General features: G+C 52.1%; 52 protein-coding genes (2 of these 52 cut by a window edge). 19 read left to right on the top strand and 33 right to left on the bottom strand.

Features of this window, described 5'->3' with window-relative positions; genetic code table 11:
- The 9 genes from ptrA to rppH form a co-directional block, all read right to left on the bottom strand.
- Nucleotides 1-2,329, bottom strand: the 5' portion of a protein-coding gene (gene ptrA, locus CWS43_RS21895; RefSeq protein WP_101079242.1) for a pitrilysin. It extends 557 nt beyond the left edge of the window; the window shows 2,329 of its 2,886 coding nt (coding positions 1-2,329); its start codon is at nt 2,327-2,329; its stop codon lies beyond the left edge, outside the window.
- Between the two features lie 236 nt (nt 2,330-2,565).
- On the bottom strand, nt 2,566-2,991 hold the full coding sequence (locus CWS43_RS21900) for a prepilin-type N-terminal cleavage/methylation domain-containing protein (protein ID WP_369825918.1): 426 nt from the start codon (nt 2,989-2,991) through the stop codon (nt 2,566-2,568).
- The gene (locus CWS43_RS21905) at nt 2,969-3,457 is read right to left on the bottom strand and encodes a YgdB family protein (protein ID WP_232777147.1); all 489 of its coding nucleotides are present in this window, start codon (nt 3,455-3,457) and stop codon (nt 2,969-2,971) included. Before CWS43_RS21905 ends, CWS43_RS21900 begins: the two co-directional genes overlap by 23 nt.
- Entirely contained in the window at nt 3,451-4,068 is a 618-nt protein-coding gene (locus tag CWS43_RS21910; protein WP_198555898.1) for a prepilin peptidase-dependent protein, read from the bottom strand. Before CWS43_RS21910 ends, CWS43_RS21905 begins: the two co-directional genes overlap by 7 nt.
- A complete protein-coding gene (locus CWS43_RS21915; RefSeq protein ID WP_369825919.1) occupies nt 4,023-4,517 on the bottom strand; it encodes a prepilin peptidase-dependent protein in 495 nt (164 codons plus the stop codon). Before CWS43_RS21915 ends, CWS43_RS21910 begins: the two co-directional genes overlap by 46 nt.
- A gap of 242 nt (nt 4,518-4,759) precedes the next feature.
- Nucleotides 4,760-5,554, bottom strand: coding sequence for a thymidylate synthase (gene thyA, locus CWS43_RS21920; protein WP_101079244.1), 795 nt, complete (start codon nt 5,552-5,554; stop codon nt 4,760-4,762).
- 6 nt (nt 5,555-5,560) lie between these two features.
- Nucleotides 5,561-6,430, bottom strand: a complete 870-nt coding sequence (gene lgt, locus CWS43_RS21925) for a prolipoprotein diacylglyceryl transferase (protein ID WP_101079245.1) — start codon at nt 6,428-6,430, stop codon at nt 5,561-5,563.
- Between the two features lie 182 nt (nt 6,431-6,612).
- Complete coding sequence (ptsP, locus tag CWS43_RS21930; protein WP_101079246.1) at nt 6,613-8,859, bottom strand: phosphoenolpyruvate--protein phosphotransferase; 2,247 nt, start codon at nt 8,857-8,859, stop codon at nt 6,613-6,615.
- 11 nt (nt 8,860-8,870) lie between these two features.
- Nucleotides 8,871-9,398, bottom strand: a complete 528-nt coding sequence (gene rppH / locus CWS43_RS21935) for an RNA pyrophosphohydrolase (protein WP_101079247.1) — start codon at nt 9,396-9,398, stop codon at nt 8,871-8,873.
- Between the two features lie 695 nt (nt 9,399-10,093).
- Between rppH and mutH the strand changes: the two genes are divergently transcribed.
- From mutH to CWS43_RS21950, 3 genes are all read left to right on the top strand, one after another.
- Nucleotides 10,094-10,780, top strand: a complete 687-nt coding sequence (gene mutH, locus CWS43_RS21940) for a DNA mismatch repair endonuclease MutH (RefSeq protein ID WP_101079248.1) — start codon at nt 10,094-10,096, stop codon at nt 10,778-10,780.
- An 87-nt stretch (nt 10,781-10,867) separates the two neighbouring features.
- Nucleotides 10,868-11,086 (top strand): YgdI/YgdR family lipoprotein, encoded by a 219-nt coding sequence (locus CWS43_RS21945; RefSeq protein WP_198555901.1) that lies wholly within the window; start codon nt 10,868-10,870, stop codon nt 11,084-11,086.
- Between the two features lie 183 nt (nt 11,087-11,269).
- The gene (locus tag CWS43_RS21950) at nt 11,270-12,310 is read left to right on the top strand and encodes an NADP(H)-dependent aldo-keto reductase (RefSeq protein WP_101079250.1); all 1,041 of its coding nucleotides are present in this window, start codon (nt 11,270-11,272) and stop codon (nt 12,308-12,310) included.
- Nucleotides 12,311-12,385: 75 nt separating this feature from the next.
- Here the strand turns inward: CWS43_RS21950 and lplT are convergent, their stop codons facing one another.
- From lplT to CWS43_RS21965, 3 genes are all read right to left on the bottom strand, one after another.
- Nucleotides 12,386-13,594, bottom strand: a complete 1,209-nt coding sequence (gene lplT / locus CWS43_RS21955; protein WP_101079251.1) for a lysophospholipid transporter LplT — start codon at nt 13,592-13,594, stop codon at nt 12,386-12,388.
- A complete protein-coding gene (gene aas / locus CWS43_RS21960; RefSeq protein ID WP_101079252.1) occupies nt 13,591-15,756 on the bottom strand; it encodes a bifunctional acyl-ACP--phospholipid O-acyltransferase/long-chain-fatty-acid--ACP ligase in 2,166 nt (721 codons plus the stop codon). Before aas ends, lplT begins: the two co-directional genes overlap by 4 nt.
- A 325-nt stretch (nt 15,757-16,081) precedes the next feature.
- A complete protein-coding gene (locus tag CWS43_RS21965) occupies nt 16,082-18,352 on the bottom strand; it encodes a molybdopterin guanine dinucleotide-containing S/N-oxide reductase (protein WP_101079253.1) in 2,271 nt (756 codons plus the stop codon).
- A gap of 251 nt (nt 18,353-18,603) precedes the next feature.
- On the opposite strand from CWS43_RS21965, the gene galR reads away from it, so the two are divergent.
- Entirely contained in the window at nt 18,604-19,608 is a 1,005-nt protein-coding gene (gene galR, locus CWS43_RS21970) for an HTH-type transcriptional regulator GalR (RefSeq protein ID WP_101079254.1), read from the top strand.
- Here the strand turns inward: galR and CWS43_RS21975 are convergent.
- The 5 genes from CWS43_RS21975 to CWS43_RS21995 all read right to left on the bottom strand — a co-directional run bounded on the left by CWS43_RS21975 (nt 19,605) and on the right by CWS43_RS21995 (nt 24,034).
- On the bottom strand, nt 19,605-20,054 hold the full coding sequence (locus CWS43_RS21975) for a GNAT family N-acetyltransferase (RefSeq protein ID WP_101079255.1): 450 nt from the start codon (nt 20,052-20,054) through the stop codon (nt 19,605-19,607). The genes galR and CWS43_RS21975 overlap by 4 nt on opposite strands.
- A 2-nt stretch (nt 20,055-20,056) precedes the next feature.
- On the bottom strand, nt 20,057-20,830 hold the full coding sequence (locus CWS43_RS21980) for an FCD domain-containing protein (RefSeq protein ID WP_101079256.1): 774 nt from the start codon (nt 20,828-20,830) through the stop codon (nt 20,057-20,059).
- Nucleotides 20,831-20,899: 69 nt separating this feature from the next.
- Nucleotides 20,900-21,217, bottom strand: coding sequence for a PTS sugar transporter subunit IIB (locus tag CWS43_RS21985; RefSeq protein WP_101079257.1), 318 nt, complete (start codon nt 21,215-21,217; stop codon nt 20,900-20,902).
- Nucleotides 21,218-21,231: 14 nt separating this feature from the next.
- Entirely contained in the window at nt 21,232-22,668 is a 1,437-nt protein-coding gene (locus CWS43_RS21990) for a glycoside hydrolase family 1 protein (protein WP_101079258.1), read from the bottom strand.
- Nucleotides 22,669-22,690: 22 nt separating this feature from the next.
- The gene (locus tag CWS43_RS21995) at nt 22,691-24,034 is read right to left on the bottom strand and encodes a PTS sugar transporter subunit IIC (protein WP_101079259.1); all 1,344 of its coding nucleotides are present in this window, start codon (nt 24,032-24,034) and stop codon (nt 22,691-22,693) included.
- Between the two features lie 278 nt (nt 24,035-24,312).
- On the opposite strand from CWS43_RS21995, the gene CWS43_RS22000 reads away from it, so the two are divergent.
- Nucleotides 24,313-24,633 carry a PTS lactose/cellobiose transporter subunit IIA gene (locus CWS43_RS22000; protein ID WP_101079260.1) on the top strand — a complete coding sequence of 107 codons (321 nt, stop codon included), beginning with the start codon at nt 24,313-24,315 and terminating at the stop codon, nt 24,631-24,633.
- Between the two features lie 139 nt (nt 24,634-24,772).
- On the opposite strand, the gene lysA is transcribed toward CWS43_RS22000, so the two are convergent.
- Nucleotides 24,773-26,032: a diaminopimelate decarboxylase gene (gene lysA, locus CWS43_RS22005; protein ID WP_101079261.1), complete on the bottom strand. Its 1,260-nt coding sequence runs from the start codon at nt 26,030-26,032 to the stop codon at nt 24,773-24,775.
- Between the two features lie 134 nt (nt 26,033-26,166).
- On the opposite strand from lysA, the gene CWS43_RS22010 reads away from it, so the two are divergent.
- Nucleotides 26,167-27,090: a LysR family transcriptional regulator gene (locus tag CWS43_RS22010; protein WP_101079356.1), complete on the top strand. Its 924-nt coding sequence runs from the start codon at nt 26,167-26,169 to the stop codon at nt 27,088-27,090.
- A gap of 66 nt (nt 27,091-27,156) precedes the next feature.
- Here the strand turns inward: CWS43_RS22010 and CWS43_RS22015 are convergent, their stop codons facing one another.
- Together CWS43_RS22015 and CWS43_RS22020 are read right to left on the bottom strand one after the other, a co-directional pair.
- Nucleotides 27,157-28,320 (bottom strand): MFS transporter, encoded by a 1,164-nt coding sequence (locus tag CWS43_RS22015; protein WP_101079262.1) that lies wholly within the window; start codon nt 28,318-28,320, stop codon nt 27,157-27,159.
- 221 nt (nt 28,321-28,541) lie between these two features.
- Nucleotides 28,542-29,459 carry a LysR family transcriptional regulator gene (locus tag CWS43_RS22020; protein WP_101079263.1) on the bottom strand — a complete coding sequence of 306 codons (918 nt, stop codon included), beginning with the start codon at nt 29,457-29,459 and terminating at the stop codon, nt 28,542-28,544.
- A 116-nt stretch (nt 29,460-29,575) separates the two neighbouring features.
- Here CWS43_RS22020 and CWS43_RS22025 point away from each other — a divergent pair, with 116 nt between their 5' ends.
- The 4 genes from CWS43_RS22025 (at nt 29,576) to CWS43_RS22040 (ending at nt 31,779) form a co-directional block, all read left to right on the top strand.
- Nucleotides 29,576-30,460, top strand: a complete 885-nt coding sequence (locus CWS43_RS22025; RefSeq protein WP_101079264.1) for an MBL fold metallo-hydrolase — start codon at nt 29,576-29,578, stop codon at nt 30,458-30,460.
- Between the two features lie 291 nt (nt 30,461-30,751).
- Nucleotides 30,752-31,084: a DUF805 domain-containing protein gene (locus CWS43_RS22030; protein ID WP_101079265.1), complete on the top strand. Its 333-nt coding sequence runs from the start codon at nt 30,752-30,754 to the stop codon at nt 31,082-31,084.
- 120 nt (nt 31,085-31,204) lie between these two features.
- Nucleotides 31,205-31,483 (top strand): type II toxin-antitoxin system RelE/ParE family toxin, encoded by a 279-nt coding sequence (locus CWS43_RS22035; RefSeq protein WP_101079266.1) that lies wholly within the window; start codon nt 31,205-31,207, stop codon nt 31,481-31,483.
- Nucleotides 31,483-31,779 carry a HigA family addiction module antitoxin gene (locus CWS43_RS22040; RefSeq protein WP_101079267.1) on the top strand — a complete coding sequence of 99 codons (297 nt, stop codon included), beginning with the start codon at nt 31,483-31,485 and terminating at the stop codon, nt 31,777-31,779. Before CWS43_RS22035 ends, CWS43_RS22040 begins: the two co-directional genes overlap by 1 nt.
- Before the next feature lie 37 nt (nt 31,780-31,816).
- On the opposite strand, the gene CWS43_RS22045 is transcribed toward CWS43_RS22040, so the two are convergent.
- Nucleotides 31,817-32,533 carry a tetratricopeptide repeat protein gene (locus CWS43_RS22045; RefSeq protein WP_101079268.1) on the bottom strand — a complete coding sequence of 239 codons (717 nt, stop codon included), beginning with the start codon at nt 32,531-32,533 and terminating at the stop codon, nt 31,817-31,819.
- A gap of 129 nt (nt 32,534-32,662) precedes the next feature.
- Here CWS43_RS22045 and CWS43_RS22050 point away from each other — a divergent pair, with 129 nt between their 5' ends.
- On the top strand, nt 32,663-34,417 hold the full coding sequence (locus CWS43_RS22050; protein ID WP_101079269.1) for an ABC transporter ATP-binding protein/permease: 1,755 nt from the start codon (nt 32,663-32,665) through the stop codon (nt 34,415-34,417).
- A gap of 182 nt (nt 34,418-34,599) precedes the next feature.
- Nucleotides 34,600-35,340: a GntR family transcriptional regulator gene (locus tag CWS43_RS22055; protein ID WP_101079270.1), complete on the top strand. Its 741-nt coding sequence runs from the start codon at nt 34,600-34,602 to the stop codon at nt 35,338-35,340.
- A 6-nt stretch (nt 35,341-35,346) separates the two neighbouring features.
- Here CWS43_RS22055 and CWS43_RS22060 read toward each other — a convergent pair whose 3' ends face one another.
- Nucleotides 35,347-36,948 carry a PTS transporter subunit EIIC gene (locus CWS43_RS22060; RefSeq protein ID WP_101079271.1) on the bottom strand — a complete coding sequence of 534 codons (1,602 nt, stop codon included), beginning with the start codon at nt 36,946-36,948 and terminating at the stop codon, nt 35,347-35,349.
- 543 nt (nt 36,949-37,491) lie between these two features.
- Here CWS43_RS22060 and CWS43_RS22065 point away from each other — a divergent pair.
- From CWS43_RS22065 to CWS43_RS22075, 3 genes are all read left to right on the top strand, one after another.
- Nucleotides 37,492-37,806, top strand: a complete 315-nt coding sequence (locus tag CWS43_RS22065; RefSeq protein WP_101079272.1) for a phage holin family protein — start codon at nt 37,492-37,494, stop codon at nt 37,804-37,806.
- Entirely contained in the window at nt 37,793-38,179 is a 387-nt protein-coding gene (locus CWS43_RS22070; protein ID WP_101079273.1) for a M15 family metallopeptidase, read from the top strand. Before CWS43_RS22065 ends, CWS43_RS22070 begins: the two co-directional genes overlap by 14 nt.
- A gap of 141 nt (nt 38,180-38,320) precedes the next feature.
- Nucleotides 38,321-39,214: a hypothetical protein gene (locus tag CWS43_RS22075; protein WP_101079274.1), complete on the top strand. Its 894-nt coding sequence runs from the start codon at nt 38,321-38,323 to the stop codon at nt 39,212-39,214.
- A gap of 175 nt (nt 39,215-39,389) precedes the next feature.
- Here CWS43_RS22075 and malI read toward each other — a convergent pair whose 3' ends face one another.
- Both malI and CWS43_RS22085 read right to left on the bottom strand, forming a co-directional pair.
- A complete protein-coding gene (gene malI / locus CWS43_RS22080) occupies nt 39,390-40,406 on the bottom strand; it encodes a Mal regulon transcriptional regulator MalI (RefSeq protein WP_101079275.1) in 1,017 nt (338 codons plus the stop codon).
- Between the two features lie 175 nt (nt 40,407-40,581).
- Nucleotides 40,582-42,084 (bottom strand): PTS transporter subunit EIIC, encoded by a 1,503-nt coding sequence (locus CWS43_RS22085; protein ID WP_101079276.1) that lies wholly within the window; start codon nt 42,082-42,084, stop codon nt 40,582-40,584.
- Between the two features lie 651 nt (nt 42,085-42,735).
- Between CWS43_RS22085 and CWS43_RS22090 the strand changes: the two genes are divergently transcribed.
- The 3 genes from CWS43_RS22090 to CWS43_RS22100 are packed head-to-tail and all read left to right on the top strand — an operon-like array spanning nt 42,736 to nt 48,433.
- Nucleotides 42,736-43,869 carry an efflux RND transporter periplasmic adaptor subunit gene (locus tag CWS43_RS22090; protein WP_101079277.1) on the top strand — a complete coding sequence of 378 codons (1,134 nt, stop codon included), beginning with the start codon at nt 42,736-42,738 and terminating at the stop codon, nt 43,867-43,869.
- Between the two features lie 9 nt (nt 43,870-43,878).
- Nucleotides 43,879-47,028, top strand: a complete 3,150-nt coding sequence (locus CWS43_RS22095) for an efflux RND transporter permease subunit (protein ID WP_101079278.1) — start codon at nt 43,879-43,881, stop codon at nt 47,026-47,028.
- Nucleotides 47,021-48,433, top strand: coding sequence for an efflux transporter outer membrane subunit (locus CWS43_RS22100; protein ID WP_101079279.1), 1,413 nt, complete (start codon nt 47,021-47,023; stop codon nt 48,431-48,433). The genes CWS43_RS22095 and CWS43_RS22100 overlap by 8 nt, the downstream gene beginning before the upstream one ends.
- Before the next feature lie 132 nt (nt 48,434-48,565).
- On the opposite strand, the gene CWS43_RS22105 is transcribed toward CWS43_RS22100, so the two are convergent.
- From CWS43_RS22105 to CWS43_RS22115, 3 genes are read right to left on the bottom strand one after another with little or no spacing between them, the layout of a single operon-like run.
- Nucleotides 48,566-49,066 (bottom strand): hypothetical protein, encoded by a 501-nt coding sequence (locus CWS43_RS22105; RefSeq protein WP_101079280.1) that lies wholly within the window; start codon nt 49,064-49,066, stop codon nt 48,566-48,568.
- The gene (locus CWS43_RS22110) at nt 49,063-49,419 is read right to left on the bottom strand and encodes a tlde1 domain-containing protein (RefSeq protein ID WP_101079281.1); all 357 of its coding nucleotides are present in this window, start codon (nt 49,417-49,419) and stop codon (nt 49,063-49,065) included. The genes CWS43_RS22105 and CWS43_RS22110 overlap by 4 nt, the downstream gene beginning before the upstream one ends.
- A gap of 9 nt (nt 49,420-49,428) precedes the next feature.
- Nucleotides 49,429-49,920, bottom strand: coding sequence for an Hcp family type VI secretion system effector (locus CWS43_RS22115; protein WP_101079282.1), 492 nt, complete (start codon nt 49,918-49,920; stop codon nt 49,429-49,431).
- A gap of 309 nt (nt 49,921-50,229) precedes the next feature.
- Between CWS43_RS22115 and CWS43_RS27420 the strand changes: the two genes are divergently transcribed.
- Nucleotides 50,230-50,391 (top strand): hypothetical protein, encoded by a 162-nt coding sequence (locus CWS43_RS27420; protein WP_198555905.1) that lies wholly within the window; start codon nt 50,230-50,232, stop codon nt 50,389-50,391.
- 59 nt (nt 50,392-50,450) lie between these two features.
- Here CWS43_RS27420 and CWS43_RS22120 read toward each other — a convergent pair whose 3' ends face one another.
- The 6 genes from CWS43_RS22120 to CWS43_RS22145 all read right to left on the bottom strand — a co-directional run.
- Nucleotides 50,451-51,767, bottom strand: coding sequence for an MFS transporter (locus CWS43_RS22120; protein ID WP_198555899.1), 1,317 nt, complete (start codon nt 51,765-51,767; stop codon nt 50,451-50,453).
- Nucleotides 51,768-51,782: 15 nt separating this feature from the next.
- The gene (locus CWS43_RS22125; protein ID WP_101079284.1) at nt 51,783-52,280 is read right to left on the bottom strand and encodes a YhcH/YjgK/YiaL family protein; all 498 of its coding nucleotides are present in this window, start codon (nt 52,278-52,280) and stop codon (nt 51,783-51,785) included.
- A gap of 177 nt (nt 52,281-52,457) precedes the next feature.
- Nucleotides 52,458-53,387, bottom strand: coding sequence for a dihydrodipicolinate synthase family protein (locus CWS43_RS22130; protein WP_101079285.1), 930 nt, complete (start codon nt 53,385-53,387; stop codon nt 52,458-52,460).
- Between the two features lie 110 nt (nt 53,388-53,497).
- Complete coding sequence (gene rbsK, locus CWS43_RS22135; RefSeq protein WP_101079286.1) at nt 53,498-54,712, bottom strand: ribokinase; 1,215 nt, start codon at nt 54,710-54,712, stop codon at nt 53,498-53,500.
- 296 nt (nt 54,713-55,008) lie between these two features.
- Nucleotides 55,009-56,415, bottom strand: coding sequence for an efflux transporter outer membrane subunit (locus CWS43_RS22140; RefSeq protein ID WP_369825922.1), 1,407 nt, complete (start codon nt 56,413-56,415; stop codon nt 55,009-55,011).
- Nucleotides 56,416-56,449: 34 nt separating this feature from the next.
- On the bottom strand, nt 56,450-57,671 hold the final stretch of the coding sequence (locus CWS43_RS22145; protein WP_101079288.1) for an efflux RND transporter permease subunit. 1,904 nt of this gene lie beyond the right edge of the window; 1,222 of the gene's 3,126 nt are visible here — the last part of the coding sequence; its start codon lies off the right edge, out of view; the stop codon is at nt 56,450-56,452.

Consider the following 57,671-nt stretch of genomic DNA (forward strand, 5'->3'; position numbering starts at 1 on the left):
TGTAACCCATACTTTGTACTTCATCGTAACCAGCCGGCACATACACGGCTGCCAGTGCGGAATCAGAACTGGTTCCTATCCTCTGGATATTAGCCTTTACTGGTTGCGTCACCTGAGCATACTCACCACGCCACCACTGAGTACCGTGCAAGCCAAGTTTGTTCATAATCTGCTGCGACATGGCCTTAACTTGATCACCCGTCATGTTCCCGACGACCATCACTTCAACAGCAGCATGGTGAACCAATTGTTCGCGGTAAGCGTTTACGTCATCCAGCGTAATTGCAGAAACTAACTTTTCGCGTTCGCTACGCTCGGTGTAAGGCACTCGGGACAATAACTGAACCGGCTGCAACGCCAGTTCAAAGGCCTTGCCTTTATCAGCGGAAGATAAACGTTCCAGATACCAGGATTTTGCCTGATCCAGCTGTTCCTGCGTCGGCTTAAAGTTCGGATAGTTATCCACTAATGCCGCCAGCAAATCAGGCAGACATTCAGTAAAGCCGGTGGCGGTAAATTGCAGACCATTATCCGGAGATGTCCCGAACGTGATACCGCCTATGGACGCCTGATAGCTCAGTTGATCAAACGCGACGCCAGTCAGGTAATCCGTCAGGCCGTACAGCACCTGATTTTTGGCCGAACTGAGTGCCTCTTCATTACGGAATGACACCGTGACATTGGCTTTCGGCTCATCGGCAAAGTACCGGCTGGGCATGTAGAAAACACGCAGCCCTTTATCTTCCACCAGCAATTCTGGTTTGGTCGCCGTAGAGTCTTTTGTCACCAGCGCCAGAGAATCGGGAATATACGGGTTCAGCGCTGGCAGCGACAACGTAATGCCCTGCGCCAGCGTTTTCCATTGTTCAAAAGTTTGCGGCGGCACTTTATCAACTTCGTAAGGCGCGTCCATAAAGTAAGCTATTTTGTTGTGAGGCTCATTCGGGCTGATGATCCAGAACCTCGCATTTTGCGGCGTCATTTCATCCAGACGCGATGCGATAGCCTTGGGATCATACTGATCGGTCAGATAGGGTGAATCGAGCACATGTTCAACAGGAACACGCAGCATGGTATCCACCAGCCATTCCACATAATCCATATCGCGGGTTAACGCCGGATACCGAAAATCGAGCGCCATAACGTGAGCGATTTCGTCGAAATAAGATTTCTGAATTCCCTGCGTCCGCATCTCGTTGAGATAACTGAAAATAGCGGCAATCACCGTATCGCGCTGAGCAAGACCTTTATCCGTCAGGGAAACAGAGATATTAAATACCCCCATATTCCGGTTAACCATCGGGTCCGCACCAGCGCTAATACCATCTGCGTAACCTTGCTTCTGCAACCAGTCTGACAGCGTATTCGGGCTGCGGTTGCCAATCAGATAGCTGATATAGGTATCTGTTTTACTGCGAAAATCTGCACTGTTGTTGTCGATGGCAAATTCAACACGTAATTCTTTGCGAGGCTGTGCAGGAACAAAGTGGATGAATTCACCTTTTTGCTCTGCCGTCACCGTCGGCACGGTAATCGGCGGTACAACGGCATGATGGTTGGCTATCTTTCCAAAGGTATTGGCGGCCAAATCAGCCAACTCCGGCAACGGTTTATTGCTGTAAATCACCCCCACCAGCAGATTGGCCGAGTAATAGCGGTGATAGAACGCGGTGAGCTGATCGTGAAGTTTGCTGCCTGGTTTATCTTTTAACGTATCCAGATTGCCGCCGGAATAACGAGCCGCCGGGTGCTCAGGGTTTAACGTTTCAGCCCGAACCTGCGCCATGCGCATACCATCACGCGAACGTGCCATCGTCAGTTCGGCATTCACCGCATTACGCTCACGATCGCCGTTAGCCGGATCCAGCAATGGCTCTCCAATAGCGTCCGAAAGACGATCTACCGCTTCAGGCAGGGCATCATTTTCAACTTCCAGATAAAAGGCCGTGCGGTAAGACGCAGTGCTACCGTTATGGCTGCCGCCGTGTTTTTTGAGGAATTCAGAAAGGCTTTCAGGCTGAGGATACTTTTTAGATCCCATCAGAAGCATGTGTTCTGTGTAATGGGCAAGGCCAAGCTGGGAATCAGGATCTTCCAGCGAACCGACGGGAATCGCCAGCGCAGCAAGTGATTTGGGAGCCTGAGGGTCTGACACCAGCAATACCGTCATATCATTATCAAGTTTGATAGCCTGATACAGGCGGGGGTCGTTCTGACTTTTATTGATAGCTTGTGCATAAGGCTGCCATCCGGCTGCACTTGAAACAACAGGGGCCCAAAAGGTCAATAACAACAGTAACCCTGAAATTCGGGTAACCTGCTTCAACATTGCCACTCTCCCTCAATCGAGTAAATATGCCCTGGGGCACTAAAAATAAACAGTTCCACAACTGAACGATCTCAACCTGCTGTTTTCCGCTATCAGGTCTATTCAGACCGCGCAGATGCAGGATAGTTGTGAAAAAAATCGAACCGGGATAGGCAGTCAGGAGCTCCGTCACATTTTGTACCCGAACCGGAAGTTCCCTGCAGGGGAAAATCACCCCGCTAAACCACTCTAAGCTGTTAGCCCGTCATTGCAAGCCGCTTGACGGTATTTTTGCTTCTCATTGAGAAGTCCCCTTCCCTTTTGTAAAGGTTCGGCTGGCACATCAGGCGCTGTAATACAGCCTGATATTTTGTCGGCGTTTGGATTGCAACACGGACCAACTCACAGGATTTTTCCGCTGAAATGCCAGATAATTGATATTCCCAACCTTTAGCTAAGGAGCCAGTACCATGACCTGTCACAGAATAGGCTTCTAACTGAGCATGGGCACCTGACCAGGCCTGCTGAACCTGCCACTGACGCATAAAACTATATGTCAGGGACTGATAATAATTAAGTAGTCCTAAAATGGAGACTGACAGCAATAACATCGCAATCAGGGCTTCAGGCAAGCTAAAACCCTGCGGTGCTGAGTTGATCTCATCCATTACAAACCAGCTCATCGGCTTCAGGGCAAAAATCTAGCCATCCCTGTTTCAGTGGCGAAAAGAGCAAACTGCCGTCGGACTGCTTTTTCATACTGACTTGCTGGTACAGCATTACAGAATCAGTACCTTTTGCCATTTTTCCTTCACCCCGAACTAAAAAGACATCCTCCCGCAATGACGGGCGGACACACACGCCGGCGCTCCCGCTGGCAATGATGCTTGCGGCCACGTTCTGGCATTGCCACTTCGCATCAGCAGTATCTTTCCACGACTGGCTGACGCCCCACGCTAATGCTGAAGAAGCATTCTCCCAGGCAATAACATAACGATGCTGATTTGAAGTCAGCGCAAGCCCGGCTGAGAGTTGCTGTTGCAATGAATTAAGAGCAATCAACCCTAACCCCATCATCACCATCACGCTCAATATCATGGCGCTCCCCCGCTGGTGTAAAGCAGCGCTCGTGTTCATCGCTGTTACCATAAAAAATGCCCTGCAATTTGTTCTGTCACTTGCCTGTGGATAAAAGGATTTCGACTCCACTGCGCATCAAGTTGCAGAGAATAAAGACCTGCGGAGCCAGGACTGATGTGCTCAGTTACGCTAAATTTAGTCACGTTGACCTCTGAAGGGTCGAGCAGTTTTTCCCAGCCGGAACTCCCGCAGTCACCGGTTCCCCGCTGGATCTCAATACCGCCTTGCCGTAAGCGATAGCCAAAATATTCTGACTCAGCAGTACCCGGCCCTTCCCATCGCCCGTTGCGGTTCAGGTCATAAATCACGATAACGCAGGACCCGGCAGTTTCCCCAACCGCATTGCTGACAATGACCGGTTTACCCTCGCAGTTGCCATTACAAAAACCCGCACGGCGGAGATCCTTTCCAATAGCAAAAGTCGTCTGGCGCAGGAGTTGTTCCAGCTGATAGTGCCGCCCCAGGCTCTGGCTCCTCTGGCGCATCAGCGGGTAAATTTGTGCAGCGCTGAGCATCAACATGCTCCCAACCCCCATGGCTATCATTACTTCAGGCAGCGTGAACCCGCGGCAAATTACTGACATACGCCGATGCCAAGCAAAGGCTGCTCTTCGCTGCATGTCCGTAGCCGTCCTCTGGCAGAAAGCACGAGACGCAGGCGACCGGATGAATTTTTTAATGTTAAATGCCCGGCTAACGCCGCATTGCGCAAACCATAAAAACCCATCGACCTGTCTGTCGAATCCGATAGTTCAACTTCGGGTTCATTGATTGAAAAGATTTTACCGTTTGCACTGTGACAGTCTGAGGGTCGCACGCCGGTTCCCACACAGCCACCGGCTCCGCCGATAGCCCACAGAATTGCAGAGCGATTGTAATTATTAGCTTCAGCCTGAACCCCATAGAGATACAGCCGCAGTTGCTGAGCCTGCTGCTCAAGCTTTAGCGCCTGTTGATAACTGCGCCAGCTGTACATTCCCCACAAGGCACAGATAGCGACCAGAGCGACCACAACCATCATTTCTATCAGTGACATACCTTGTTCCTCTTCCTGCTGAGTCATTTTCATGCGGTCAGGGTAGTCGCTTGGTTTTTTACCGCTACGGGCAAAATGATTTTTTCCAGGATATCGTCAGAACAATTCGTGCAATCGGCTACGCACGACAGCAATCTTGCGCGATATCTCGCAAAGAAATCATCTGGATGAAAATCGCAGTAGGAATGGGCAAGCAAAGGAGTAAAAGGGGATGCAGCAGAAGAGGAGTTGATAAATCCGCCCGACGAAACCGTCAGGCGGTAGACAGCACAGAATCAGATAGCAACAGGGGCTTTAATTGCAGGGTGTGGATCGTACCCTTCAATCTCGAAATCTTCGAAGCTGTAATCAAACAGGGAGGCAGGTTTGCGCTTGATAATCAGTTTCGGCAACGCACGTGGCTCACGGCTCAGTTGCAAATGTGTCTGTTCCATGTGGTTGCTGTACAGGTGAGTATCGCCACCGGTCCAGACAAAATCGCCCACTTCAAGGTCGCATTGTTGCGCCATCATGTGAACCAGCAATGCATAGCTGGCGATATTGAATGGCAGGCCGAGGAAGATATCGCATGAGCGCTGATACAGCTGGCAGGACAATTTGCCGTCCGCCACATAGAACTGGAAGAAGGCGTGGCACGGCGCCAGCGCCATCTGATCCAGCTCACCCACGTTCCAGGCCGAAACAATGATACGGCGGGAATTAGGGTCCTGTTTCAGTTGCTTAATCACATTCGACAATTGGTCAATTTGCGTACCATCAGCCGCCCCCCACGCACGCCACTGTTTGCCGTACACCGGGCCGAGGTCACCGTTCTCATCAGCCCACTCGTCCCAGATACTGACGTTATTTTCACGCAGATAGGCAATATTGGTTTCGCCTTTCAGGAACCACAGGAGTTCATGAATAATGGAGCGCAGATGGCATTTTTTCGTGGTGACCAGCGGGAAGCCTTCCTGCAAATTGAAACGCATCTGATGACCAAAAATCGACAACGTGCCAGTCCCGGTACGGTCGGCTTTAGGGGTGCCCTCATCGAGCACTTTCTGCATTAAATCCAGATACTGTTTCATGTTACCTCACGACAATTGTTTCTGCGGACGGCGATATGCCCAGACCATCATAATCAGGCCAATGACCACCATCGGGATGGACAGAACCTGTCCCATACTGATGATCCCATCAAACAGACCCAGCTGCGCATCCGGCTGACGGAAATGTTCGACAATGATGCGGAATAAGCCGTAGCCAATCAGAAACAGGCCCGACACCGCACCCATTGGGCGTGATTTGCGAATAAAGACGTTCAGGATGATGAACAGCACGATGCCTTCAAGCAGCAATTCATACAGCTGCGAAGGGTGGCGTGGCAACACGCCGTACTGATTCAGCAATGGCTGCCATTTAGGGTCAGCGGCGGCGATTGCGATATCTTCCTGACGTGAGCCGGGGAACAGCATCGCCCAAGGCACATCGGTGGTCACGCGGCCCCAGAGTTCACCGTTAATGAAGTTGCCCAGACGTCCTGCACCCAGACCAAACGGGATCAGCGGAGCAATGAAATCGGAAACCTGGAAGAAATTACGCTTAGTGCGGCGGGCGAATATCAGCATCACGACGATCACACCGATCAGGCCGCCATGGAAGGACATACCGCCGTCCCACACTTTGAACAGATACAGCGGGTTATCGAGGAACAGTGGCAGGTTGTAGAAGAAAACGTAGCCGATACGGCCACCAAGAAACACGCCGAGGAAACCGGCATACAGTAAATTCTCAACTTCATCTTTTGTCCAGCCGCTGCCTGGCTTGTTGGCACGGCGCACCGCCAGCCACATTGCGAAGACAAAACCGACCAGATACATCAGTCCGTACCAGTGAAGAGATACCGGCCCGATGGAGAAAATCACCGGGTCAAACTGGGGAAACGCCAGATAGCTGTTGCTCATCTATCACCACAAATTGTTTATCATTATCGCCCGGTTAAGGGCCAGCAGGGAGCGAATAGTAGCATAGCCGGGAGGTTTTCCGGGGCTAAGCCGCTGGAAAAGTTCTGTAAAAAATCATCTCATCGTGCGCCGGAATGCGGCCAGAGCAGAAGTTACGCGGCACAGCGTACCGCGTAAGGTATTTATTTACCGCCACGGATCAGGCCGCCCAACCCGCGTCGCTCCATAAATGCCGCCGTCATATGGCGAACATCTGTGGTGAAATGCGCCTGTAAAACACGGCTCGCCAGCTCTTGTGCATCATGTAATTCAATGCGCCGTAGCAGGTATTTTATGCGAGCCACGCTGCGGCCGTTCATACTGAGATTGCGGAACCCCATGCCGGTCAGCAGCAGCGCTCCCATCGGGTCACCGGCCATCTCACCGCACAAGCTGACATCCAGCCCGGCGGCTTCTGCGCTGGTGACAATCTGCTTAAGCACGCGCAGCATCGCCGGATGCAGGCTGTCGTAAAGCCCTGCAACCCGGGTATTGTTACGATCGACGGCCAGGAGATATTGCGTTAAATCGTTGGTACCCACGGAGATAAACTCCACTCTTCCGGCCAGAGCCGGCAGCATGAAGATCATCGAAGGCACTTCAATCATGACGCCCAGACGCGTCGGCGGCAGCTCATACCCCAGCTGTTCTTCCACTTCACGTCCGGCGCGGTCAATCAGGCGACGCGCTTCATCAATCTCTTCGAGACTGGTAACCATCGGCAGCAAAATGCCGAGATTGCCGGTTGCCGCGTTGGCGCGCAGCATGGCACGAACCTGAATCAGGAAAATCTCGGGCTGATCGAGCGTGATACGGATACCGCGCCAGCCCAGACATGGGTTTTCTTCGCTGATCGGCATATACGGCAACTGTTTGTCAGAGCCGATATCCAGCGTGCGCAGCGTCACCGATTTTTGCGGGAATAATTGCAGCATCCCCTGATACTGCGCGACCTGCTCTTCTTCAGAAGGGAAGCCGCTTTGCAGCATGAACGGAATTTCCGTGCGGTATAACCCGACGCCGTCGACGCGGCTGCCAAACAGTTTTTCGTGGTCTGCGCTCAGCCCGGCGTTAAGCATTACCTGTACCCGCTCGCCGCTTTTCAGCGCAGCCGGTTGCTCAACATCATCTTCGGCTTTCTGGCTCAGCTCCATTTCTTCGCTGATGAGACGTTTGTATTCCGTGACCAGCACGGCTTCCGGGTCAATCAGCAATTCGCCACGGTAACCATCAACAATCAGCTGACGCTGGCTCAGCAGCGCGGGCTGAATATCCGCGCCCATAATGGTCGGGACGCCCATCGCACGGACCAGAATTGCCGCGTGTGAGTTCGCTGCACCATCGCGGACGACTACGCCCGCCAGCCGGTCTTGCGGAACTTCCGCCAGTAATGTAGCCGTCAGCTCATCGGCAACCAGAATGAAGCGTTCTGGCCACTGGGTATTGCCCTGAATGGTATCGTCGAGATGAAACACCAGCCGCTGGCCGAGTGCGCGTAAATCACTGCCGCGCTCACGCAGATAGGTATCCTGCAGGCTGGCAAACTGAGCCGCAAATTCTTCAACGACTTTTTTGACCGCCCATTCCGCCACTGCGCCCTGATCAATCTGTGCAAACAGCTCGCGCTTAAGGCGCGCATCATTGAGCAAGTGGGAATAGAGGTCAAAAATGGCCGCGCTTTCTTTCTGCGCGCTGGCCGTGAAGCGTTTACTGAAACGACGGAATTCTGCACCGGCATCTTCCAGCGCACGCGTCAGCCGTTCGCGTTCCCGAACGGTATCCAGCGTGGAAGCCATATAGACATGTTCGAGCGAAGGCTGCGAGCTGTCCTGCCAGCCGATACCAATCGCTACGCCGGGCGATGCGGCCAGCGCCCGCACGCGGGTCTGACGGAAACGTCCGTAAAGCACATTCAGCTGTGCCTGAGAGAGGATTGCCGCCAGCTGCGTTGCCAGCGTGACCATAAAGGATTCTTCACTTTCATCAAATTGACGATGTTCGCGCTGCTGAATAACCAGCACGCCCAGCAACTGACGACGGTGAATGATCGGTACACCTAAGAAGGATCGGAAAAGATCTTCTTTTACGGCGGGAATATATTTAAAACTTGGGTGGCTCTGGGCGTCGGCAAGGTTGATGGGCTCAGCCAAACGCCCGACCAGACCGACGATCCCCTGATCGAACGCCAGGGTAATAGTGCGCCCGCGAGGTTTTTTCAAACCTCGCGTCGCCATCAGGTAGTAACAACGGCGGTCATTGTCAGCGAGATAGACGGAACACACTTCGGTGTCCATCGCCAGGCAGGTTTCGTTGACCAGTGCATCCAGCGCATCGTTCAGGCTGGACGCCATTGCTACCTTTTCAACAATTTCTCGCAAACGCGTGAGCATTTCTTCGTGACTTAGCCTCTTTTACGACGATAAGCGGGTGATGTCTTTGGAAGAGAAACTTCCTGCATCGGCATAATGGTGGTTGAAAACTCCTTCATTACACGACGGTAAACATCGCGTTTAAACGACACCACCTGACGAACCGGATACCAGAAACTCACCCAACGCCAGCCATCAAATTCAGGCGTACTGCTGCGCTGCATATTGATATCTGCATCGTTACACATCAGTTGCAGTAAGAACCATTTTTGCTTTTGGCCGATACAAACCGGCTTTGTGTCCCAACGCACCAAACGTTTTGGCAATTTATAACGTAACCAGTTACGGGTTGAAGCCAGAATACGTACATCTTTACGACCAAGCCCCACTTCCTCAAACAGCTCGCGGTACATGGCCTGCTCAGCGGTTTCACCGGGGTTTATGCCCCCCTGAGGAAACTGCCAGGAGTGCTGACCGTATCGTCTGGCCCACAGCACCTGACCCTGCTTGTCACAGATTACAATACCAACATTCGGGCGGTAGCCATCATCATCGATCACCGGACTACCTCAATAGCTTAAAATCATAGATGTTCTGATTGTTTCATACTACCAACAGGCGGTAAACCACTGGTTAACGCCGATCCGCATGAATAAAAACGGGATAACTCACAGTTATACTCCAAGTTATAAACAGACGCCCTAAAACATCGGCGATTTTATTCACTTTTTCTGTGGATAGATATGTGAAGAACTTAGGCGTAAGCGGGGTAAAACTCTTCTGAACTTATTTTTTGTGAAAAAATTATAATCGATAAAATCATTATAAAACAAAACAATAATCATCAATAAACACGTTATTCCATGGTCAAAAATGAGAACTAAATCACATTGAAAAGTGATCTGGTGAAAGATCAACCAATGACGTTTTTATCCACAGCGATCGACTAAAAGTTGACGTTGCCGGGGCAAAAATTGGATAAAACCCCCTACGTCAAGCCTGTAAATCGAACCAGTGATCGGATAAAACCAGGGTTATCCAAGAAATCTGTGGATAACTAGGTGGGAGATCCTGTTTATTGTCGCCTTCAACAGGTGATCAACCTAATCTTTAGCCTGCAAAATCCGCCGGAAAGCGGAAAAAAAACTAAGATAAATCATGCTATTATTCAGCCCTTGTGCAGGGATAACTTTTTATTCACCGCACGGGATGAAAGCAGTACGAAATTTAATCTATTGAATGAGCATTGTTTTTTATGTCGATTCCTTTACCTGCAACACATCCACCCCTCGACGAAAACGAGCTGCTGCAACGTGCACAATCTCTTGCGGGTCATACATTAGGCGAGCTGGCGGCACACGCAGGTTTGCCGATACCGGCGAATCTGAAACGTGAAAAAGGCTGGGTCGGCATGCTGCTGGAAGTGTATCTCGGCGCCGTTGCCGGCAGTAAACCTGAACAGGATTTCGCTGACATTGGCATCGAGCTGAAAACCATCCCTGTTGATTCTGCTGGTAAACCGCTGGAAACCACATTTGTCTGCGTCGCCCCCTTAACAGGCAACAGTGGTGTGACCTGGGAAACCAGTCATGTGCGCCACAAGCTGGCCCGGGTCTTGTGGATACCTGTAGAAGGCGGGCGTCAGATCCCACTGGCGGAAAGGCATATCGGCACGCCTTTACTGTGGCAGCCGTCGCAGGAAGAAGACGAACAACTGCGTCAGGACTGGGAAGAATTGATGGATTTGATCGTACTGGGCAAAGTGGAAAGCATCACAGCCCGCCATGGTGAATTTCTACAACTGCGGCCGAAAGCGGCCAACAGCAAAGCGCTGACTGAAGCTATCGGCGAGTCGGGGCAACCTATTATGACGCTGCCGCGCGGTTTCTATCTTAAGAAACGTTTCACCGCCGCACTGCTTGCCCGACATTTTCAGCTTTAACTGATAGCATTTGCCGCTGTCTGAAGCTTTGTTTGCTACGCTAAATGTGAATATCTTCGGTACAGACAAAAAGGCATATTAACGATGATGAAGAAAACCTTAATGATGGCGGGTGCGGCGCTTCTGGTATTAGGTTTGGCAGGCTGCGCCAGTGACTATGTGATTTCAACCAAAGACGGCAATATGCTCCTGACAAACGGCAAACCAGAACTGGATAAATCCACCGGATTGCTGAGCTACACGGATGAACAAGGCAATAAACGTCAGATCAATAATGATAACGTCAGCCAGATCATGAAACGCTAAGCGGCATCCGCTATGGCTATGCAACAGGGCCGGTACTCATGACTGGCTCTTTTATTATTTAATCCCTGTACGAAGCCCTTCCCCGCACACACTGCCACTTCCCCCTTCTGTCTGCCTTGTATATAGTCAGATGAGGCGCTTTTTTACCAGGCTTACATTCTCAGATATAAAGGAAGACCGGCAATGCAATATCACCGTATACCCCACAGTTCTTTAGAAGTGAGCTTACTGGGACTTGGCACCATGACTTTTGGTGAACAAAACAGCGAAGCCGACGCCCATCAGCAACTCGATTACGCCGTTGCAGCGGGCATCAACCTGATTGATACCGCAGAAATGTATCCCGTTCCGCCACGTCCTGAAACCCAGGGACTGACGGAAAGCTATATTGGCAGCTGGCTGAAAGCCCGTGGTAACCGCGAGAAAATTATTCTGGCGAGCAAAGTCGCCGGGCCTTCCCGGGGCAATGACAATGCCATCCGCCCGGGACAGATGCTGGACCGTAAAAATATTCGCGCTGCACTTGATGCCAGTCTGAAACGCCTGAATACAGATTATCTGGACTTATATCAGTTGCACTGGCCGCAGCGTCAGACCAATTTCTTTGGCAAGCTGAGCTATCAGTACACGCAGGATCAATCACCGGTTACGCTGCTGGAAACGCTGGAAGCGCTTAACGAGCAGGTGCGCGCCGGTAAAATCCGCTACATCGGTGTTTCCAACGAAACACCGTGGGGCGTGATGCGTTATCTGCAACTGGCCGAGAAACACGATCTGCCGCGGATCGTGTCCATTCAAAACCCATACAGTCTGCTAAACCGTAGTTTTGAAATCGGCCTGTCGGAAATCAGCCAACACGAAGGCGTTGAGCTGCTGGCATATTCCAGCCTGGCATTCGGCACGCTGAGTGGTAAATATCTGAACGGTGCGAAACCAGCGGGTGCACGTAATACACTGTTCAGCCGTTTCACCCGTTATTCTTCTCCGCAGGCGGAAGCGGCGATTGCCGAATACGTGGCGCTGGCGAAGAAACACAATCTGGATCCTTCGCAAATGGCGCTGGCCTTTGTACGTCAGCAACCGTTCGTCGCCAGCACCTTGCTGGGCGCAACGACGCTGGAACAACTGAAGATCAACATCGACAGCCAGGACCTGACGCTTGATGGAGAAATCCTGGTAGAACTGGAAGAGATCCACAAACGCTTCACCATTCCGGCACCGTAACAAACGCCGTGTCGCAGACATAAAAAAGGGCGCTCAGCGCCCTTTTGTTTTTTGGGAAATGCTATAAAAACAGCATCACGCCAGACGGCGTTTCTGCATATTCTTCCAGATCCACAGCGCGGTAATCGCCAGCGCAAACACCACACCGAAGCCGATACCAATCGCCACGACCGGCGCACCCGCCATGACCACCAGCGAATACAAGCCCAGCATCAGTAACATCGCGGTGTTCTCGCCGAGATTCTGTACCGCAATCGCATTACCGGCACCGACGGAAATTTTACCGCGATGCTGTAGCAGCGCGTTCAGCGGAACCACGAAGAAGCCACCGAGGATCCCGACAACCACCAGCACAATATACGAACTCAGCATGCTGGTTTGCAGGGCGAATACGACGACCGCGATCCCGATCGCCACACCTGCAGGCAGACAGCGTTTCACTGTTTCCAGGCGGATGAGTTTCGCCGCCGCACCGGCACCAAACACAATACCGATGGCGACCATCGCGTTAAGCAGCGTCGGCGTTTTGTTATCGGTAATGCCCAGCGCTACCGGCACCCACAACACCAGCAGGAAACGTAGCGTCACGCCCGCGCCCCAGAACAGACTGGTACCGACCAGCGAAAAGCGGGTTTCGCCGTCCTGCCACAAGGTTTTGCAGGCGGAGAAAAACGTCCGCGTCATTTTGGCCGGGTTCCAGGATTGCCCCGGACGCGCCGGTGTCAGCTTGGGAATAAACCAGTTCGCCGCAACCGCCGCGCCATAAGCCAGCACGCAGATGCCAAGCGCCGCCAGAATGCTCCAGTCAGCCAGTGCGCCACCGGCCACCGATCCGAGAAGGATCGCCGCAATGGTCGACGCTTCCATCATGCCGTTGGCTTTCACCAGCTGCTCGCCGCTGGCGATTTCACCCAGAATGCCGTATTTGGCCGGTGAATACGCCGCCGCACCAATCCCCACCAGCGTATAGCCGAGGAATGGGTTCAGCCCGGCACAAATCACCGCCGCGCCGCCGAGTTTGAGCAGGTTGGCGACCATCATCACGCGGCCTTTCGAGAAGCTGTCCGCGAACTGCCCGACGAACGGCGCGAGAATGATATAGGTCGCGACAAACGCCATCTGCAAAACCGGCTGGCTCCAGTCGGGATACAGCTGTTGTTTGATCAGCGCCAGCGCAGCAAACAGCAGCGCGTTATCGCCAAACGCAGAAAGAAATTGTGCGACGATCACCGCCGTCATGCTTTTCGACATCAGCGGCGCTGCCGCCATAGAAGGTTGGCTCATGCCTCATTCTCCGGGTTTTCTGCCATCTCGCGCAGGGTGACAAAATCAGGTTTACCGCTGCCCAGCAACGGCAAAGCTTTAACCACGCGAATATCACGCGGCACCGCAAGTTCCGGCAGCCCCAGTTCGCGGGCGGCTTTGCTCAGGGCATCACGGCGTAATTCCGGGTCGGTGGTAAACAGCACCAGCGCCTCGCCTTTGCTGCTGTTAGTGCGTGACGTTGCAGCATGTTGTTTATCAGGTGAGGCTTTGATGGCAAGTTGTTCAACGCTTTCCAGCGACACCATTTCACCCGCCAGTTTGGCAAAACGCTTCACGCGGCCACGGATGGCACAGAAGCCTTTTTCATCCAGCGTGACGATATCACCGGTGTCATACCAGCCTGCCTGTATTTCACCTTCCGCATTTTCAGCCTGCGGCACTTCCAGTACGCCCGGGTTTTCCACACGGAGGTAACCTTTCATGATGTTCGGGCCGCGCAGTTGCAGACGTCCTCCCTCTTCGATGCCCGGCACTTTAATCAGACGTGATTCCATGCCCGGTAAAATCTTACCCACGGTATTCACTTTCGCCGCCATCGGCACGTTAATCGCCACGACCGGCGCGCACTCGGTCACGCCATAGCCTTCGAGAATGCGGATACCGAACTTGTTTTGCCAGATTTCTTTAGTGCTCTCAGCCAGCTTTTCCGCGCCGGCCACTACATACCGCAAACGGGCAAAATCATATGGATGTGCAAAGCGGGCATAGTTACCGAGGAACGTCGATGTGCCAAACAGAACGGTACAGTTTTGGTCATACACCAATTCGGGAACGATGCGGTAATGCAGCGGGCTGGGATACAAAAATACGCGTGCACCAGTCATCAGTGGCGTTAACAGGCCGACGGTCAGACCGAATGCGTGGAACAACGGCAGCGACGACATAAAACGATCGCGGGGTGTGAAATCCGCCACTGAGCGAATCTGCTCGACGTTCGCCAGCAGGCTGGCGTGAGAATGCACCACGCCTTTCGGATGGCCTTCGGAGCCGGACGTAAACAGCACCAGCGCGGCATCGTCGGCCTGCTGCGCCAGCATGGCGCGACGTGGGAAAATCAGGTGGAACAGGATCCACAACTTGTCCTGTAACGTGACGGTATCTTTCAAATCTTCCAGGTAGACCCAGTTGGCCTGCGGCACATTGTCCGGCAGATGGGTCAGTTTGCCTTTTTCGAGGAACTGGCGTGACGTAATGATCGTTTTGATCTGCGCCGCCTTCATGGCGCTTTGCAACCCTTTAGCCCCGGATGTGTAATTGAGCAATGCCGGAATACGGTTACGCATCGACGCACCAAACAGCGCCGCTGCCATGATCGTCGCATTCGGCAGCAGCATCCCGACATGCTCACCTTCACGGGTAAAACGTTGCAGGATGCGGCTGACGCCGAGGGATTTCTTCAGTAACCCCTGATAGGTATCTTCTTTAAAGGCGATATCGGCAATGCACGGTTTACGGCGGCCATAACGGGTTTGCGCAGAAAGCAGGGCCTGATACAACGTTTCCGGCTGGCGGGTATCCATACGCGCCTGCATCATAATTTTATGCAATTGTTCACCCGCCAGCACGCGGCGGTCGCGGGAACGCGGCGCATCTGGCATCGGGATCGTGGTCGGTGGTAAAAGATTAATGGTGATTTTCGGGAACCAGCGGATTTTGAAACTGCCGAACAACCGGCCAAACGGTGTGTATTCCGCGCCATCAATGCGCACCGGGATCACCGTGGCCTGAGACTTCGCGGCCACAAAAGCCGCACCGTCATAAATCTTCATTAATGACCCGGTCACCGTGATGCGCCCTTCAGGGAAAACCACGACCGGGCGCCCTTTTTCCACTTCGCGGATCAGATGTTTAATCGCCATCGGCTTGGTCGGATCCAGTGGCATAAAATCGACGTAAGGTTTCAGCCAGCGCATAAACCAGCTGTCGGTAATGTCGGAATAGACCGCGAACACCGGTTTTACCGGCAGGAAAAGCACCAGCAGCATGCCGTCTATAAAAGAAACATGATTGGGTGTAAGCAATAAACGCGGGTAATTAAATGAAGATTTCGCCGGCGTGACGGTGACCCGAAACGCAATACGGAACAACCACCGGAATGCGACGAAAAGAACGTTATACATGTTTGCCATCTCCTTATGTGTCATCCCTGATCTTGAAAGAAAAAGGTTAGGGAAACAGCATACTATAAGCGGCGAAAGAATCACGACAGTCTGATGAGAGTTTAGGAAGAGCCTGATGGGGTCGTCAGGTTTGAGGCAAAAAAAAACCTACGCATCCGCGTAGGTTGGTGCAAATTTAATCGGTATCAACATGCAGAGCACGTTGATGATTCACCAATCAATACCTCTGGGACGTTCAATTTAGCTGGTTTGCACGAACCTCAGCCAGCAGGCAATCGAAACATAATTCCGCAAAGTGTAACCAGTGGTGAAAATAGCCCCGATTTTAGTCATTTAATGCGGATTGTGAGACTTCCACCAGGCAACTCATCGCATTCGGCCCTTGCGTTAAACGCGACGTGCCGATGTCCAGCGTCAGCACGTTCGGATTTCCCGCCTGCTCTGTTTCCTGCCATTTGCCGCCAAAGCCCGGATCAAACCAGGCACCGGTGGACATCAGCACCACGCCGCGCGTTATGCCGTCATTGAACGAAACCCCGGCCAGACAGCTGCCGCGCGCGTTATGCACTTTCACCCGGTCGCCGTCGTTCAGCTGGCGGCTGGCCGCGTCTTCAGGGTGCATAAACAGCGTTTCTTTCCCGGCCGTTTTGTTCGACTGCGCCAGCGGCGACTGATCGAGCTGGCTGTGCAACCGGTCTTTCGGCTGAATGGAAATCAGATGCAGCGGCCACTCTTTGGCCGTTTCTGCGCCCAGCCACTCCACCGGCGGCTGCCATTCCGGATGCGGTGCGAAATCTTCGTAACCGTATCCGGCAATGGTTTCGGAGAACAATTCGATTTTTCCGCTGTGCGTGCCCAGCGGATTAGCGCGCGGGCTTTTGCGGAATTCTTCAAAGAACACGTAATCTTTTTCCGGCGTCGGCAATTCAACAAAACCGCGTTCCCAGAACGTCTCAAAGTCAGGCCATTCCACGCCGGTGCCCTTCTGCGCTTCACCGCACTGACGGTAAATATGGCGCAGCCACTGATCTTCATTGCGCCCCAGAGTAAACTGTTCGCGGTAACCGAGACGGTCGGCAATATCGGCGAAGATATCAAAGTCGTTACGCGCCTGATGCTGCGGCGCGACGGCCTGATGCATCGCCAGCACGAAACGGTCACGCGAAGAACCGCCGATATCATTACGCTCAAGCGAGGTGGTCGCAGGCAGCACGATGTCGGCCATCTGCGCTGCCGGTGTCCAGACGTTGTCCTGCACGATCACCGTGTCCGGTTTCTGCCAGCCTTCGACCAGACGGTTAAGCTGCTGATGGTGATGGAACGGATTACCGCCCGCCCAGTGGACCAGATGAATGTCCGGATAATTCAGCGTCTCGCCCTGGAATTCGTACGGCTGACCGGGGTTGAGCAACATGTCGCTGATGCGCGCCACAGGAATCGACAACCCGGAAGGATTCGGCCCGGCGCTGACGGCAGGCCCCGGCGTGTCAAAACGCGGATTGCCGACGCTGTTCATCGAACCGTGACCAAACGAGAAGCCGCCGCCCGGCAAACCGACCTGCCCGAGCATGGCGGAAATGGCGATCATCATCCAGTACGGCTGTTCGCCTCGATGGGCGCGCTGCACGGAATAAGAACAGGTGATAAAGCTGCGGACGCCCGTCAGATCGTCGGCCAGCCGCGCAATACGTTCAGCCGGAACGCCGGTAATGTGGCTCGCCCACTCCGGCGTTTTCGCCACGCCGTCGGTATCACCGCGCAGATACGCCGCGAGCTGCGGATAACCCACGCAGTGGCTGGCCAGAAACGCATCGTCCTGTGCGTCTTTGCGCTGAATCTCATAGGCAATCGCCATCATCAGCGCCGCGTCAGTGTTCGGGCGGATTGGGATCCACTCGGCCTTGACAAATTCCGGGCAGTCATCGCGCATCGGGCTGATGTTAATCACCCGCGTGCCTTTTTTCGCCAGCTGTTCCAGCGCCGGTTTCAGCGTATGCTCCACCGCACCGCCGGACGCCACTTGTGCGTTTTTCAGCGCCAGACCGCCGAAGGCCAGCAGGATTTCCGCGTGTTCCACCACGCTCGGCCACGACGTGACGCGCCCGGTAAGTGGCGTAAATGTGCCAATCACATACGGCAGGAAAAACTGCGCCGAGCCCCAGCTGTAATTGCCCTGCTGATCCACACCGCCGCCGCCGGTGAAATAAAAACGGCGCACCAGCGAACGGGCATGGTGTAAACGCCCCGCCGAAGACCAGCCGTAAGAGCCGTTGAAAATCCCGGATGCACCATAGCGGTCGCGCACACGTTTGTTCTCTTCAGCGACCAGATCCAGCGCCAGATCCCAGTCCACTTCGACAAAATCTTCACGCCCGCGCAGCGAGCGATCGCTGTTTTCGCGTTTTTGCAGCCAGGAACGGCGCACCGCCGGTTTACGGATACGTTTTTCCGAATACACCAGCGGCGCAATCGAATCGAGTAAAGGCGAAGGGTCAGCATCGGCGGAATAAGGCTCGCAGCGGATCAGGCGGCCATCTTCCACCACGGCGGTATACGCGCCCCAGTGAGCCAGTTGCGGGTAACGTTTTATCGACATTTTTTCTTTTTCTCAGCGCGGGTGAATAGCATTAAAAATAACATTCGCGCCGTTCTCAGTTCAAAGAACAAATCATCTTAATCAAACCCATTTCGGCCCTTTCAGGCTGCGATTTCCGTTAAAGACGGCATTCTTTTCCCGTTACATGCGTCTTACATCGAAAAGTTGCGATCGACATCCTTGCAGCCACCAGTCTTTTCCGCAAAACTGGGCAGTGTAAACGATTACCCTCACGGATTAACGGAAGTGTTATGGCAACGATTAAGGATGTAGCAAAACTGGCAGGCGTATCGGTTGCGACCGTTTCACGCGTGATAAATCATTCCCCGAAAGCCAGCGACAGCTCGCGGGAAGCCGTTCAGAACGCCATGCAGCATCTGCAATATCATCCGAATGCCAACGCCCGCGCACTGGCGCAACAGGCTACCGAAACCCTGGGCCTGATTGTGGCCGACGTGTCCGATCCATTTTTTGGCGCGATGGTAAAAGCCGTCGAACAGGTGGCGTATGCGACCGGTAATTTCCTGCTGATTGGTAACGGTTATCACAATGTGGAAAAAGAGCGTCAGGCCATCGAACAGCTGATCCGTCACCGCTGTGCGGCGCTGGTGGTTCACGCCAAAATGCTGCCGGAAGATGAACTGACCAGCCTGATGCAGCAAATTCCCGGCATGGTGCTGATCAACCGCACGCTGCCCGGTTTCGAGGAGCGCTGCATTGCGCTTGATGACCGCTACGGTTCCTGGCTGGCAACCCGCCATCTGATTCAGGCCGGGCATCAGCGCATCGCCATTTTGTGTTCCAACCACGGTATTTCCGATGCCAGCGACCGTCTTCAGGGCTACATTGACGCGCTGACCGAACACAATATTCCTGTCGATGACAAACTGATTGCCTACGCCGAACCCGATGAAATCGGCGGCGAAAAAGCGATGGCGGACTTACTGGGATTAGGCAAAAGCTTTACCGCCGTGACCTGCTACAACGACCCGATGGCCGCGGGTGCGCTTTCGGTATTAAGCGATAACAGCATTGATGTGCCGGGGGAAATTTCTCTGATCGGGTTTGATGACGTGCTGATTTCGCGCTATCTGCGCCCGCGTCTGACCACGGTGCGTTATCCGGTTGTCGCGATGGCAAATCAGGCCGCGCAGCTGGCGTTAGCGCTGGCAAACGGCCAGCCGCTGCCGGAAACCACTCACATGTTCAGCCCGACGCTGGTGCGTCGTCACTCAGTGAGTTCTCCGGGGAATTAAAGGAATTGCTGGTAAACGCGGACGGGTTTGTCAGGGTAATCCAGCGCATCGCCGATGTATTTCCAGCCAAACCGTTCGTAGTAGCCGGTAAATTCAGCGTAGAGATAGAGTTCGGAAAAGCCGCTGCGGCGGCTGTGTTCCAGCACGAAAGCCTGCAATTTCTGCCCTAAACCGTGCGATCTGAAACCTTCATCAACGTACAGTGCCGCCAGCCACGGCGTGAGATCCTGGCGGCTGATCAAATCGCAGCGCCACAGCCCCACCGTTCCCGCCAGCGTTTCGCCCTCGAGCGCGATAAAAGTTTGTGGCAAATCCGCACCGCGCAGGCTGCTCTGCACGACGCTTTCAAAGAACGCCCGGCTGTTTTCACTGCCAAACGCTTTCCACAGCCAGTCCGTGACGGTTTCCTGAAATTCCGGGCGTTCGCTGAGATTCACGATCATCATACTCAGACCAGTTTCCCCTGAAAGATCGGTACAGACTCAAACAGATAACCGTCGAACTCCGGCGCATCGACGTCAGAAAGTTCCATCAGCGTGTTCTTCACATTTTCCATGTGCTGCCACATGGCCTGATACGAACCCATCACGTCGCGGCGGCGCAGTGCGGCCAAAATATTCTGATGATCTGCCAGCCATTTCAGCCGGTAACCGCGCGTGGCGATGTGGCTGTGTAACTGTTTCCACAGCGGGCTGGAGTCGCGGTGCATCCAGATATTTTTGACGGAATCGAGCAGCATCTGGTTCTGCGTGGCACCGGCAATCAGCAGGTGAAAAAGCCGGTCGTTATCGCCACTTTCGTCATTGGCGACAATCGCGATTTGTTCCTGCTCCAGCGTACGGCGCAGATTTTCGATATCCGCCTTGGTCGCCATTTTGGCGGCAAACGCGGCAATGTTACTTTCGAGCAACTGCCGCGCCTGTAAAATTTCAAACGGGCCAATCTGCCCCTGATACATCAGTTCGTCTTCGCCCTCTTCCTGCGAAGGAATGCGGATCACGTAAACGCCGGAGCCCTGGCGGATATCCACCGTGCCTTCAAGTTCCAGCATCAGCAGGGCTTCGCGCACGATAGTCCGGCTGACGCCGTAGGTTTCAGCCATATTACGTTCAGGCGGCAGGCGGGAACCCACAGCGAAATGCCCCTGCTTGATTTGCTCGCGCAGGTCGTGCCCGATTTCCTGATACTGCTTTTTGTCCTGCGAAACCACACCTTTATCCACACATTCACCCTGATGCAAAGACTGACAAATTGGCTCCAAAAACAGAGCCAATGGACATACGCTGAAGGGTCAGTGTATCAAACTTAATGCCTGATCCAGCACTTTGGCGCCGTTCAGGGTTCCGTACGCCACCATGTCGATCACGGCGATGGGAATGTTGTGTTCATCCGTCAGCTTTTTATTTTCCGCCAGTTTGAACCGCACCTGCGGCCCTAACAGCACAACCTGAATATCACGTCCGTAGGCCTCAAGCTCGTCGCGCAGATTATTTTCCGGGATGGCGTAGATCTTAAATTCCAGCCCGCGGGCGGCGGCTTCTTTTTCCATTTTGGTGACCACAAGGGAAGTGGACATCCCTGCCGAACAAGCTAAAACGAGTCGTTTCATAATGTTTCCTCGGGTTATTTATCTTCATCGTCCAGTGTTAAAGACAACACACCACTTTCACTCAGCGATTTAAACCAGTGAGATGATTTCTTCTGACGGCGATCACGGTTGTTATCAAGATCAATCTCGATCAGCCCGTAACGGTTTTTAAAAGCATTCATCGGCGAGACGTTATCGGTAAAAGCCCAGAGCATATATCCCTGGCAATTTGCACCGTCTTCCCGCGCCTTTAATGTCCAGTAAAGATGTTCGGCAATAAATTCAATACGATAATCGTCCTGAATTTCCCCGCTGCTGGCATCACGGAACTGGCCTTCATTTTCAATGCCCATTCCGTTCTCAGCAATAAACCACGGAACATTTCCGTATTCCGTTTTAATACGCATTGCAAAGTCATAAACAATTTTCGGGTAAATTTCCCAGCCACGGGATTTATTCATCCGTCGGCCCGGCAGTTCAAAATGTTCGTAGTAAAACGCGGGATGGAATGGCGTCTCTTTATTCCATTCGCGGGACGGCGCTTTAACACGGTGCGGGTAATACAAATTAATGCCCACTTCGTCCACCGTATTATTACGGATAACCGCCAGTTCCTGCTCTGAATAATTAAACTGCACGTCGTGCTTTTGCAGCAAATCGAGCAATTCCTGCGGGTATTCGCCTTTAATCATCGGGTCTAAAAATACGCGGTTATAGAATAAATCGTATAAATGCGCCGCCTTCTGATCGTGAGCCGCCGCTGAACGGGCGTACGTCACTTCCGGGTTTAAAATCACGCCCATCGTGCCGTGCGAACCGTAACCTTTACGGTGAAACAGCTCGACGACTCTGGCGGTTGCCAGCACTTTGTGGTGATTCCACTGCATCCATTTACCGGTGTTCTGCTCGAATGGCCAGCGGATTGCGTCCAGATACACGCGGGTTTGCACCACCACCGGCTCGTTGAAGGTGAACCAGCGGCTGACCTTTCCGGCGAAGCGCTCAAGCACTTTTTCCGCATACAGGACAAACAGCTCAACGACTTTCTTCGAACTCCAGCCGTCATATTTTTCAAGCAGATACGCCGGTAATTCGTAATGTTCGAGGCACAGCATCGGCTCAATGCCGTTGCGCTTCATCTCATCGAGCAGATTGCCGATGTACGCTGCATATTCTTCATCGACGGTGCCCAGCTCATAGTCAGTCAGAAATCGCGACCAGTTGACCGAGGTGCGGTAATGGCTCAGCCCGCTGGCCTTCATCAGCGCCACGTCTTCCTTGTAGCGGTTGATGAAATCGGTGGCTTTCGCCGGGCCGTAGCCGTTGTGCCAGACGTGGCGGTTGTTTTTGTACCAGAGATCCAGATACGAATCCTGCCCGTCCTTTTTCCCACTCCAGCCTTCGGTTTGCCACGCGGAAGCCGCCGCACCGAGAATAAATCCGTCAGGAATGGTGATTGAAACCTTGCTCATAATTTTCCTCGTTGTCCCGAATTCAGGCCGTTGCAGCGCGTTTTTGCTGCTGCGCGATAGCGTCAATCTGCGCCTGTTCTGCACGGCGAGAAGCCACTTTGACAAACGGCAGATAAATCAGCACCGCCACCACAATGCAGCCAATCTGGGTAATCACCGCGCCCATCGAACCGGCGGTCGACAGCCAGGCGTTGATGATCGGCGGCGTGGTCCACGGCACCATCACCACGGCGCGTCCGGCAAAACCCAGGCTGGTCGCGAAATACCCGATAGTGCCGGTGATGAGCGGCGTGATGATGAACGGGATCGCCAGAATAGGGTTGAGCATGATCGGCATGCCGAAAATCACCGGTTCATTGATGTTGAAGAAGCCCGGCCCCATCGATAATTTGGCGATTTCGCGCATTTCTTTACGGCGCGTTCCCAGCATGACCGCCAGCAAAAGCCCGATGGTGCAGCCGGAACCGCCAATGCTCATGTACACATCCCAGAACGGCATGGTGATGATGTTCGGCACTTCATGTCCCTGCTCGAACGCCGTCATGTTCACCATGATCGCACCCAGCAGCAGCGGCTCGCGGATGGGTTTGATCATCTGATTGCCGTGAATACCGATGACCCAGAACAGCTGCGCGACAAACATCAGCAACAGAATGCCCGGCAGGCTTTGCATCACCGATTCCAGCGGGCGCTGGATCACCTGATACACCGCATCGTATAAATACATGCCGGTCACGCGATGGAAAACGAAGCCGAACGTGGCGACGATAACCACGGTAATGATCGCGGGGATCAGCGCGGAGAACGATGCAGAAACGTTCGGTGGCACGCTTTCCGGCATTTTAATGCGCAGGCCGTTAACTTTTTCCAGGCGGGAATATATTTCCACCGACAGAATGGCAATAAACATGCCGAGGAACAGGCTTTTGGTGTCGGAGAATTGTTTCGCCAGCACGTCTTTCACTTCCTGCATCTGACCGTTGACCATCATATCGACGGTCGTCGGCGTGACGGCAATAAAACAAATCACCGCCAGCAGGCCGGGAAATAACGAACGCGAACCGTTAATTTTCCCCAGTTCAATACCAATTAAAAATACCGCGCCAATCGTCAGGAAACTCAGCGTGGCGTAGTTAATACTGCTCATAATCGGTTTGAGCGTCGCCAGCCAGGAGAACATTTCAAAGTGGGCTAATCCGTTTTTCGGATCCATCACCATATTTGAAATTAAAACTGAGAATGCCCCCACGATAATGACCGGCATTAACGTGATAAAAGAAGCCTTAATAGCCATGATATATCTGAGGCTATTAAAAGTATTCGCGAATCCCCCGAGAGAATCGATAAAACGGTCTTTCAGTGACATGACACCACCTCTATTAATATAGTATTTTGCTTTGCAGGTGCTTGTTTCGCATTGACCTTTTGACGTATCAGAGGATAAAGGTTGAGTGCGAATATAAAGTCAGATTCCGGTTCTGAGAGAAATTCCGTCCATCTTTTTGGTGATTGTTTTCTTAATGTGGCATGCCAAAAAATAGCGGAATACGAATTAATTTCTGTGACAGTGTTCTCACATGTGAATATTGGAATTCCAATATGATGAATTCACCCCTTTCTGGTATACCAATTTTGGAGATGTCGATGGAATTCGATCTGGAACAAACGGTAATGGAATTATTGATCAACGCCGGGGAAGCGCGTTCTAACGCGATGATGGCGATTCAGCACGCCCGCAAAAAGGAATGGGAGCAGGCCGATGCCATGCTGAAAGCCTCAGACGATGCGGCGCGCGTCGCGCACAAAGTGCAGACGCAGCTGATCGGGCTGGATGAAGGCGTGGGGAAAATACCGGTAAATCTGATTATGGTGCATTCGCAGGATCATCTGATGACCGCCATGCTTTGCCGCGAACTGGCCGAAGAAATCGTGTTACTGCGCAAAGAGATGTTTGAGAAGGCGTGAATCCGGTGTAGAAACGTCCCCTAAATCATTCGAGTTGCATCAAGGCGGCAACTGAGTGAACCCCGGGAGCATACATGAGTATGTGACCGGGGTTCGCGATGGCAGCCAACGCAGGGGCAGCTCGGAGGATGACGGGGAATTATAGCTCCAGGGCAATCAGTTCATCTACCGTCTGACGGCGGCGAATCAACCGCGGAACGCCATTCTCTAACAGCACTTCCGGCAGCAGCGGACGGGTGTTGTAGTTGGAAGACATCGATGCGCCGTATGCGCCGGTATCGTGGAACACCAGATAATCGCCGATCTGCACCGGTGGCATCGGGAAGGTTTCAACGCCGCCGCCTGCCTGCTGGGTAAATACGTCGCCGGATTCACATAAAGGTCCGGCAATCACGGATTCCGTCAGCGGCTGACCGCTGAGATCGCGGCCGTCTGCCGGTAACAGTGAAATATGGTGATAACTGCCGTACATCGCCGGACGCATCAGATCGTTAAACCCGGCGTCGCATAACACGAAATGGCGGCTGCCCATGTTTTTCGCCGCGCGGATTTGCGCCACCAGCACGCCGGATTCCGCCACCAGGAAACGCCCCGGTTCGATTTCCAGTTTCACTTCATGCCCGAGGTGTGCCGCAATTTGCTCACGCGCACGGTTCCACAGACCAAAATAGTGGCCGGTATCAATAGACTCTTCGTCAAAATGATACGGAATCGACAAACCGCCACCCGCTGAAATCGCTTCAATATCTTGTCCGGTTTCAATCACCTGGCGCACCATCGCATCACAAACCTGTTCAAGATGGCCGTAATCCACGCCGGAACCAATGTGCATATGAATGCCCACCAGTTTCAGGCCGTAACGGGCAATTTCAGCCAGAGCCTGTGGCAAATCGGCATGCCAGATCCCGTGTTTGCTGTTCTCACCGCCGGTATTGGTTTTCTGGCTGTGGCCGTGGCCGAAGCCCGGATTCACACGCAGCCATACCGGATGCCCGGCTTTGTGCTGACCAATCTGGCTGAGCATATCAATAGAACCGGCGTTCACCGGGATATCCAGCGCCGTCACGCGTTCCAGCGTCGGCTGATCCAGCACGTCAGCGGTAAACACGATTTCACTGTTTTCGCGCCCCGGAATAAAACCGGCCACCAGCGCGCGTTCAATTTCGCCCAGCGACACCGAATCCACCTTCACGCCCTGCTCACGCATCAGGCGCAAAATGTGAATATTCGAGCAGGCTTTTTGCGCAAAGCGGATCACATCAAATTCACGCAACTGCGCGATACGCTGCTTAATAATTTCAGCGTCATACGCCCAGACCGGGCAACCAAATTGTTGCACAAGCGCCAGCAAATTCGCGGCGTTAAGTGCAGTGGACGTATCGTTCAGGGCGCGTGGCATAAGATTTTCCGTCAGGTGAAGGCTGTCATATTTCGTTCAGTATGACGGCAGATGAACCGGCGATAAAATATCTATTTCAGGCAAGTCTATTCATTTATGATATGGATTATTGTATCCAGAATCAGGATGAAACCATGCCTGCCATTTCCCTGCGCCACATAGAAATCTTTCATGCCGTGATGACCACCGGCAACCTGACCGAAGCCGCCGCGCTGCTCAATACCTCACAGCCGACGATCAGCCGCGAGCTGGCGCGCTGTGAAAAGCTGCTGGATCTCCAGTTATTTGAGCGTCTGCGCGGGCGTTTATACCCGACGGTGCAGGGTTTGCGGCTGTTTGAAGAAGTGCAGCGATCGTATTACGGGCTGGACCGGATCATCAGCGCAGCGGAAGGGATCCGCCAGTTTGAGCAGGCGCAACTGTCGATCGCCTGTCTGCCGGTTTTCAGCCAGTCGCTGTTACCGGCGGTCTGTAAGCCGTTTCTCGACAAGTATCCTGACGTCAGTTTTAACATCGTGCCGCAGGAATCGCCGCTGCTGGAAGAGTGGCTGTCGGCGCAGCGTCATGATCTGGGGCTGACGGAAAACACCCAGACGCCCGCCGGTACTGAACGCCAGACGCTGCTGACGCTCAACGAAGTTTGCGTGCTGCCCGCAGGCCATCCGCTGGTGGCGAAAAAGCGCCTGACGCCGCAGGATTTCAGCGGCCTGAACTTTATCAGTTTGTCGGCCACCGACAGCTACCGGCAGTTGCTGGATACGCTGTTCGCTGAGCAGCAGGTTGCCCGGCGGCTGGTGATGGAAACACACAGCGCCGCCTCGGTGTGCAGCATGGTGCGTGAAGGCGCGGGCGTGTCAGTGGTCAATCCGCTGACGGCGCTGGATTATTGCGAAAACGGCGTCGTACTGCGTGAATTTAGCATCGCCGTGCCTTTCACCGTCAGCCTGATCAGGCCGCTACACCGCCCTGCTTCCGCGCTGGTGACCACATTTATTGAGCATTGCCATCAGCAGGCAGAACGCTTTGCCAGCCGCCTGGCAGCGGCAATCGCCCGCTGACATACAATAAAAAAGGCCACTACAGACTGCATCCGCGTGGCCTTTCTGCCTGACTTTCAGACTGATTTATGCGGCGGCTTTCTCCGCTTTTTTCGCTGCACGGCGGAAGGTGATTACGCACAATACAAAGCCGATCGCCCCCAGCCCGCCTGCCGCCAGTGGCACAGTGCTGAGACCCATTCCACGCGCAATGACCACGCCGCCGACCCATGCACCCAGCGCATTGCCAACGTTGAACGCCGCAATGTTAAGCGTAGAAACAAGATTCGGCGCATGTTTGCCGTAAGTCACCACGTTCACCTGCAAAGCCGGAACGGCGGCGAAGTTCACCATCGCCCAGATAAATAAGGTGATTTCTGCCGCCACCAGATGCACGCTGGTGTAACTGAATAATACGGAAAACACGGCGATCAGCAGGAAAGTCATCGTCAGCGAAATACCCAGACGCCAGTCCGCCAGACGCCCGCCCAGCACATTCCCGATGGTCAGACCGAGACCAATCAGCAACAGCGTCCAGCTGACACCATGCTCGGACACGCCGGTGATTTGCGTCAGAATCGGTGCAATATAAGTGAACAGCGCGAACATAGCAGCGGCGAAGAAAATGGTGATCGACAGCGACAACCACAACCCCAGGCTGCCCAGCGCCCGGATTTCCTTGCGCAGATCCGTGGGTTCTTCTTCTTTCTTATCGGGCAGTTTTTTATAAAGCGCAAACAGCGAAGCGACACCGATAATCGCCACAACCCAGAATGTCGAACGCCAGCCCATCGCCTGTCCGAGTGCAGTACCGAGCGGCACGCCGAGCACATTCGCCAGCGTCAGGCCAGTGAACATCAGCGCGACCGCAGAAGCCCGGCGGTTCGGTGCAACCAGGCTTGCCGCCACCACGGCGCCAATCCCGAAGAAAGCCCCGTGGCACAACGCTGTAATCACACGCGCCAGCATCAGGAACCCGTAACTGTATGAAAGTGCACACATCACGTTGCCGATAATAAAGATGCTCATCAGCAGCAACAGGGTTTTCTTACGTGGCAGTTTTGCCGTCAGTATCGCCATGATCGGCGCGCCGATGGCAACACCCAGTGCATACCCGCTGATTAACCAGCCCGCAGAAGGGATGCTGACGTTCAGATCACCCGCCACGTTGGGCAGCAGCCCCATAATGACGAATTCGGTGGTACCGATGGCAAATGCGCTGAGCGCCAGTGCCAGGAGTGCGACAGGCATAAAAACTCCAGATGTTTTATTTATAAGAAATTGTCCCGGCTTTTAGCCAGACTGAGTTAAATAACACGGCGATCACACTTTTGACCATACGCAGTCTGTGCCCGGCGAGACCAAAAAATCAGCAGTAAAGTAAAAACTCGACAAATAACAGTGAGTTATAAAACTGAGTATTTAACAGGAGAATGGAACCGTTTCCAGTGTTCTGACGGGCTTTCGCCCGATCAGTGTTTTTCACCGCTCAGCGACAGCCATCGCGGATGCCCCTTAAACCATTCCACCAAAAAATCGAGCAATGCACGCAGCGCCGCAGGCATTTGCCGCCTTGATGCATAAATCGCATAAATCCCCATTTCCTGCGCCTGCCATTGATCCAACAGGGAAACCAGTTGCCCGCAGGCAATCAGCGGCGCGGCCGAATAACAAGGTTGCATCACAATGCCCGCGCCTTCTGCCGCCCCGGTGAGCAGCACCAGCGATTCATTAGCACTCAGATTACCACTGACCGGTACTGCCACTTTTTCCCCCTGCCGCTCAAACTGCCACAGGGTTTTACCGAAATAAGTATAGGTCAGGCAGTTATGGACGCTCAGATCCTGCGGGTGCAGCGGTGTACCCTGCGCGGCAAGATAAGCCGGAGACGCGCAGACGACCGAAGGACACAACGCCAGCGGCCTGGCGATCAGGTTCGGATCCAGATCATTCGTAATACGCAGCGCCAGATCGATCCTGTCTTCCACCAGATTGATCGCCCGGCTTTCGAGCTGAAGATCAATGTTCACCTGTGGATGCCGGCGCAAAAACTCGCTGACAGCGAGCACCACCGCGCCCTGACCAAATGACTGCGAACAGCTCAGGCGCAACAATCCCCGCAGCGCTTCATCGCCGGTATCCGCCACACTGCCCATTTCTGCCGCGACCGATAACATTTTCCGGCACCGCGCCAGCGTGTTTTCACCGGCATCGGTCAGGCTGAGCTTGCGGGTGGAGCGATGCAAAAGGCGCGCCCCCGCCCACTTTTCCATCTCCGACAAATAACGCGTCACCATCGCCCGCGACATATTCAGCGATTCGGCAGCATTGATCATGCTTCCGCGTTCCACGATGGCAACAAAGACTTGTGCAGCGGTAATTCTGTCCATGATTCGTCCGGTTTATGCAACAAACAGTTGCGTATTATCCGGTTTTTCCCGCTGATTATGCAACGTACAGTAGATGCTTACCGAATGTGATTATTTATTTCCTCTGAGGGATCGTTATGCATCTGAAACTGTTATCCGTAAAAAAATTAACGTTGATCGCCGCCCTGCTGGGCAGCAGCCTTTCCGCCCATGCCGCGACTACGCTGAAAATGGACGTTTATAACCCCGGAGAGCGCAGCGTATTTCCTGTGTCTTCGGAAATTATTACCGGTGAAAAAGAGGCAGTGCTGATCGACGCGCAATTCCAGCGCAATGACGCGCAGAAGCTGGTGGAAATGATCAAAGCGACCGGCAAAAAGCTAACCACGGTGTACATCAGCCAGTCGGATCCGGATTTTTACTTTGGTCTGGATGTCATTCACGCAGCCTTCCCGGAAGCAAAAATTATTGCCACGCAGGCGACTGTTGATCAAATCAACGCCACCAAAGACGGCAAAATCGCTTTCTGGGGGCCGCAGCTGAAAGACAACGCGCCGAAATCCGTGGTGGTTCCGGCACCGCTGAAGGGTAAATCTTTCGAGCTGGAAGGCCACAAGTTTGAGATTCAGGGCGTGGATGCGGAACGCACTTTCGTGTGGATCCCGTCGCTGAAAGCCGTCGCCGGCGGTGTGCTGGTGAATGGCGACAACATGCATGTCTGGACTGCCGATACCCAAACCACGACATCGCGCAAACAGTGGGTCGAAGCGCTGGATGAAATCGCCGGGCTGAAACCGTCCGTTGTGGTGCCGGGGCATTTCCTGCCAGGCGCTTCTCAGACGCTGGAAGCCGTGAAATTCACCCGCAACTATCTGCTGACGCTGGAAAAAGAACTGCCAAAAGCTAAAGATTCCGCCGCACTGGTCGCTGCGATGAAAAAACATTATCCGCAGCTGAAAGACGATTCTTCATTACAGCTGAGTGCAAAAGTATTGAAAGGCGAAATGAAGTGGCCGCAGTAAATACTCTTTTTAAATAATGAATAAAATCTGACGGCGATATTATTTATCGCCGTTTTTTATTTTCAGAAAATACAGAGGAACTCTATTTATTATTTATCATTACGTTAGTCATCCGCCTTTCCTAAACAGCCGAAACATCATTTATTAAACAATAACAAAGTATTAATCAGTAATTGAAGCCTCACTTTCCCCGTATTAGACTCCGCACGGCATTTCACTTCCGCAAAAAAGGTACAAGGAAAATCCTATTCATTCAGGGATTACCTACCTCATTTTATATAAAGGAATATTATGAATTGGTATATCAAGGCAATAAAAAATTACTCCACATTTTCTGGCCGGGCGAAAAAAAGAGAGTACTGGTGGTTTACCCTTTTTAATGGCCTTATTTCAATAGGCGTAACTTTGTTTGCCCTGTTATTTGGCGATGATTGGATTATATCGACGATTTACTCTTTATTCGCATTCTTACCGGGTCTGGCAGTTATGGTTCGCCGTAATCACGATGCCGGTTACAGCGGCTGGTGGATCCTCTGCCCCGTTTTTAACCTGCTCCTGATGTTCTTCAAAAGCGAACCGGAAGATAACCGTTTTGGCCCTTATCCGGTGGAAACTCAGGCGTAGGACTCGCCGGAAATCTTGCGTCGTACACTTAAAATTCTTCATTTTTTTGACAATGGGTGTTGCGGCTTACGCAACACCCTTTATACTGTTGCGTAAGCCGCAACACGCAGGATGCAACGGATGATTAAGGATTTCAAACACAAAGGGCTCAACCGTTTTTTTACGTCCGGTTCGACATCGGGTATCAACCCTGAACATGCGAAAAAATTACGGCTCCGGCTGGCAACTCTTCATGCGGCTGAGTGTATCGGCGATATCGATCGTCCCGGCTACGGACTGCATGCCTTACAAGGTTCCAGAGATGGGCAATGGGCGGTCACGGTTTCGGGCAACTGGCGTATCACCTTTGAATTTATTGATGGAAATGCTTACATCGTCAATTACGAGGATTACCACTAATGAACATGCATAATCCCCCCCATCCCGGTGAACTGATTGCCGAGACGCTGGATGAACTGAATGTCAGCGTGCGCGAATTTGCCCGTGCCCTGCACATCGCGCCTTCAACGGCTCAGCGGATCGTGACAGGGAAAATGGCCGTGACTCCGGAAATGGCGGTTAAGCTGGCAGCGGTATTGGGAGGCTCAGCAGAGTACTGGCTAAAATTGCAGGCAAACCGGAGCTTGTGGATAGCAGAACAAACGGTGGACACCAGCGGATTGCACCGGCTGGTCATGACGTTAAAACCCGCATAACGCGGGTTTTTTATTACCTGAAAATCCTCACCACAACCTACTGCGTCACCCTGACAAACTGCCCTTCGGCCTGCACATTTTGCCCGAAGCCGCAGTCGCCCGTGGTATGCAACATAACGCTTGCAGCATCAAAATTCATATCCACGCTGCACTCGCCGCCGCCAGCCGATGCATCATCTGCTTCGTGGTACACCGCGTGGTTGTCCTTAATGGCCGTGACCACGGAGAAATCGCCCGTATTCGGGCCGTAGTACAGTGACATTCTTCCCATATACAGGCCGGTGAAATCGATTTTGAACTGGGCTTCTTCCGCTTTGACCTCCAGCAGATCCCAACTGCCAAAACCCGCATAGAGCCAGTAAGTGCCCGCAGGGCTTTCAGGCTTTGGCAATGCATCCAGTTTGGGCTGAATCTGGCTGAGGTTGTATTGTGATTTTTTGTCAGCAGGCGCAAGCATCAGCCAGGCTTTCGCTTTCAGATAATCGCCCTGCTTTATGTAGGTCAGCGCAATGTTGTTGTAAGCCGTGGCTATCTGATCCTGCGGTTTATGGCAAAACTCGCTCCAGGCCACCTGATTGCGAAAAATATCCCGCGCTTTTGTGATATCACCCTGCTGGTACGCCACTTTCCCGGCGGCGGCATAGATACCCGCTTTTACACAATCAGCATCAATATCAGGTTCATCAATCTGAGCAAACGCCTGAACACTGGCAAAACATCCTGCCACCAGCAGTAAATTCACTGCGACTTTCATCAAACATCCTTCTACTTTTATGGTCTACAGAGCTTCGTGCTGGAAAAACATCCTTACAAGTCGCTCATTGCCCTATCGCACTGAGGCACTCATTCTGGGATGATTGGCTTCACAACATATCGATTACATATGGCTATTATGACTAAAAAACCTGGGAAATCGGCGCAATGGGGCGCTGTCTGGCAGTTGATTAAGCCTTACTGGCGCTCAGAAGAAAAGTGGCGAGCCTGGGGCATGTTGACCACTATCGTTATTCTCTCACTGGCTACCGTTTACATCAGCGTGCTGCTAAACGAATGGAACCGCGTATTTTATGATGCGTTGCAAAACAGAAACTATCCGGTTTTCAAAGCCCAACTGTTCAAATTCACATGGCTGGCGCTGCTCTTCATTGTCATTGCGGTTTACCGTGTTTATCTGACGCAGGGCCTGCAAATGAGCTGGCGCCGCTGGATGACCGAAGAGTATATGGAGAAGTGGCTGACCAATCACGCCTATTATTACACGGAGTATCAGCATCAGGTGGATAACCCCGATCAGCGTATTGCGTCTGATCTGAATGCCCTGACCAGCGGCACCCTTTCACTGGTGCTCGGCCTGCTCTCAAGCGTGGTCACGCTGTTCTCATTTGTGTTTATTCTCTGGTCAATCAGCGGTCCGCTCAGCTTCGTGCTCGGCGGGCATCATTTCGAAATTCCGGGCTATATGCTGTGGTTCGCACTGCTGTATGCCGCGCTGGGGTCTTTCATTATCTGGTGGATCGGTAAGCCACTGGTAAAACTCGGTTTCAATCAGGAATGGTTTGAGGCGAACTTCCGTTTCGGGCTGATCCGCATTCGTGAAAACAGCGATGCGATTGCGCTGTATCACGGCGAAAAAAATGAGCGTGACCAGCTTTCCGGTAAATTTGATTCCATCAAAACGAACTGGTGGTCGATTATGCGCGTCACCCGTCGTCTGAACATTGCCTCAAACTTTTACGGCCAGTTTGCCAATATCTTCCCGATTCTGGTGGCCTCACCGCGTTATTTCTCCGGCGCGATTCAGATGGGCGCGCTGATGCAAATCGCCTCAGCATTCGGCCAGGTTCAGGGGTCATTGTCCTGGTTTATTGATGCGTTCACCGATCTGGCTAGCTGGAAAGCCACCGTTAACCGTCTTGCCGGTTTTAATGCAGCGATTGATCAGGTAAATGCACAGCCACGCGGTATCAGCGTGGGTCAGAGCACTGAACATGCCCTGCAACTGGATAAACTGACGCTGAACCTGCCGAACGGCAATCCGCTGTTTTGCAATATTTCTGCGGCCATGAAACCGGGCGATCGCGTGCTGATTGCCGGCCCTTCGGGTTGCGGTAAGTCAACATTGCTGCGCGCGATTGCCGGCATCTGGCCTTATGGTTCAGGCAATATCGCGTTAGCCGAAGGTAAGCGTTATCTGTTCCTGCCGCAGCGCAGTTATATCCCGATTGGCACCCTGCGCGATGCGCTAAGTTATCCTGACGCCAGCCGCGAATACACAGATGAACAGCTGCAGCGTGTGCTGGAGCAGTGCCGTCTGTCGCATCTGGCCACAGTGGACATTCTCGATGATTACGCCAACTGGAGCCAGCGCCTGTCGCCGGGCGAGCAACAGCGTCTTTCCTTTGCCCGCGCCTTGTTGATCAAACCGGATACGCTGTTCCTTGACGAAGCCACCAGCGCACTGGATGACGAAACCGAACAACAGGTATACGCTCTGCTGCTGAGCGAATTGCCAGGTACCTCCGTCATCAGCGTGGCGCACCGCAATTCGGTTGCCAAATACCATCAGCACTGCTGGCGGTTTAAAAACCAGGAAAACGGCCCGTGCGGATTCACCTCCACCATGCTTACCCCTGAGTAACGCCTGATACCACGACAGAGTGGCTTCAAAATGCAGAAAGGTTGCTGATGACAGCAACCTTTCTTTTTTGTGTGCTGAAACTCACTTCGCACACAAAATCAACAGTCTGGTTGGTTCATTTGTATACCTGACTATACAATTATTCTTAAGTGACGTGATGACGAGATCGGAGGTTTGCTTTGATGAAGATAGATAAAAATTCGTTCACACCGCTTTACCTGCAAATTGAACAACAACTTACCGAAAAAATCAGCGCGGGCGAAATCAGGCCCGGTGACCCGCTACCGACGGAAGCGGCACTCTGCGAGATCTACAACGTTTCACGCATGACTGTCCGGAAAGCCGTCGATTATCTGGTGCGTCAGGGCCGTGTTGTGCGCTTTCGTGGGCGCGGGACTTTTGTGGTGGAAGCACCGCAACAGCAGAAAATCATCCTCCCTCTCGACCGGCATCTTACGGCCAGTGAAGTGGCACAGGAGAATAACCAGCGCATCGAAAATCAGGTGCTGGAATTTCGCCGTATGCCTGCCAGTGAGGAAATCGCCGCAGAGCTGGAAATCCCTGCCGGTACTGAAGTCTATTTTATGATCCGCCTGCGGCTGCTTGGCGATGAACCGTTCGTCTATGAGCAGTGCTGGATGCGGACCGACAATTTCCCGGACATCAACCGTGCGGCCATGACCGCTTCAAAATATGCCTATATACGTTCGAAAGGCTTCCAGCCTGAAGGCAGCACTAAGCTCATTTCGGCAGAGCTGCCGTCCAACGAGATCCGCCTGGCGCTCAATCTGTCACGCGACCAGCCGGTGCTTCATTCTCATGCCGTAGTCTCTTTCACCAACGGCACGTTGTTCGAAGTATCAGATGTGTACTACAACCAGAAAAACTACGGCTTCAGCGTCCATGCTAAAGTCAAAATCTAGCCGCCGTCAGGCAATGCCTGACAATTCCGCCTTCACCAGATTTGCCACCTGTTCAACCTGCGGGCCATAGATAACATGCACATCAGTGTCTGTAATCTTCTTCACTCCCGCCGCACCGGTTTTCATTAACGTGCCGTCCTGCACCTGAGCCATATCTTTCACTTTCACGCGCAGGCGGGTAAAGCAGCAGTCAACGGCAGTAATATTCCCCTCACCGCCCAGCCCGATAATAATATTTTTGGTTTTCTCGCCGGTTCCCTGCGCCGGTTTTGCACGCTCTTCCGCGTCATTTTCATCTTCACGCCCCGGCGTTTTCACCTGCATCCGCAAAATAACCCAGCGGAAACTGAAGTAATAAACAGGCGCATAGATGATCCCGAGGATCAGCGGATACCACCAGTGCGTTTTGCTGCCGCCAAGGACGCCGAAGATCAGGAAGTCAATCGCCCCGCCCTGCACATTACCGATCATCACATGCAACATTTGCATCAGCACAAACGAAAGCCCGGTCAGCGCCGCGTGCAGGATATACAGCACCGGCGACACGAAGATAAAGCAGAACTCGAGCGGTTCGGTGATCCCGGTGGTGAATGACGCCAGTCCACCCGCCAGCATCAGCGCTTTCACGCGGCCTTTATGCTCAGGCCGCGCGCAGTGGTACATCGCCAGCGCGGCGGCCGGTAAACCAAACATCATGACCGGAATTTTCCCCTGTGCCAGGAACCGCGTGGCCTGCTGCGTGACGGCGTCCGGGATCATCCCCGGATTCGCCAGCGCGGCATTAAAGATATTCAGCGCACCGACAATGCTCTGATTATCCACCGTCGTCACCCCGCCAATCGGCGTAAAGCGCACGGTTTCATTGATGATGTGATGTAAACCGGTCGGGATCAGCAGGCGTTCCGACGTCGCATAAATAAACGTCCCGATTTCCCCCGTGCGGCCAATCAGTTCGCCAACCCACTGGATCCCCTGCGCTATTGTCGGCCAGATCAGCGACATCATGACGCCCACAACCGGCAGCACCAGGATGGTAATGATCGGCACGAAGCGACGTCCGCCGAAGAACGCAATCGCCGTCGGCAACACGATCGTATAGAAACGGTTATGCAGCCACATGGTGATCAACCCGACCAGCACACCGCCCAGCACACTCATGTTGTAGGTGAAAATCCCCAGCGTGTGGGTGAATTCGGCGGCGTAAATCATGGCGTTGGTTTCAGTCATGCCTTTTGCGGTGAGCTTTGCAACGGTAATCGTATCCGGTGAAATCCCCTGCGCCAGCAGGCTGTAATTCACCCCGACGTGCAAGCCGACGAAGCCGATCACTGCGGAAAAGGCCGCCGTGGCCTTTTCTGCATTGGCCAGACCCATCGCGGTGGCAACGGCAAAGAACAGCGGCAGATTGGCAAACAACGCCCCCGATACCTGACGGATAAACCCAATCACCAGCTGTAATGTTTTCATTTCGGCAAAGGCTTCACCGGTAACAGCAGGGTTTTGTAACGCGGCCGCCAGCCCTAAGAAGATCCCGGCGGCGGCAATCACCGAGATAGGCGTCATCAGGGCTTTGCCCAGATCGTGAATTTTGCTGCCAAGTTTAATCATCTGAAATCCCTCAATTGGGTGGCTAAAAATAAGCCGTTAATTGAGTTAAGTCACAGAATGTATAGTTGTATAGACATAGAGGCCAGGAGTATGAAAGGGATCACAGTTTTGCGGATGCAAAACGGGTGGGGGCCAGAAACATCAGGACGTTATGAGTTGAGGCGTAATTTGTTCGCGGCAGAACCCCGGCTTTAAATAGTGAGATAATTAAAACCAATCACTCCCCCCTCTATAACATACTGAAAAATAGATATATTTAATCACAATAAAACGGAATAAATAATCAAACCATTTATTTCATAATATCAAACCACTTAAACACATCATCTATATGAATATATAATCCATTAATAACCACAAAACCTTACCACAACGCGTTAATTGATCGTTAAAATCTATTAGTTTAAAAAAGTGTGACATTGATCACTAACCCATTTATTGCAGTCGTTATTCTTCAGTCACTGCTTGAAAATAATAAATCATTATTTAACACCAATGGGGTGATGTATTTTTTTGTCATAAACCGTTCTATAAAGGAGGTATATTTTGCCATGGAGAGACCCGTCAAATAATAACTACATAAACTGGCTGTATATTTTTATCTTTGCATCATGGGGAGGTGTGGTCAGATATATTATAGATGTTCGCTCTGGAAAGATATGCCGAAGTTTAATCTCAGTAATAGCACAAATTATAATATCGGCATTCACTGGCGTATTAGCCGGCCTTGTATCGGAAAGCATGGGTTCCGGGTTTCATACAACTCTGGCTATATGTGGCATATCGGGTGCTATGGGGGTTGCCGCTTTAGATTATTACTGGAGGAGGTTAACAGAAATCAAACATGGAACATTATAAATTCAGTAAGAGCTCAGAAGATAATCTTGAAGGAGTGCATCCTGATTTATGCAAAATCATGAGGCAAGCATTAATTTTATCTACTGTCGATTTTGGGATTTCTGAAGGCCTCAGAAGTAAAAAAAGGCAACTTGAACTGGTCGCGAAAGGAAAATCTTTGACCAATAATAGCCGACATATTACCGGTCATGCTGTTGATATTTTCGCTCTACCGAACAATACGATATCTTGGGAGTTCAAGTATTATCAGGCAATAGCCGACATAATCATTGAATTATCAAAAACGCTATCAATTGAAATAGAGTGGGGAGGAAAATGGGATGATTTAAACGATGGTACACACTTTGAACTATCAAGGAGAAAATATCCATAATGTAAACATGAATACTCATAGTTGTACAAAGAAATGATTTTATTCTCGGATGCATAATTGACTTGCATCTGGTAACCAATACATCTTTACAAAAAAACTGGCAAATATAACGCCAAAAAATTCACTATTAAAGGACTAAATATGAATAACGTAATTAAAGGCACAGCAGAAAACTTTCCAATGAAAGCCGGTGATAACCTGATCCTCGCCGTTCCCCATCATGATGACACCATCCTTGGGTGTGGCAGCTTTATTATTAAAGCAAAAGCACTGGGGGTATTAACGACGGTGGCACGTTCTTTTGTCGCCTGCAGTCGCACAAACTTCTTTGCTAACTATCAGGAAGGCCTGTTATCTGAGGAACAAATCCAGCGCGTGACCCAGGCACGTATAGAAGAAGATACGTTGGGCTGTAATGACCTGTTCAGCGACAGTTATCAATGGATGCAGGGCATTTTGGGCGAGTGGGATGCACCTCTTCGCGGTTACACTGGCGCGTTAACGGCGGGTGGCGGCTCTGCGGGGGATTTCTCAACGTTTCGACCGCAAGAGATCGATATGTACAACCGCCTTATCAGCCAATATACGTGGATGATGATGCAAGAGAATACGGTTATTCTTTGCCTGATTGCTAATGGCAGCCATGTCGATCATTTCAACGTCAGGGAAGCAATTCTTCATGCTGCCTTCCTGGCAGGTGATAATGCGAAAGCTCAAATCATCTTTGTTGAAGATGAGCCGTATACTTCAGCCAATCCTCAGGATCGTTTTGTAGAGTTTGATAAACTCAATGCCCGTACGGCTAATGGGTTATTTTCATATCAATTCGAATGTGAGCCAGGGGAATATAAAAACACCAAGATGCATGATATTTTCGACGCGCACTACCGGACACAATGGACTCAGGATTACGAGGACAACCTGAATAATCAGAGAGAATTCTATATTTACACATTAGACAAGTCAAAATACAAATCCATACTGAAAGACACCACCTGCACTGAAGATTATTGCGCCTTGTCATCAGCGGTTTAATAATCAGTAAAGATAAACTCATACAACAATTATGTTTTTACCTTGTAAATTATAAAAAACATCTTCAGTTATTAATTTGACGTTTTGTCAGATATACCAGTCTCGCATTGAGACTGGTATTTTTTTATTTGTGATTCAATAATATCTCGACCCGTACTATCGTAATAAAATAACATCAGGCCGATTCACGAATAACAAGCTGACTGGAAATGAGTACCCTCTGAGTCTCTTGTTGTGAGTCCTTTATTTTTTTCATTATTAATAAAGCAGCTTCTGTACCCGTATCCTCACTGGAGGAAGAGACATAAGTTAAAGAGGGAGAGGTAAGATTGATGTAAGCCATATCTTCAAAACCAGCAATAGAAATCTGCTGTGTCAGGAAAATATCTTTCCCTATAGTTCGTCCGACCTGGTAAGCACCATTAATACAGCCAATAATTGTTGAAGGAGAATGGCACAAAATGGCTGTAATATTATTATATTTCTTGAGCAAACTGCTAACTGCAGCATTGGCGGCATAAGTGGTATCTTCACAAGGCAACACCCAGGCATCACGAAACGGTAAACCATATTGCTGCAAAACAGTCTGATAGCCTTGTAACCTCTCTGCGCGGATCAAACAATTTTCATCACCACCGACATAAGCAATATTGCGATGCCCGCGATCGATAAGATAACGAACTAAGCTATTTCCCGCTTCACGGTTATTACTTTGAACGACATCATAAGAACCCTGTATTTCTGATTTTGAAACAATCACAACAGGTAAATGGCTTTCAGTTATTGGCCCAGGAATTCCGTAAGAGTAATGATCTACGGAAAAATAGATAACCCCAGCGACGCCCTGCTGAATAAATGATTTTAGACACTTTTGGAGTTGCTCTTTATCATCCTCAGGCTGTCCCAAAAATACCATATAACCCAATGACTCAAGTTTCCGGACAACGCTCGCCATGACTTTAATGGAGAAGGTATCATTGAGGTCGCTGACAATGAGCCCGATAAGATTTGAGGTATTAGAACGAAGGTTGGCTGCCGCTACGTTATGGACATACCCCAGAGTATCGATAGCCGAGCGAATTTTTTCGATAGTCGCTTCAGAAATCTTCCCTTTCTGCCGCAAAACCAGAGAAACAGTGGAGACGGAGACTCCCGCAAATTTCGCTACATCGGTGATGTTTACTTTTTTCATTCTTCCTCTTGCTACTTATGTTCTTCTCAATCGATGGCATGCGGCCTCCCTGAGGATCCAAGTCATTATTATCATATTTGCATAAAGGAATGCCCAGGAATTTCAGGATCCTGGAGGCCACAGGCATGATGCATCGGAAAGAATCGTCGGGACAGCAGAGACGCCCCGTAAAGCTTTATGGCTTCGCGGTGATATCAGACATTGTCTGAGCAATAAATTGTGCCCTTGCACCAAAAATCACCTGTATACCTTTATCTCCTACAAATACTACCCCCCTGGCCCCGACCTGATTCAGGCCATCTTTATTGACTAATTCACTCTTTGCAATCTCCAGCCGCAAGCGTGTTATGCAAGAACTTATGGAGAGAATATTTTCCTGACCACCCAGTAAGCTTATAATTTCATAAGAAATTTCCGCATCAGTTTTATCATCACAATTCACCATCGCATCTGCGCGGCCCGGTGTTTTAATGTCAAAACGTCGGATAACAAAGCGGAAAGTGAAATAGTAAATTATCGCCATCGGGATCCCCACGAACACTGCGCTGAGGAAGTTAGTCTGGTAATCATTGAGGGATGGCAAAATGCCAAAAGAAATATAGTCGATTAAGCCTGCAGAGAAGGACTTAGCAATATGCGCATTGAGCAGATACATACACATATAGGAAATTCCGGCCATGAAAGCATTGAAAATATACAAGATAGGTGCAACAAAAATAAATGTAAATTCAACAGGTTCCGTAATTCCCGTCAGAAAACACGTCAGGGCGGCTGAAAACAGAATACCGAAAGCAATTTTCTTATTTTTGGTATTCGCTTCGTGGTACATCGCCAGGCACGCCGCAGGTAAAGCAAAAAGCATCAGGGGAAACTCTCCCTGCATAAATTTCCCTGCATTCTGATAGCTACCGCTGCTAAAAGATTTAACACCCTCCTCGAGCATTTTGAACCAAATTGTCTGATCGCCATGAATGACCTGGCCCGCTTTTGTAGTGTATTCGCCAAACGAATACCAGAAAGAGGGGTACCAGATATGGTGTAAACCTAGCGGGATCAACGCGCGCTCAACCGTGCCGAAAATGAAGGTTGATAGCACCTGATTATCTCCATTGACCACCACAGAAAGCCCGTCAATGCCCGCCTGGATGTAAGACCAAACCCAGGGTAAAGCCATTCCCAGCAGAAAAGACAAGAAAGCCGTGGCAATAGCCACAAAACGCTTTCCTGAGAAAAACCCAAGAAATTCAGGTAACTGTAATGTATTGAATTTGTTGTAACACCAGGCGGCAAGGATCCCTGAAATCAACCCTCCGAATACCCCCATTTGTAAAGTCGGTATCCCCAAAACCATCGCATATTTCCCGCCTGCGGCAGCCATTTCCGGCGTGATATGCAGTAAGGTTCCCATGGTGACATTAATGGTTAAAACCGATACCGCTGCGGATAACGCCGCAATGCCCGATTCCGAAGCCAATCCTACTGCAGAGCCAATTGCAAATAGCAGTGGCAAATTATCAAAAATTACGCCCCCCGCATTCATCATCAAGGGCAAATGAAAACGGTCGCCAAAGGCCAGTAACAAACCCGCCGCAGGAAGCAGTGAAATGGGCAACATAAGCGCCCTTCCTATCATGGATAACTTTGATAATGACTTAATAAAGCCAGAAAACACACTCATCCTAATATCCTTATTATTTAAACAGTTAAGTTAAGTATAACGTTCTACTATAACGTTATACTTATAATGCAATAACCCAAGATGCAATGAAAGCGGCCGGGTCTGTTCAAAATTGAATTCTTCAGAGAATGTGAAGTGACGCTGCAAGAAGGAGAAATAAAGCGGTGCTAAAGGCAAAAAAAAGCCCACATCGGACTGTGGGCATGGGGGTTGCAACTGGCCGTCGTTCAGTACGGCTGGCAACAAGCAAATGTGAGAACTGCTCGCTCTCGGGCCATAAGGTAACGGTAACTTCTGGGATCCCTCAGCCTTTTCTGGTAAGTGCCGGGTTAAAATGTATAAATTTGTTTGATCTGGATCACACTTATCAGACACCTAACATTTCATTCACTTTTAGAATATTCCACTAATAATTATTCTTATGGCTTATTTGTTAGTTTGCTAAGTAACAATATTGCACCCATTTACGACTGCACGAAAAGACTAAACCCCCTTATTTACAAGGGGTTATTGTGCAACATTTTCCTCATAATTAGAAACATCGAAACATGGGTCATAACCATATCCTTACACAGCGAACTCTGGCGCTCTCGTATAGTGGAGAACTTGTTGAGAACGGTTATTCTCAATTCCCCACAAAGAGTGAATTCTATGCGCCTGAAGTTTCTTTCTGTCAGTACAGTTGTACTGCTTTCCGCATGTGATGGTTCCGCCAGTTCTGCCTCTCCGGCAGCCGCGACGCCTGCAGTGGATGTCGTTACATTACACAGCCAGCCCGTTACCCTGACCACCAGCCTGCCAGGACGCACCACTGCAGTACGCAGCGCAGAAGTTCGTCCGCAGGTGAATGGTGTGATCCTGAAACGTCTTTTTGTGGAAGGCAGCGAGGTCAAAGCGGGTCAGCAGCTTTATCAGATTGATCCGTCTACTTATCAGGCGGCATACGATCGCGCGATGGCAACCTGGAAAAGTGCCGATGCCACTGCACGTCGCTATAAACCGCTGGTCGACGCGCAAGCCGTCAGCCGTCAGCAATACGACGATGCCGTCGCCGCCGAACGTGAAGCTGCCGCCGATGTTGAAACAGCCCGCGTAAACCTGCAATACACCAAAGTGTACGCCCCGATTTCCGGGCACATTGGCCGCTCGCTGTACACCGAAGGTGCGCTGGTCACCAGCGGCCAGACGGCATATCTGACCACGATCGACCAGCTCAATCCTATCTACGTTGACGTCAACGAATCCTCACAGGATTTGCTCAAACTGCGTCGCGCGCTGGCTTCCGGAAAATTGCAGTCCGCCGGCGAAAACGCCGCGCAGGCCAATCTGACGCTGGAAGATGGCAGCAAATATGCCCTGCCGGGCAAACTGGAATTCTCAGAAGTCACCGTGTCGCAAAGTACCGGTTCCGTGACCCTGCGCGCCTCGTTCCCAAATCCGCATGACGAATTATTGCCGGGTATGTTTGTTCACGCCGAGCTGCAACAGGGTGTGGATGACAAGGGGATCCTGGTACCGCAGGAAGCGATCATGCATGACGTGAAAGGCGCGCCGTACGTTTACGTGGTGAAAGCCGATAACACCGTCGAGCAGCGTTCCATCACCACCGGTCAGATGATGAAAGGCTTCTGGCTGGCAAATCAGGGCCTTAACGACGGCGACAAGGTGATCACCGACGGATTGCAGAACGTCAGGCCTGGAGCAAAAGTGAATGCCACCGAGCGCAAAACCAGTGCCCCTGCCGAACAGGCTAATCTCGCGATGACCGATCCTTCCGCGCAATAGGTGAGCTGAATGTCTACTTTCTTTATTAATCGCCCGATATTCGCCTGGGTGGTCGCTATCGTCATCATGATTGCCGGTGCGCTGTCGATCATGAAATTGCCGATCAACCAGTATCCGAATATTGCGCCACCGGCGATTTCCGTCAGCGTCACCTATCCGGGTGCGTCAGCGGAAACCGCGCAGAACACCGTCGTCCAGGTTATCGAACAGCAACTTAACGGGCTGGATAACCTGCGTTACATCGAATCACAAAGTAACAGCGACGGCAGTGCCACCATTATCGCCACCTTCGATCAGGGGACTAACCCGGATATCGCGCAGGTTCAGGTACAGAACAAAGTGTCTCTGGCCGAATCGCAACTGCCCACCGAAGTGGTCAATCAGGGTATCCGTATTGCCAAATATCAGGCCAACTTCATGCTGCTGGTCAGCCTGATTTCGACCGATGGCAAAATGAGTAACTCGGACCTGAGTAACCTGCTGGTCACCAAACTCGAAGACCCGATCGTGCGTACCAAAGGCGTCGGCGACTTCCTGGTGCTCGGCTCAGAATACGCAATGCGTATCTGGTTAGACCCGGCAAAACTCTATAAGTATCAGCTCATCCCAAGTGATGTCAGCGCAGCTATTGAAGCACAAAACGTACAGGTTTCTTCCGGTTCTCTCGGCGGATTACCGACGGTTAAAGACAGCAAAGTCAGCGCGACCATTATTGGCAAAACCCGTTTCGACAGCGTTAACCAGTTCAAAAACGTTCTGCTGAAAGTGAATGCGGACGGCTCCCAGGTGCGCCTGAGCGATGTCGCCAATGTGGATCTGGGGCCGGAAAGTTACTCCATCTCCTCCACCTTTAACGGCAGGCCTTCTACCGCCATCGCCCTGCGTCTGGCGAGCGGCGCGAACGTGCTTGATACCGACAGAGCGGTGAGAGAAACAGTTGCCGGGCTGGAATCCTCCCTGCCTGCGGGCGTAAAAGTCGAGTTCCCTTATCAGACCGCGCCGGTGGTCAGCGCCTCCATTGAAGAAGTGGTCAAAACGCTGATCGAAGCCATTGTGCTGGTGTTCTGCGTCATGCTGCTGTTCCTGCAAAACCTGCGCGCAACGCTGGTGACCACACTGGTGGTGCCGGTCGTTCTGCTCGGGACTTTCGGGATCCTGGCGGCGGCGGGGTATTCCATTAACACCCTGACCATGTTCGGGATGGTACTGGCGATAGGCCTGCTGGTGGATGACGCCATCGTGGTGGTAGAAAACGTCGAGCGTGTGATGACGGAAGAAAAGTTATCACCGAAAGAAGCCACGATTAAATCGATGAAACAAATCCAGGGCGCGCTGTTTGGGATCGCGCTGGTGCTGTCTGCGGTATTAGTACCGATGGCGTTCTTCGGCGGCTCAACCGGCATTATCTATCGTCAGTTCTCGATCACCATCGTTTCTGCGATGGCACTTTCCGTTCTGATGGCACTGATTTTCACCCCGGCGCTGTGTGCCACTATCATCAAACACAATGACGAGGAGAAATCGCAAAAAGGCTTCTCCGGCTGGTTTAACCGTACCTTTGACAAAGGGGCGATGCGCTACACCAGCGCCGTCGGCACCGTGATTACACGCCGCCGGCTGTTTATGGTGATTTATCTGCTGATTGTGGTCGCGACCGGCTTCATGTTCACCCGCGTACCGACGACGTTCCTGCCGGATGAAGACCAGGGCATCATGATAGTTCAGGCGACGTTACCGGCAAATGCTTCGGCGGAGCGTACTCAGCAAGTGCTGGATAGCGTACGTGAATATCTGATGGATAAAGAAAGCGGCGCGGTATCCTCCGTGTTTACCGCCAACGGATTCAGCTTCGCAGGCCGTGGTCAGAACGTGGGCCTCGCTTTTGTACAGCTGAAAACCTGGGCCAAACGCCCGGATGCCGCGCAGAAAGTACAGGCGCTGGCTGGCCGTGCGATGGCACATTTCGCCACCATTAAAGATGCCCGCGTATTTGCTTTCGTCCCGCCTGCCGTACTGGAACTGGGTAATGCCACCGGCTTTGACTTCTTCCTTCAGGACACCAACGGTAAAGGGCATGAAGCCCTGATGGCCGCGCGTAACCAGTTCCTGCAAATGGCGTCGCAGGATAAACGCCTGACCGCCGTTCGCCCGAACGGGATGGAAGACGAACCGCAATACCAGCTGGAAATTGACGACGAACGCGCGCAGGCGCTGGGCCTGAGCCTCGACGACATCAACAATACGCTGTCGGCGGCTTGGGGTTCGGCTTACGTGAACCAGTTCATGTACAACAACCGCGTGAAGCGCGTTTACATCCAGGGCAAGGCGGCGTCCCGCGTGACACCGGAAGATCTGAACAACTGGTATTTCCGTAATACCAGCGGCGATATGGTGCCGTGGAGCGCCTTCGGCAGCGGCAAGTGGGTTTACGGCTCACCGCGCTACGAGCGTTTCAACGGGGTATCTTCCGTCGAACTGATGGGTTCACCGGCGCCGGGCTACAGCTCGGGGGATGCCAACGATGCCGTCGCAGAAATCGCGGCCAAACTGCCACCGGGCTACAAAGTGGCGTGGCATGGCCTGAGCTATGAAGAAAAACTCTCCGGTTCGCAGACGCCTGCGCTGTACACCCTGTCGATCATCGTGGTGTTCCTGTGTCTGGCCGCATTGTATGAAAGCTGGTCGATTCCGTTCTCAGTTCTGCTGGTGATCCCGCTCGGGATCCTCGGGACAATCGGGGCGGTGCTGCTGCGCGGATTATCCAACGACGTCTTCTTCCAGGTCGGCCTGTTAACCACCGTCGGGCTGGCGGCGAAGAACGCCATATTGATTGTCGAATTCGCCAAAGAGCTGCACGAGAAAGAGGGAATGTCGATTATTGATGCCGCCGTCGAAGCTGCCAAGCTGCGTATCCGGCCGATCATCATGACCTCGATGGCCTTTATCCTCGGCGTGTTCCCGCTGACAATTTCCAGCGGTGCCGGGGCGGGCAGCCAGCACTCCATTGGTACTGCGGTGGTGGGCGGGATGATCACGGCGACCTTCCTGGCGATCTTCTTCGTTCCGATGTTCTACGTGACGATTGTGAATCTGTTCACCCGCAAATCGAAACAACAAGAAAAGGCGCTTCCTGCGTCTGAGGCAACACACCATGAATAAACCGCATTTCGCGCTGTCGCTTATCGGCGCGTTTTCACTCACTTTGCTGGCTGGCTGCACCATGGAGCCACACTACCAGCGCCCGGCTTTGCCGGTTGCCAGCAACTGGAGCGCCGGAGACGGCGCTAAAACCAGCGCCGCGCAGGATATCGGCTGGAAGGCGTTCTTCAATGAACCGGCCATGAACCAGCTGATTACCCTGTCCCTTGCTAACAACCGCGACCTTCGTGTCGCGGCGTTAAACGTCGATACTGCACGCGCCGCCTTCCAGATTGACCGCGCAGCACTTCTGCCAACGCTTAACGCCAGCGCCGGTGAAACCAATCAGCATCTGCCGGGCGGATTGTATTCAACGCAAAGCTCGGGGCCGGTGACCTATCAGCAATACAGCGCCAATCTTGGCGTGACATCTTATGAAGTGGATCTGTTTGGCCGCGTGCGCAGCCTGCGCGATCAGGGGCTGGAAACCTTCCTCGCCACCGAAGCCACGCAGCGCGCTACGCAAATCTCACTGGTCTCCGAAGTGGCTTCCGGCTATCTGAGCCTGGCGGCGGATAACGATCTGCTGAAGCTGGCGATCAACACCGCCAACAGCCAGAATAAATCCTACGAACTGACCAAACGCAGCTACGATTCCGGCATCAGTACGTCGCAGGATCTGGTGCAGGCGGAAACCACCGTGCGGGCGGCGCAGGCCGATATCGCGCAGTACACGCGTCAGGTCCGTCAGGATGTCAACGCGCTGACATTGTTAGTCGGCACGACGATCCCGCAAAACCTGCTGGCCAATGCCACGCTGCAACAGAACTGGAAATTCCCGCAGACGCCTGCCGGTTTACCGTCTGACCTGCTGACCCGTCGCCCGGATATTATTGCGGCGGAACACACGCTGAAAGCAGCCAACGCCAACATCGGCGCCGCCCGCGCGGCGTTCTTCCCAAGCATCACGCTGACTGGCACAGCCGGTTCTGAAAGCGGCAGCCTGAGTAAGCTTTTCGACGGCGGCACCGGTGCGTGGTCATTCATGCCATCGATCAATATCCCAATATTTGACGGCGGCGTGAATCAGGCGAACCTCGACATCGCCAAAGACACCAAGAAAATCGACATCGCTAACTATGAGAAAGCGATTCAGACGGCGTTCAAAGAAGTGTCCGACGGCTTAGCCGGTCAGGCGACCTACAAAGACGAACTGCTGGCCCGCACACAGGACGCCGACGCCAACCAGCGCAACTACGATCTCTCGCAGATGCGTTTCAAAGGCGGTATCGACAACTACCTGAGCGTACTGGTCGCGCAACGTTCGCTGTATTCCGCCCAGCAAACGCTGATCACCACACAGCTCGCCCAACTGAATCAGGACATCAGTTTGTATAAAGCGCTGGGCGGCGGCTGGAAGGAGTAAACATTTTGATTTGATAAGAAACGCCGACGGAAGTCGGCGTTTTTGTTTGAAAGGAAAGTATTTCCAGCCCTGAGTTTTCCCAGCATTTCAACATTGTTGAATAGACCCCAGTGCCCCAGACGGTTCTGTGCGTCATGTGGATTTTCGAGCCTTGCTTGCTTTGATCTCTTCGACCCAACCTTCCATTATCCAAAGGCACGTCGCGGCCTGAGGTCCTGTATCCAGTAAAGAAAGGCGGATGCGATTATATATTTCCATCTCGCCATTCGTTATTTTGTCAAACGGCGGAACACAGGCTATATCGGTTCCTTGCTGGTGCTGGTAATGATGCTTATCGAGAATTGACATCACTTTGAGCGTTTCTTTTGCGTTAGCATCCAGGGCGTAATAGAGAGCACCAGAAAGTTGATTGGATTGTTGTAGATTTACTACAGGCGCTAAATCCGGGACTAACAATAGCCATTCATTGTCACCCGTGGAGATTTTTTTAATCGTCTCAGACCAGTCTTCTGCTGTTATTTTGGATGCAAAACTGTTGCTCCCATATTTTTGAACACTTATCCTTATATCCTTAGGTGTAGTTGAAGCAAATACCATTAATGGAGCGAGAAAAAGTAAGGGAAGAATTTTCATCTCACTACCTCTAATGTTTCTGAGGTTCCTCTTATCAGACGCCGGGTAGGGTTGCTCATAATGATACAACCTGCTGAAGCAAACCCGGCCGGGCCATTTCTTCTCTCACCGTGTACGCGAAATAAGCTCCTGCCATAGGATTCACCCGAGGTTTGATGCAGTTCAATCGTAAGTGGCCCCTTTGAACTGGTTGCAATTCCCACCCGATATGTCCCCTGGGGAAGTGGTCCCATTCCTTTAACATGCTGACGATCTGGGTTATTTTTATTTGTCAGGACGCCTGAATAACCCCGTTCGATGAATACTCCATCATGAAATAATTCACCGGTGCTTTGCTTATATGTCCAGGTCATAAATCCTCCTTATGCAATTGCTCGTTCATTCCATGAGTCTGAATGGATGATGTTACCGTCAGCGTAAGTCCAGGTTATTTTTTCGTAACGCAGTTCCACACATTCGATGTGTCCCTGTTTTTCAAAATTAGGGTTTTTTACGTCATACATCATTGCCGATAATGACACCAGTTTTACATTCTCCAGCTTCGTATTAAAATACTCGACTTCCTGCCCGGCATCGTTAATTCGATACCATTTTATCTCAGCGGATTTAAACGTTTTCCCCGAAGTAACAGCTTTATAAAGATAGGGGCTCGATGAATCTATTTCTTTATCAAATACGAAAGGATGATGAATTCTGGTTCCGGTAATTTTCCCTGTATTGGAGTCAGTTGGGATTTCAAGGGCATGAGCTAAACCATTAACCTCGATACTCCCTTCACGGTCTTTTACATCAACTGAACCCTTAATTGGTGCACCACCATCGTCTTTAAGCCACAAATAGGCAGGAATTGCCATTTTTGATTAATCCCTTTTTAAAAAATTGAGGCTATACGTTATGCCTGTATATTTACACAAGCCGTTGGCGAACCTTTAAAAATGGAATTTTCAGAAATTTGTTACTGATGAGTGGCCCCTGTGTACGAGATAACAAACCATCTGCGACCTTGACTCCCATAATCAAAATTCAATCTCCGCAGCAAAGACATATAAATATGTTTTTGCTACACGGCTTCCGTGCGGGTTGATGGTGTAATTTTGAGGAAAGAGTACGGGTATCACTCGTCGTGATTTTTTAAACGGTATGGTGATTACGGCACTGCCGGTATGATGCCGTTCGAGGCGCTGCGGGCTTCATCGCAAAGCGCTGCACAGTCTTTGTATTACCCGCCTTCGCTCACCGGTTTACGCGGTAACCATCAGGGATCTTACGAAGCCGCGCACATTCCCGGGCGCGAAGGGAAACAGGTGAATGCGGGGCTGGGATAAACCAGGCCCCGTTTAGACAGAACACATCTTTCAACCCTGATTTTTGCTGCCCGCAAATATCAGGACGTCGACATCGTCACCAAAATCGGCTTCTTCACAAACAACCCGTAACTTAGCGCGCCCAGCATCAGCAAACCGGCACCGAGGAAGAATACATTAGTGAACTGCCCGGTGGCATCCAGGATAATTCCGGTCACAATTGGCGCACAGGCCGCACCCAGGAAGCCCCCGAAGTTCTGAATAGCGCCCATCGAGGCTACCTGCTCTTTCGGCGCAATGTCTGAGGCCAGCGTCCAGATAACACCCTGTGGTAACTGCGAGAAGAAGTAGCCAATCGACAACAACGCAATACTTAATGTGGTGTCATGCACAAACGGGATCGGCGCAACAAAACAGGCTGCCAGCGCAGCACCGGCCACGATCGGAACTTTACGCGCTGTGATGGTTTTCACGCCACGACGGATGAGACGGTCAGAAAGACTCCCGCCGCACAACACACCCAAAATCCCTGCTAAAAACGGGATGGCCGCCAGCCAGCCAGTCTGTTTCAGGCTGAAACCCAGCGATTTCTCCAGGTAGCCCGGCAGCCAGGTCAGGTAAACCCAGATGGTGAACATAATAGAGAAGTTGCCGATCACCATGAACCAGGTGGTTTTATGCCTGAACAGCGCACCCCAGCTCGCTTTGTTGTTGCCGTTAGCGCTGACCACCGGTTGCTGTACTCGCTGAGAATTAGCATGGATCTCATTCTCTTCACGCCCGGTCGGATTACGGTAGAACTTAAGCCACACCAGCAACAGCGGAATACCCGCCAGACCAATCGCAATAAACATCCCACGCCAGCCGAGCGTCAGCAGCAGCACGGTCAGAATTGGCGGAGCAATGGCATTGGCAATCTGCGAGCCGGTATTGATGATTGAGGTTGGCAATGCGCGCTCTTTGTCGGAGAACCAGCGATGAGTAATCTTGATGCCGGACGTAAAGAACGGCGATTCAGAGATGCCCAGCAGCACGCGCAGTGCATAGAACATTGAATAACCATTAATGAAACCGGCCATGACCGTGAAGGTTGACCAAAGGCCCACGCCCCACGCGAACATTTTTTTAGGGCCAAAACGGTCAACCAACCAGCCGGCTGGCAGATTGGCCAGTGCATAAGGCCACAGAAATGCCGACAGCAGCAGGCCCATTTCCGTCTGGCTGAAACCAAACTCTTTAGCAATGGTGGTGTTGGCTATACTTAAATTCGCGCGGTCGAGATAATTAATCACCGCAGCCATTAACAAAATAAAAATAATACCCCAGCGTAAACGGGAAACAACCGGAGAGGCACTTTTTACCATTGGTACATTGAGGGAAGATGTCGCATCTTTCATAATTTTAATTATCCACTATCGGTTATTCATAAATAAGGCATCATCGAACAGGCTCAGGTGAATTTTAATCACAGCCTTACGAATAAATGACTCTCTTTGAGAATGACAGCAAGGGCGATGTAAATCTTGCGGAAAGAAAACAGCAAACATGCCAGGTTCCAGATGAATGAATGATTCATTCCGGGTGTCCTGATAAAATACAATATCATGCTCATCTGCCCGGTCTTCTACCACCTCATGTCCCGCCGCACCGCGCGCCACGCCGAGGGTTTCCTCCCCTTGCAGGAGAAATTGAATATCCACGAACTTAAAATGTGACTCAGCTTGCATTTCATTAGCAGGAGCCGTATTCATTTCCTGAAGAAGGCAAAACATCTTGCCCGGAATAATGTCGAATTTCCCTGGTGTTAACGTTGAAAAATCGGTTTGAGTAATATACTTAATACCCTTATTAATAATCGGATGGAACGCTAATTTTTCACGTTCCCAATCTCGCAGGCAACATACGATCATGTTGAGGGATCCTTTTGTATTTATCTTTATATTGAGGGTCAGATCACAGGTAAGAATTTATAACGTTAGAACATCTCTGCTTTTAAAATAAATAACCGGCCAGACGGCGTTGACAGGCCATTATTCAGCGGATGAGGTGACACCTCATCCGCATGACACACTGACGATTACCGCGCCTTATACGGCGGCGATTTTTTTCTGCCACAGCGCGGTGCCGCTGTGGATCTGATCCAGTAACACAGTCAGCCCCCAGAATTTCTCCAGCACGTTATCTTTATTTACGCGGCAGAATTCGCTGCCGAACGTCCCTAAACGCTGATGATAAATTTTGGCGTTCTTTGGATAGCCCAGCGTTTCAGTTACCGCACCCAGCGACAGGAAAATAGCCAGCTCGTCGGCGAGCTTAGGCTGGGTGGCTGCCTTGTGGTACAGCCAGCTATAAAGTTCAGGATGGAAGTTAGTGAATACGCCGCTGAAACCTTTAGAACCCGCCTGCATCGCGGGATAAGCAATTGCCGCATTCGCATTGATGATGTTCAACGGCGTGTTCGCCACCAGCTTCACGCGACGTGTCACGGTCTCAAGGTCACAGCTCACATCTTTCAATACCACGAAACGGCCCGAGTTGGCGCAGTAGGTCAGTTCGTCATCGGTCAGCAGGCGGCGATACGGGGCCGGGCATTCATACAAGCCCAGCGGCAGGGATGCCGGCAGCGCGCTCAGCAGCTTGTCCAGTGTCGCAAAGAAGATTTCGCTGCCCTGATTTTTCGGATCAAGATGGTTGGTCACCAGCACCAGCGCATCAGCACCGGTTTTCGCCATCGCGCTCAGTTCGCTGATCTGGTCGTTAATATCGTCACTGATGTGTCCGGAGGCGATCACTGGCACGCGCCCGGCCACCTGCTTCACCACAAATTCCGCCAGCCCAACGCGCTCCTCCAAAGTCAGAAATTGCATCTCGCTCGACTGACAGACGGCAAACAGCGCATCGACCCCTTTCTCAAGGTACCAGTCGATCAAACGAGCCAGACCCGGATAGTCAATCTGATTATCTTCAGTGAAAGGGGTCAACATCACAGGCACAATGCCTTCAATACTTTTACTCATCACTTCTCCTAAAATACCCGCAGGCATCAGACGTAATCGATTACGTGGCCACGACATTCATGAATCAAGGTAGCAGCCGCAACAACACACTAAACAGTGAATGCAGCATTTTATCGCTGCTCAAGACGCGCTGACGCCTGCTTGTGATCAGGCATATTCGATGCGCCTTCGCGCTCTACCGCCAGGGAGGCAAACGCTGAGGCGTAGGTCGCGGCCTGAACCAGACTTTGCCCGTTGGCAATCCCTGAAGCCAACGCCCCGTTAAAGGCATCGCCGGCGCCGGTAGTGTCCACGCTCAGTGCCGGGAAGGCCGGAATATGCTGGAACTGATTACCGTCAAGCAGCAGTGCGCCACGCGCTCCCATGGTAATAATTACCCGTTTTGCACCCTGACTGACGATGCGCTGTGCCGCCTCTTTTGCGCTGGCCAGATCCTGTACGTCGATGCCGGAAAGCTGCGACGCCTCGGTTTCGTTGGGTGTAATCACATCAACATATTCAAGACACTCAAGCGCATGAATCGAGAAAGGAGCCGGATTGAGGATCACTTTCACTCCCAGCGCTTTGGCCAGCTTCATCGCGCTCAAAGTGGCAGAGAAATTATTTTCGAGCTGCACCAGCAACACATCCGAATCTTCAAGCTCGGGCGCTATCGCCGCCACTTCATCTTCACTGATGGTTTTATTGGCACCCGAATAGATGGCAATCATGTTCTCACCGTTTTCCTGCGAGACATAAATGATGGCGTTGCCGGTTGGCTCGGTTTCCGACTGATAAAGGGTGAAGGAGTGAATTTCCGAGGACGTCAGGTGGTCGTAAGCAAACTGGCTGAACTGGTCCTTACCCACTTTGGAAACAAAATGTACCTTGGCACCCGCACGGCTTACCGCAGTGGCCTGATTCGCCCCTTTGCCACCGGGGCCGAGCGTACTGCCCAACGCCAACAAAGATTCTCCGCCTTTTGGAAAGCGTTCAACTTTCGCCACAATATCGACGTTAAATGACCCCAGAATGCAGACCTTACCTTTCATGTTCTTCCCTTTATTTTGCTGTCCCGCCTGCTTTCTTTTCTGGCTCTGCAGGCGTTTTAGCAACACTTCAAAGTTATCACCAGTATCGGTAATCAGTTTCGACTGCAAACTCCGGCGAATCACCACTGCACCTCCGTGACAGCGCTGAACCAATTTTTCAGCCGCCAGGGCATTCAGGTCACTACGAATGGTTTCCCGGGTCACGGTAAACAGGGAGGCCAGGAACTCGACCGTCACCCGCTCGTATTGATCCAGATACTCCAGAATCTGCTGCCGACGCTCTTCAATAAACATATTTAGTCACCTTTTCTATATTCAGAGTAAATGCAAAAAACTGATTAAATAGTGACGTTGCTCATAGCCTGACAGGCAAAACGGAAGCAAACAAAAATTGAAGTTGATGAGATTTGAGAAGGGTTAAGCGCAGAGATTGACAGGGTCCGGGTGGGGACGCCCTGTCGTAGAGAAAGGAAGGTTAAGGATACCTGCCTGATCTCAGCGGGTATTATTTCGCGGGTGCATTTCGCGATGCATCTCTACAGCAGGGCCACAAAAATGTGTCTTTGCTGCAGAGATGCATTCATCTCAAATCACTTCCCCACATCCCCGTTCCAGCCACCGCCTAATGCGGCGATCAGCTTGACGCTGGTGACCATCTGGGTGCTTTGCAGCGAAAGGACGCTTTGCTGCTGGGTCAGGCTGGTGTTTTCAGTGGTAGCGACGTCGAGATAGTCGATCATCCCGGCCTGATACTGGTTGTAGGTGACGCGCGCGGATTCTTTGGCAGAGTCGGCAGCGTTCTGGCGGGCAACAAGTTCGGTGTCGATCGTGTGCAGTTCCACCAGATAATCTTCCACTTCCTGCATCGCGGTTAACACGCTCTGGCGATAGCTGGCGACGTCGGCGTCATACGCGGCTTCGGCTTGCGCGACTTTTCCGCGCGTGGCACCGAAATCAAGCACGGTCATGCTGAGTTCCGGCCCCAGCGACCAGACGCGGTTCGGCAGTGAGAACAGGTTATGCAGCGCAGATCCGGTGTATCCGCCGGTCGCGCTGAGAGTCAGATCCGGGAAGTATGCCGCGGTTGCGACGCCAATCGCGGCGTTGGAAGACGCCATGGTGCGTTCGGCGGCGGCGACGTCAGGGCGGCGCTGCAACAGTTGCGATGGCAATGCGTCCGGCATTGGCGGCAGGTTCAGTTTCACGTTGCTCGCCGCCAGGCTGAACTGCGCCGGTGGTTTGCCGATCAGCACGGCGATAGCATGCTCAAGCTGGGCGCGCTGCCATTGCAGATCCAGCGCGGAGGCTTTGGTACTTTCCAGCTGCGTCTGCGCCTGTGCCAGTGTGCCGCGAGAGGTATTCCCGCCCGCATACTGGTTTTGAATGACGGTCAGGTAACGCTGATAGGCATCAATGCTTTGTTTATACAGCGCAATTTGCTGGTCCATGACGCGGAGCTGGAAATAATCCTGCGCCAGTTCGGACTGGGCGCTGAGCGTCGCGTCCGCCAGATCGGCCTTGCTGGCCTGCGCGCTGGCATCCTGTTCTTCCGCCGTGCGGCGAAGCTTGCCCCACAAATCCAGCTCCCAGCTGGCACTGAGTTGCGCCGTTTGTTTGTTGGAAACGGACGATGACGTGGCGCTGCGCGTGCTGCCTGCGGTTGCATCCACGGACGGGTAAAGATCAGAACGCGCCTGCGTCACCAGCGCCTGCGCTTCGCGGTACTGCGCGGCGTACTGGGCGACATTCTGGTTGGAAATCTGCACCTGAGTCAGCAGGGAAGAAAGCTGCGGATCCTGATAAACCGACCACCATTCGCCTTTACTCTGGTTATCTTTCGGGACAGCCGCCGTCCAGCCTTTGGCTTCTTTAAACGCCGTCGGCATTGCAACGTCAGGCCGTTTGTAATCCGGGCCGACAGCACAGGCACTGACCAGCAGGGCCAGCGCCAGCGGAGCAAGACGGAACACGAGAGAACGCGGTTTTTGCAGAGTCATCAGATTCGCTTCAGGGTAAGAATTCATTGTTTTATCAGTCATTAGAGCTGACCTCCGGCGGTGTCGCATGCGGGCGCAAACGGTGCCATAAACGGTGCGTCGCGCGGCTGGTGCGATCCATATACAGGTAAACCACCGGCGTGGTGAATAAGGTGAGGATCTGGCTCAGCGCCAGACCACCGGCGATCGCCAGCCCCAGCGGGCTGCGCAGATCCGCATCGCCGCCGCTGCCCAGCGCCAGCGGTAAAGCCCCGAAAAAGGCCGCCAGCGTCGTCATCAGGATCGGGCGAAAACGCATCAGACAGGCCTGCGTGATCGCCTGCTGCGGCGACAGGCCGAGCCGGCGTTCGGCATCCAGCGCAAAGTCGATCATCATGATCGCATTCTTTTTCACGATACCGATCAGCAGCAGGATCCCGATCAGCGCGATCACCGTCAGTTGGGTATTGGTCATCAGCATCAGCAGCAATGCACCAAGACCGGCAGACGGCAGCGTCGAGAGAATGGTCAGCGGATGAATATAGCTTTCATACAGTACGCCGAGCACGATATACACCGCTGCCAGCGCAGCCAGAATCAGCCACGGCATGGTTTTGGTCAGCGCCTCAAATGCCTGCGCCGTACCGGCATAACTGCCGTGAACGCTATCCGGCAAACCGATCTGCGCCATCGTGGTTTTCAGCGCAGCCTGTGCATCTTCCAGCGAATAGCCATCGGCAAGGTTAAAAGCAATGGTGGTGGTCGCCGTCTGCCCCTGATGGGAAACAGACAGTGGCGCATTGGCACCGCTGAAGGTGGTAAAGGCCGACAACGGCACCTGATTACCGGCACTGGTGACGACGTACAGTTGATGCAGCACGTCAGGATTACTGGTGTAATCCGACGTCAGGTTCATCACCACGTGATACTGATTGAGCGTTTTGTAGATGGTGGCGATCTGCCGCTGGCTGAACGCATTGTTGAGCAGCGTATCGATCATTTTCACGTTCACGCCAAGCTGTGTGGCGCGATCGCGGTCGATGTTGAGCATGACTTCCTGACCGCCGGTTTGGGCATCGGAGTCTACGCCGGTCAGTTGCGGTAATTTTGCCAGCGCTTTCTGTACTTTCGGCGCCCATTCGCGCAGCACGGACAGATCGTCAGACTGCAGGCTGTACTGATACTGAGAGTTGGCGCTGCGCCCGCCGATATGCAAATCCTGCGCAGCCATCAGAAAGAGCTGGGCACCCGGCTCTTTACCGGTCGCCATCATCAGA

It is taken from the genome of Rahnella sp. AA, assembly GCF_002834385.1.
Classification (GTDB): domain Bacteria; phylum Pseudomonadota; class Gammaproteobacteria; order Enterobacterales; family Enterobacteriaceae; genus Rahnella.

What these genes read in the sequence shown, in the direction of transcription:
- CWS43_RS22015 (WP_101079262.1), bottom strand. Translation starts at nt 28,320, where the DNA reads ATGCCTGTCGCACTCCTGGCACTGGCGCTCAGCGCATTTGCCATCGGT.
- CWS43_RS22070 (WP_101079273.1), top strand. Translation starts at nt 37,793, where the DNA reads ATGGAACATTATAAATTCAGTAAGAGCTCAGAAGATAATCTTGAAGGA.
- CWS43_RS22010 (WP_101079356.1), top strand. Translation starts at nt 26,167, where the DNA reads ATGCCTGCCATTTCCCTGCGCCACATAGAAATCTTTCATGCCGTGATG.
- malI (WP_101079275.1), bottom strand. Translation starts at nt 40,406, where the DNA reads ATGAAAAAAGTAAACATCACCGATGTAGCGAAATTTGCGGGAGTCTCC.
- CWS43_RS22140 (WP_369825922.1), bottom strand. Translation starts at nt 56,415, where the DNA reads ATGACTCTGCAAAAACCGCGTTCTCTCGTGTTCCGTCTTGCTCCGCTG.
- CWS43_RS22040 (WP_101079267.1), top strand. Translation starts at nt 31,483, where the DNA reads ATGAACATGCATAATCCCCCCCATCCCGGTGAACTGATTGCCGAGACG.
- CWS43_RS22025 (WP_101079264.1), top strand. Translation starts at nt 29,576, where the DNA reads ATGCATCTGAAACTGTTATCCGTAAAAAAATTAACGTTGATCGCCGCC.
- CWS43_RS22115 (WP_101079282.1), bottom strand. Translation starts at nt 49,920, where the DNA reads ATGGCAATTCCTGCCTATTTGTGGCTTAAAGACGATGGTGGTGCACCA.
- CWS43_RS22060 (WP_101079271.1), bottom strand. Translation starts at nt 36,948, where the DNA reads ATGATTAAACTTGGCAGCAAAATTCACGATCTGGGCAAAGCCCTGATG.
- CWS43_RS22085 (WP_101079276.1), bottom strand. Translation starts at nt 42,084, where the DNA reads ATGAGTGTGTTTTCTGGCTTTATTAAGTCATTATCAAAGTTATCCATG.
- CWS43_RS22090 (WP_101079277.1), top strand. Translation starts at nt 42,736, where the DNA reads ATGCGCCTGAAGTTTCTTTCTGTCAGTACAGTTGTACTGCTTTCCGCA.
- CWS43_RS22075 (WP_101079274.1), top strand. Translation starts at nt 38,321, where the DNA reads ATGAATAACGTAATTAAAGGCACAGCAGAAAACTTTCCAATGAAAGCC.
- CWS43_RS21995 (WP_101079259.1), bottom strand. Translation starts at nt 24,034, where the DNA reads ATGTCACTGAAAGACCGTTTTATCGATTCTCTCGGGGGATTCGCGAAT.
- CWS43_RS27420 (WP_198555905.1), top strand. Translation starts at nt 50,230, where the DNA reads ATGATGCCGTTCGAGGCGCTGCGGGCTTCATCGCAAAGCGCTGCACAG.
- CWS43_RS22000 (WP_101079260.1), top strand. Translation starts at nt 24,313, where the DNA reads ATGGAATTCGATCTGGAACAAACGGTAATGGAATTATTGATCAACGCC.
- CWS43_RS21915 (WP_369825919.1), bottom strand. Translation starts at nt 4,517, where the DNA reads ATGAAAATGACTCAGCAGGAAGAGGAACAAGGTATGTCACTGATAGAA.
- CWS43_RS22100 (WP_101079279.1), top strand. Translation starts at nt 47,021, where the DNA reads ATGAATAAACCGCATTTCGCGCTGTCGCTTATCGGCGCGTTTTCACTC.
- CWS43_RS21945 (WP_198555901.1), top strand. Translation starts at nt 10,868, where the DNA reads ATGAAGAAAACCTTAATGATGGCGGGTGCGGCGCTTCTGGTATTAGGT.
- CWS43_RS21910 (WP_198555898.1), bottom strand. Translation starts at nt 4,068, where the DNA reads ATGCAGCGAAGAGCAGCCTTTGCTTGGCATCGGCGTATGTCAGTAATT.
- CWS43_RS21990 (WP_101079258.1), bottom strand. Translation starts at nt 22,668, where the DNA reads ATGAGCAAGGTTTCAATCACCATTCCTGACGGATTTATTCTCGGTGCG.
- lysA (WP_101079261.1), bottom strand. Translation starts at nt 26,032, where the DNA reads ATGCCACGCGCCCTGAACGATACGTCCACTGCACTTAACGCCGCGAAT.
- CWS43_RS22020 (WP_101079263.1), bottom strand. Translation starts at nt 29,459, where the DNA reads ATGGACAGAATTACCGCTGCACAAGTCTTTGTTGCCATCGTGGAACGC.
- CWS43_RS22050 (WP_101079269.1), top strand. Translation starts at nt 32,663, where the DNA reads ATGGCTATTATGACTAAAAAACCTGGGAAATCGGCGCAATGGGGCGCT.
- CWS43_RS22105 (WP_101079280.1), bottom strand. Translation starts at nt 49,066, where the DNA reads ATGAAAATTCTTCCCTTACTTTTTCTCGCTCCATTAATGGTATTTGCT.
- galR (WP_101079254.1), top strand. Translation starts at nt 18,604, where the DNA reads ATGGCAACGATTAAGGATGTAGCAAAACTGGCAGGCGTATCGGTTGCG.
- CWS43_RS21950 (WP_101079250.1), top strand. Translation starts at nt 11,270, where the DNA reads ATGCAATATCACCGTATACCCCACAGTTCTTTAGAAGTGAGCTTACTG.
- thyA (WP_101079244.1), bottom strand. Translation starts at nt 5,554, where the DNA reads ATGAAACAGTATCTGGATTTAATGCAGAAAGTGCTCGATGAGGGCACC.
- aas (WP_101079252.1), bottom strand. Translation starts at nt 15,756, where the DNA reads ATGTATAACGTTCTTTTCGTCGCATTCCGGTGGTTGTTCCGTATTGCG.
- CWS43_RS22035 (WP_101079266.1), top strand. Translation starts at nt 31,205, where the DNA reads ATGATTAAGGATTTCAAACACAAAGGGCTCAACCGTTTTTTTACGTCC.
- lplT (WP_101079251.1), bottom strand. Translation starts at nt 13,594, where the DNA reads ATGAGCCAACCTTCTATGGCGGCAGCGCCGCTGATGTCGAAAAGCATG.
- CWS43_RS22055 (WP_101079270.1), top strand. Translation starts at nt 34,600, where the DNA reads ATGAAGATAGATAAAAATTCGTTCACACCGCTTTACCTGCAAATTGAA.
- CWS43_RS22120 (WP_198555899.1), bottom strand. Translation starts at nt 51,767, where the DNA reads ATGAAAGATGCGACATCTTCCCTCAATGTACCAATGGTAAAAAGTGCC.
- CWS43_RS21975 (WP_101079255.1), bottom strand. Translation starts at nt 20,054, where the DNA reads ATGATGATCGTGAATCTCAGCGAACGCCCGGAATTTCAGGAAACCGTC.
- CWS43_RS22045 (WP_101079268.1), bottom strand. Translation starts at nt 32,533, where the DNA reads ATGAAAGTCGCAGTGAATTTACTGCTGGTGGCAGGATGTTTTGCCAGT.
- ptsP (WP_101079246.1), bottom strand. Translation starts at nt 8,859, where the DNA reads ATGCTCACGCGTTTGCGAGAAATTGTTGAAAAGGTAGCAATGGCGTCC.
- CWS43_RS22095 (WP_101079278.1), top strand. Translation starts at nt 43,879, where the DNA reads ATGTCTACTTTCTTTATTAATCGCCCGATATTCGCCTGGGTGGTCGCT.
- CWS43_RS21965 (WP_101079253.1), bottom strand. Translation starts at nt 18,352, where the DNA reads ATGTCGATAAAACGTTACCCGCAACTGGCTCACTGGGGCGCGTATACC.
- CWS43_RS22125 (WP_101079284.1), bottom strand. Translation starts at nt 52,280, where the DNA reads ATGATCGTATGTTGCCTGCGAGATTGGGAACGTGAAAAATTAGCGTTC.
- CWS43_RS22110 (WP_101079281.1), bottom strand. Translation starts at nt 49,419, where the DNA reads ATGACCTGGACATATAAGCAAAGCACCGGTGAATTATTTCATGATGGA.
- CWS43_RS22030 (WP_101079265.1), top strand. Translation starts at nt 30,752, where the DNA reads ATGAATTGGTATATCAAGGCAATAAAAAATTACTCCACATTTTCTGGC.
- mutH (WP_101079248.1), top strand. Translation starts at nt 10,094, where the DNA reads ATGTCGATTCCTTTACCTGCAACACATCCACCCCTCGACGAAAACGAG.
- CWS43_RS21985 (WP_101079257.1), bottom strand. Translation starts at nt 21,217, where the DNA reads ATGAAACGACTCGTTTTAGCTTGTTCGGCAGGGATGTCCACTTCCCTT.
- lgt (WP_101079245.1), bottom strand. Translation starts at nt 6,430, where the DNA reads ATGAGCAACAGCTATCTGGCGTTTCCCCAGTTTGACCCGGTGATTTTC.
- CWS43_RS22130 (WP_101079285.1), bottom strand. Translation starts at nt 53,387, where the DNA reads ATGAGTAAAAGTATTGAAGGCATTGTGCCTGTGATGTTGACCCCTTTC.
- CWS43_RS21900 (WP_369825918.1), bottom strand. Translation starts at nt 2,991, where the DNA reads ATGAGCTGGTTTGTAATGGATGAGATCAACTCAGCACCGCAGGGTTTT.
- rbsK (WP_101079286.1), bottom strand. Translation starts at nt 54,712, where the DNA reads ATGTTTATTGAAGAGCGTCGGCAGCAGATTCTGGAGTATCTGGATCAA.
- CWS43_RS21905 (WP_232777147.1), bottom strand. Translation starts at nt 3,457, where the DNA reads ATGGTAACAGCGATGAACACGAGCGCTGCTTTACACCAGCGGGGGAGC.